The 57,671-nt window shown below is 40.6% G+C and carries 55 protein-coding genes, 8 tRNA genes, 1 rRNA gene and 1 pseudogene (1 of these 65 running past the window's edge); 22 read left to right on the forward strand and 43 right to left on the reverse strand.

The features are described 5' to 3' along the window. A 16S ribosomal RNA gene (locus H5160_RS16555) occupies window positions 1-81 on the reverse strand; the annotation flags it as partial. A 638-nt stretch (window positions 82-719) separates the two neighbouring features. On the opposite strand from H5160_RS16555, the gene H5160_RS16560 reads away from it, so the two are divergent. Then, window positions 720-2,135, forward strand: coding sequence for a sodium:alanine symporter family protein (locus H5160_RS16560; protein ID WP_182738059.1), 1,416 nt, complete (start codon window positions 720-722; stop codon window positions 2,133-2,135). Window positions 2,136-2,300: 165 nt separating this feature from the next. Further along, entirely contained in the window at window positions 2,301-3,899 is a 1,599-nt protein-coding gene (locus H5160_RS16565) for a BCCT family transporter (protein ID WP_182738061.1), read from the forward strand. Window positions 3,900-4,368: 469 nt separating this feature from the next. Here H5160_RS16565 and H5160_RS16570 read toward each other — a convergent pair. From H5160_RS16570 to H5160_RS16625, 12 genes are all read right to left on the reverse strand, one after another. After that, a tRNA-Leu gene (locus H5160_RS16570) sits at window positions 4,369-4,455 on the reverse strand. Between the two features lie 38 nt (window positions 4,456-4,493). Further along, a tRNA-Cys gene (locus H5160_RS16575) sits at window positions 4,494-4,567 on the reverse strand. A gap of 19 nt (window positions 4,568-4,586) precedes the next feature. Next, window positions 4,587-4,662 (reverse strand) — tRNA-Gly (locus H5160_RS16580). A gap of 49 nt (window positions 4,663-4,711) precedes the next feature. Further along, window positions 4,712-4,798, reverse strand: a tRNA-Leu gene (locus H5160_RS16585). Window positions 4,799-4,837: 39 nt separating this feature from the next. Continuing rightward, window positions 4,838-4,913: transfer RNA gene (locus tag H5160_RS16590), tRNA-Gly, on the reverse strand. A 64-nt stretch (window positions 4,914-4,977) separates the two neighbouring features. Then, window positions 4,978-5,064, reverse strand: a tRNA-Leu gene (locus H5160_RS16595). A 37-nt stretch (window positions 5,065-5,101) separates the two neighbouring features. Next, window positions 5,102-5,175 (reverse strand) — tRNA-Cys (locus H5160_RS16600). Window positions 5,176-5,206: 31 nt separating this feature from the next. Beyond that, window positions 5,207-5,282: transfer RNA gene (locus tag H5160_RS16605), tRNA-Gly, on the reverse strand. A 212-nt stretch (window positions 5,283-5,494) separates the two neighbouring features. After that, on the reverse strand, window positions 5,495-6,040 hold the full coding sequence (gene pgsA / locus H5160_RS16610; RefSeq protein WP_032827134.1) for a CDP-diacylglycerol--glycerol-3-phosphate 3-phosphatidyltransferase: 546 nt from the start codon (window positions 6,038-6,040) through the stop codon (window positions 5,495-5,497). A gap of 42 nt (window positions 6,041-6,082) precedes the next feature. Then, a complete protein-coding gene (uvrC, locus tag H5160_RS16615; RefSeq protein ID WP_182738063.1) occupies window positions 6,083-7,906 on the reverse strand; it encodes an excinuclease ABC subunit UvrC in 1,824 nt (607 codons plus the stop codon). Window positions 7,907-7,915: 9 nt separating this feature from the next. Then, entirely contained in the window at window positions 7,916-8,566 is a 651-nt protein-coding gene (uvrY, locus tag H5160_RS16620) for a UvrY/SirA/GacA family response regulator transcription factor (protein ID WP_002963136.1), read from the reverse strand. Window positions 8,567-8,674: 108 nt separating this feature from the next. Continuing rightward, window positions 8,675-9,826, reverse strand: a complete 1,152-nt coding sequence (locus tag H5160_RS16625) for a dicarboxylate/amino acid:cation symporter (RefSeq protein ID WP_182696260.1) — start codon at window positions 9,824-9,826, stop codon at window positions 8,675-8,677. Window positions 9,827-10,188: 362 nt separating this feature from the next. Here H5160_RS16625 and cysK point away from each other — a divergent pair, with 362 nt between their 5' ends. Next, window positions 10,189-11,157, forward strand: a complete 969-nt coding sequence (gene cysK, locus H5160_RS16630; protein ID WP_002963138.1) for a cysteine synthase A — start codon at window positions 10,189-10,191, stop codon at window positions 11,155-11,157. Window positions 11,158-11,299: 142 nt separating this feature from the next. Next, a complete protein-coding gene (locus H5160_RS16635) occupies window positions 11,300-11,734 on the forward strand; it encodes a hypothetical protein (protein ID WP_002963139.1) in 435 nt (144 codons plus the stop codon). Between the two features lie 343 nt (window positions 11,735-12,077). Here H5160_RS16635 and H5160_RS16640 read toward each other — a convergent pair whose 3' ends face one another. Then, on the reverse strand, window positions 12,078-14,354 hold the full coding sequence (locus H5160_RS16640; protein WP_182724912.1) for an acyl-CoA dehydrogenase: 2,277 nt from the start codon (window positions 14,352-14,354) through the stop codon (window positions 12,078-12,080). Between the two features lie 167 nt (window positions 14,355-14,521). On the opposite strand from H5160_RS16640, the gene H5160_RS16645 reads away from it, so the two are divergent. Further along, on the forward strand, window positions 14,522-16,369 hold the full coding sequence (locus tag H5160_RS16645; RefSeq protein WP_182738065.1) for a M2 family metallopeptidase: 1,848 nt from the start codon (window positions 14,522-14,524) through the stop codon (window positions 16,367-16,369). Between the two features lie 66 nt (window positions 16,370-16,435). Here H5160_RS16645 and H5160_RS16650 read toward each other — a convergent pair whose 3' ends face one another. The 8 genes from H5160_RS16650 to H5160_RS16685 all read right to left on the reverse strand — a co-directional run bounded on the left by H5160_RS16650 (window position 16,436) and on the right by H5160_RS16685 (window position 23,936). Continuing rightward, complete coding sequence (locus H5160_RS16650; protein ID WP_165724185.1) at window positions 16,436-17,239, reverse strand: putative porin; 804 nt, start codon at window positions 17,237-17,239, stop codon at window positions 16,436-16,438. Between the two features lie 664 nt (window positions 17,240-17,903). Continuing rightward, entirely contained in the window at window positions 17,904-18,698 is a 795-nt protein-coding gene (locus tag H5160_RS16655) for a putative porin (protein WP_165724187.1), read from the reverse strand. A gap of 199 nt (window positions 18,699-18,897) precedes the next feature. After that, window positions 18,898-19,272, reverse strand: a complete 375-nt coding sequence (locus H5160_RS16660) for a PH domain-containing protein (protein ID WP_007377979.1) — start codon at window positions 19,270-19,272, stop codon at window positions 18,898-18,900. Next, a complete protein-coding gene (locus H5160_RS16665) occupies window positions 19,272-20,180 on the reverse strand; it encodes an ABC transporter ATP-binding protein (protein WP_007377980.1) in 909 nt (302 codons plus the stop codon). Before H5160_RS16665 ends, H5160_RS16660 begins: the two co-directional genes overlap by 1 nt. Beyond that, a complete protein-coding gene (locus tag H5160_RS16670) occupies window positions 20,177-21,004 on the reverse strand; it encodes an ABC transporter permease (RefSeq protein ID WP_182738067.1) in 828 nt (275 codons plus the stop codon). The genes H5160_RS16665 and H5160_RS16670 overlap by 4 nt, the downstream gene beginning before the upstream one ends. 143 nt (window positions 21,005-21,147) lie before the next feature. Then, window positions 21,148-22,329 carry a cystathionine beta-lyase gene (locus H5160_RS16675; RefSeq protein ID WP_182738068.1) on the reverse strand — a complete coding sequence of 394 codons (1,182 nt, stop codon included), beginning with the start codon at window positions 22,327-22,329 and terminating at the stop codon, window positions 21,148-21,150. Between the two features lie 9 nt (window positions 22,330-22,338). Further along, complete coding sequence (gene nudC / locus H5160_RS16680) at window positions 22,339-23,259, reverse strand: NAD(+) diphosphatase (RefSeq protein ID WP_182734776.1); 921 nt, start codon at window positions 23,257-23,259, stop codon at window positions 22,339-22,341. 173 nt (window positions 23,260-23,432) lie between these two features. Further along, complete coding sequence (locus H5160_RS16685) at window positions 23,433-23,936, reverse strand: NYN domain-containing protein (RefSeq protein WP_002962844.1); 504 nt, start codon at window positions 23,934-23,936, stop codon at window positions 23,433-23,435. A gap of 150 nt (window positions 23,937-24,086) precedes the next feature. On the opposite strand from H5160_RS16685, the gene H5160_RS16690 reads away from it, so the two are divergent. Beyond that, window positions 24,087-24,710, forward strand: a complete 624-nt coding sequence (locus H5160_RS16690; protein WP_182734752.1) for a hypothetical protein — start codon at window positions 24,087-24,089, stop codon at window positions 24,708-24,710. After that, on the forward strand, window positions 24,710-25,465 hold the full coding sequence (locus H5160_RS16695) for a DUF3307 domain-containing protein (RefSeq protein WP_182738070.1): 756 nt from the start codon (window positions 24,710-24,712) through the stop codon (window positions 25,463-25,465). Before H5160_RS16690 ends, H5160_RS16695 begins: the two co-directional genes overlap by 1 nt. 124 nt (window positions 25,466-25,589) lie before the next feature. On the opposite strand, the gene H5160_RS16700 is transcribed toward H5160_RS16695, so the two are convergent. After that, on the reverse strand, window positions 25,590-26,984 hold the full coding sequence (locus H5160_RS16700; protein WP_024595752.1) for a DEAD/DEAH box helicase: 1,395 nt from the start codon (window positions 26,982-26,984) through the stop codon (window positions 25,590-25,592). A gap of 199 nt (window positions 26,985-27,183) precedes the next feature. After that, on the reverse strand, window positions 27,184-28,023 hold the full coding sequence (locus tag H5160_RS16705) for an isopenicillin N synthase family oxygenase (protein ID WP_008172584.1): 840 nt from the start codon (window positions 28,021-28,023) through the stop codon (window positions 27,184-27,186). Between the two features lie 267 nt (window positions 28,024-28,290). Here H5160_RS16705 and H5160_RS16710 point away from each other — a divergent pair, with 267 nt between their 5' ends. The 3 genes from H5160_RS16710 (at window position 28,291) to H5160_RS16720 (ending at window position 30,831) form a co-directional block, all read left to right on the forward strand. After that, window positions 28,291-29,493, forward strand: a complete 1,203-nt coding sequence (locus tag H5160_RS16710) for a bifunctional alpha/beta hydrolase/OsmC family protein (protein ID WP_182738072.1) — start codon at window positions 28,291-28,293, stop codon at window positions 29,491-29,493. 157 nt (window positions 29,494-29,650) lie between these two features. Then, window positions 29,651-30,262: a hypothetical protein gene (locus H5160_RS16715; RefSeq protein ID WP_008139084.1), complete on the forward strand. Its 612-nt coding sequence runs from the start codon at window positions 29,651-29,653 to the stop codon at window positions 30,260-30,262. Next, window positions 30,259-30,831 carry a hypothetical protein gene (locus H5160_RS16720; RefSeq protein WP_008139086.1) on the forward strand — a complete coding sequence of 191 codons (573 nt, stop codon included), beginning with the start codon at window positions 30,259-30,261 and terminating at the stop codon, window positions 30,829-30,831. The genes H5160_RS16715 and H5160_RS16720 overlap by 4 nt, the downstream gene beginning before the upstream one ends. A gap of 103 nt (window positions 30,832-30,934) precedes the next feature. On the opposite strand, the pseudogene H5160_RS16725 reads toward H5160_RS16720, so the two are convergent. Further along, a pseudogene (locus H5160_RS16725) lies at window positions 30,935-31,677 on the reverse strand (alpha/beta hydrolase). Window positions 31,678-31,806: 129 nt separating this feature from the next. Here H5160_RS16725 and H5160_RS16730 point away from each other — a divergent pair. Beyond that, window positions 31,807-32,130: a hypothetical protein gene (locus tag H5160_RS16730; RefSeq protein WP_002959968.1), complete on the forward strand. Its 324-nt coding sequence runs from the start codon at window positions 31,807-31,809 to the stop codon at window positions 32,128-32,130. Window positions 32,131-32,202: 72 nt separating this feature from the next. On the opposite strand, the gene H5160_RS16735 is transcribed toward H5160_RS16730, so the two are convergent. From H5160_RS16735 to aspS, 3 genes are all read right to left on the reverse strand, one after another. Next, window positions 32,203-32,799, reverse strand: a complete 597-nt coding sequence (locus tag H5160_RS16735) for a pentapeptide repeat-containing protein (RefSeq protein WP_182712729.1) — start codon at window positions 32,797-32,799, stop codon at window positions 32,203-32,205. Window positions 32,800-32,813: 14 nt separating this feature from the next. Then, window positions 32,814-33,044, reverse strand: a complete 231-nt coding sequence (locus tag H5160_RS16740) for a hypothetical protein (protein WP_002959972.1) — start codon at window positions 33,042-33,044, stop codon at window positions 32,814-32,816. 119 nt (window positions 33,045-33,163) lie between these two features. Continuing rightward, complete coding sequence (gene aspS / locus H5160_RS16745) at window positions 33,164-34,942, reverse strand: aspartate--tRNA ligase (protein WP_182738074.1); 1,779 nt, start codon at window positions 34,940-34,942, stop codon at window positions 33,164-33,166. Between the two features lie 247 nt (window positions 34,943-35,189). Between aspS and H5160_RS16750 the strand changes: the two genes are divergently transcribed. The 6 genes from H5160_RS16750 to H5160_RS16775 all read left to right on the forward strand — a co-directional run bounded on the left by H5160_RS16750 (window position 35,190) and on the right by H5160_RS16775 (window position 41,740). Next, a complete protein-coding gene (locus tag H5160_RS16750; RefSeq protein ID WP_039488545.1) occupies window positions 35,190-36,038 on the forward strand; it encodes a DUF72 domain-containing protein in 849 nt (282 codons plus the stop codon). 24 nt (window positions 36,039-36,062) lie between these two features. Further along, window positions 36,063-36,563 (forward strand): M48 family metallopeptidase, encoded by a 501-nt coding sequence (locus tag H5160_RS16755; RefSeq protein WP_182738075.1) that lies wholly within the window; start codon window positions 36,063-36,065, stop codon window positions 36,561-36,563. 209 nt (window positions 36,564-36,772) lie between these two features. Next, window positions 36,773-38,956: a YHYH protein gene (locus H5160_RS16760; protein WP_182738077.1), complete on the forward strand. Its 2,184-nt coding sequence runs from the start codon at window positions 36,773-36,775 to the stop codon at window positions 38,954-38,956. A 12-nt stretch (window positions 38,957-38,968) separates the two neighbouring features. Continuing rightward, window positions 38,969-39,478 (forward strand): hypothetical protein, encoded by a 510-nt coding sequence (locus tag H5160_RS16765; RefSeq protein WP_182738079.1) that lies wholly within the window; start codon window positions 38,969-38,971, stop codon window positions 39,476-39,478. A 221-nt stretch (window positions 39,479-39,699) separates the two neighbouring features. Next, window positions 39,700-41,058, forward strand: a complete 1,359-nt coding sequence (locus tag H5160_RS16770) for an ATP-binding protein (protein WP_259417221.1) — start codon at window positions 39,700-39,702, stop codon at window positions 41,056-41,058. 4 nt (window positions 41,059-41,062) lie between these two features. After that, window positions 41,063-41,740 carry a response regulator gene (locus H5160_RS16775; protein ID WP_182712735.1) on the forward strand — a complete coding sequence of 226 codons (678 nt, stop codon included), beginning with the start codon at window positions 41,063-41,065 and terminating at the stop codon, window positions 41,738-41,740. 197 nt (window positions 41,741-41,937) lie between these two features. Here the strand turns inward: H5160_RS16775 and H5160_RS16780 are convergent, their stop codons facing one another. Further along, the gene (locus tag H5160_RS16780; RefSeq protein ID WP_182696245.1) at window positions 41,938-42,624 is read right to left on the reverse strand and encodes a DUF3334 family protein; all 687 of its coding nucleotides are present in this window, start codon (window positions 42,622-42,624) and stop codon (window positions 41,938-41,940) included. 116 nt (window positions 42,625-42,740) lie between these two features. Here H5160_RS16780 and cmoA point away from each other — a divergent pair, with 116 nt between their 5' ends. The 5 genes from cmoA (at window position 42,741) to H5160_RS16805 (ending at window position 47,088) form a co-directional block, all read left to right on the forward strand. Next, on the forward strand, window positions 42,741-43,466 hold the full coding sequence (cmoA, locus tag H5160_RS16785; protein ID WP_007378000.1) for a carboxy-S-adenosyl-L-methionine synthase CmoA: 726 nt from the start codon (window positions 42,741-42,743) through the stop codon (window positions 43,464-43,466). Window positions 43,467-43,478: 12 nt separating this feature from the next. Then, window positions 43,479-44,447, forward strand: coding sequence for a tRNA 5-methoxyuridine(34)/uridine 5-oxyacetic acid(34) synthase CmoB (cmoB, locus tag H5160_RS16790; RefSeq protein ID WP_138488804.1), 969 nt, complete (start codon window positions 43,479-43,481; stop codon window positions 44,445-44,447). Between the two features lie 190 nt (window positions 44,448-44,637). Next, entirely contained in the window at window positions 44,638-45,690 is a 1,053-nt protein-coding gene (purM, locus tag H5160_RS16795; protein WP_182738082.1) for a phosphoribosylformylglycinamidine cyclo-ligase, read from the forward strand. Next, a complete protein-coding gene (purN, locus tag H5160_RS16800) occupies window positions 45,690-46,337 on the forward strand; it encodes a phosphoribosylglycinamide formyltransferase (protein WP_002959994.1) in 648 nt (215 codons plus the stop codon). The genes purM and purN overlap by 1 nt, the downstream gene beginning before the upstream one ends. Next, entirely contained in the window at window positions 46,291-47,088 is a 798-nt protein-coding gene (locus tag H5160_RS16805; RefSeq protein ID WP_404936237.1) for a DUF3108 domain-containing protein, read from the forward strand. Before purN ends, H5160_RS16805 begins: the two co-directional genes overlap by 47 nt. A gap of 58 nt (window positions 47,089-47,146) precedes the next feature. On the opposite strand, the gene H5160_RS16810 is transcribed toward H5160_RS16805, so the two are convergent. The 14 genes from H5160_RS16810 to H5160_RS16875 form a co-directional block, all read right to left on the reverse strand. After that, window positions 47,147-47,911: a class II glutamine amidotransferase gene (locus H5160_RS16810; protein WP_165724201.1), complete on the reverse strand. Its 765-nt coding sequence runs from the start codon at window positions 47,909-47,911 to the stop codon at window positions 47,147-47,149. Window positions 47,912-48,081: 170 nt separating this feature from the next. Then, complete coding sequence (locus H5160_RS16815; RefSeq protein WP_182738083.1) at window positions 48,082-49,035, reverse strand: hypothetical protein; 954 nt, start codon at window positions 49,033-49,035, stop codon at window positions 48,082-48,084. Then, window positions 49,008-49,712 (reverse strand): hypothetical protein, encoded by a 705-nt coding sequence (locus H5160_RS16820; protein WP_182738084.1) that lies wholly within the window; start codon window positions 49,710-49,712, stop codon window positions 49,008-49,010. The genes H5160_RS16815 and H5160_RS16820 overlap by 28 nt, the downstream gene beginning before the upstream one ends. Then, window positions 49,709-50,194, reverse strand: coding sequence for a hypothetical protein (locus H5160_RS16825; protein WP_182738085.1), 486 nt, complete (start codon window positions 50,192-50,194; stop codon window positions 49,709-49,711). Before H5160_RS16825 ends, H5160_RS16820 begins: the two co-directional genes overlap by 4 nt. Then, window positions 50,191-50,820: a hypothetical protein gene (locus H5160_RS16830; protein ID WP_182738086.1), complete on the reverse strand. Its 630-nt coding sequence runs from the start codon at window positions 50,818-50,820 to the stop codon at window positions 50,191-50,193. The genes H5160_RS16825 and H5160_RS16830 overlap by 4 nt, the downstream gene beginning before the upstream one ends. Before the next feature lie 3 nt (window positions 50,821-50,823). Further along, window positions 50,824-51,648, reverse strand: coding sequence for a hypothetical protein (locus tag H5160_RS16835; protein WP_182738087.1), 825 nt, complete (start codon window positions 51,646-51,648; stop codon window positions 50,824-50,826). Then, window positions 51,645-52,184: a phage tail protein gene (locus H5160_RS16840; RefSeq protein WP_182738088.1), complete on the reverse strand. Its 540-nt coding sequence runs from the start codon at window positions 52,182-52,184 to the stop codon at window positions 51,645-51,647. The genes H5160_RS16835 and H5160_RS16840 overlap by 4 nt, the downstream gene beginning before the upstream one ends. Then, on the reverse strand, window positions 52,181-52,801 hold the full coding sequence (locus tag H5160_RS16845) for a hypothetical protein (protein WP_259417226.1): 621 nt from the start codon (window positions 52,799-52,801) through the stop codon (window positions 52,181-52,183). Before H5160_RS16845 ends, H5160_RS16840 begins: the two co-directional genes overlap by 4 nt. Next, window positions 52,794-55,172: a phage tail tape measure protein gene (locus H5160_RS20600; protein WP_310736674.1), complete on the reverse strand. Its 2,379-nt coding sequence runs from the start codon at window positions 55,170-55,172 to the stop codon at window positions 52,794-52,796. Before H5160_RS20600 ends, H5160_RS16845 begins: the two co-directional genes overlap by 8 nt. Window positions 55,173-55,176: 4 nt before the next feature. After that, window positions 55,177-55,344, reverse strand: coding sequence for a DUF6890 family protein (locus tag H5160_RS20665; protein WP_404936238.1), 168 nt, complete (start codon window positions 55,342-55,344; stop codon window positions 55,177-55,179). Next, on the reverse strand, window positions 55,341-55,628 hold the full coding sequence (locus tag H5160_RS16860; protein ID WP_182738089.1) for a putative phage tail assembly chaperone: 288 nt from the start codon (window positions 55,626-55,628) through the stop codon (window positions 55,341-55,343). The genes H5160_RS20665 and H5160_RS16860 overlap by 4 nt, the downstream gene beginning before the upstream one ends. A gap of 2 nt (window positions 55,629-55,630) precedes the next feature. Beyond that, window positions 55,631-56,251 carry a hypothetical protein gene (locus H5160_RS16865; RefSeq protein WP_182738090.1) on the reverse strand — a complete coding sequence of 207 codons (621 nt, stop codon included), beginning with the start codon at window positions 56,249-56,251 and terminating at the stop codon, window positions 55,631-55,633. Further along, complete coding sequence (locus tag H5160_RS16870; protein WP_182738092.1) at window positions 56,251-56,700, reverse strand: phage protein; 450 nt, start codon at window positions 56,698-56,700, stop codon at window positions 56,251-56,253. The genes H5160_RS16865 and H5160_RS16870 overlap by 1 nt, the downstream gene beginning before the upstream one ends. A gap of 8 nt (window positions 56,701-56,708) precedes the next feature. Next, window positions 56,709-57,671 carry the 3' portion of a DUF2586 domain-containing protein gene (locus H5160_RS16875; RefSeq protein ID WP_182738093.1) on the reverse strand. It continues 138 nt past the right edge of the window, so 963 of the gene's 1,101 nt are visible here — the last part of the coding sequence; the start codon falls outside the window, past its right edge — the gene reads right to left on this strand; its stop codon occupies window positions 56,709-56,711.

Genomic DNA, 57,671 nt, shown 5'->3' on the forward strand with positions numbered 1-57,671 from the left:
TACTCTCTGTTACCGCTCGACTTGCATGTGTTAGGCCTGCCGCCAGCGTTCAATCTGAGCCATGATCAAACTCTTCAATTAAAAAGTTTTATGTCTTTCGACAGCTCAATGAATTCTGAATTTTTGTTTTTGTTGCCAAAAACGAATTGACTGTGCGTTATTATTTTCACTTTTAAAAAAATGAAATCAAAACAGCTCAAGGCTGAATCTTTTAATAACATATGGTCACTCAGTTTCAATTGAGACTCTAATTTGTTTGCCTCGCTACCTAAGTAGCTTGGCTGTTAGAACTCAATCTGTACGAGTGCCCACACAGATGATTGCTTTATATTGTTAAAGAACGTTTTGAGTCGCTTTAGCGTCTCAAGGGGTGCGAATAATACACCCTTTATTTTTCGAGTCAACACTTAATTTTAAACTTTCTTTTCAGAAGATTAAAACCGAAGTTTTACTTAACTCTGTGAGTCGTTGCTGCCTTGCTATGCTTCGGCGTTTCCCGTCTCAGTGGGGTCGCATTATAGGGAGCGGCGGATTTTACGCAAGCGTTATTTGCATAAAATAGTAATTAAAATTAAGCCCCAAGCAAGCGCACATGATAGACACAAGTTACCCACAAAACTCTGTTGATAACTCTGTTTTTGAACTATAAAACTAAACACTTTTATCCTGATGTGATAAGTTGCGGTCACTTTTTTAACTCATGTATTTAGGCAGTATCCATGACAGACATAATAAATAGTATAAGTGCCCTTCTATGGGGGCAAGTTCTCGTCTACTTATTAATAGCAGCGGGCCTCTTCTTTACTTTTCGACTAGGCTTTATTCAATTTGTGCAATTCCCACATATGTTCAAAGTTATGTTTGGTTCTCGTAAATGTGCCGATAACGAAATTTCATCCTTTCAGGCTTTTTGTACTTCATTAGCAGCTCGTGTCGGTACTGGTAATATGGCAGGTGTTGCTGTCGCCTTATACCTAGGTGGCCCAGGTGCTATTTTCTGGATGTGGCTTATTGCATTAATAGGTATGGCTACAAGTTTTGCCGAGAGTACTTTAGCTCAGGCTTATAAAACAAAAGATGCAGATGGTAATTTTAGAGGTGGCCCTGCTTATTATATGCAAAACGGTTTAGGCAAACGTTGGATGGGAACTTTATTCTCGTTATGTTTAATTTTAGCCTTTGGTTTAGTATTTAACGCAGTACAGTCAAACTCTATCGCTGCAGCATTTGAAGTAGCGTTTGATGTACCTAAGTATATAGTAGGCATTTGCTTGGTTATTGGCTCTGGCATCATTATTTTTGGTGGCCTAAAAACAATTTCTCGCTTTGCTGAAATGGTTGTGCCATTTATGGCATTAGCTTACCTGCTGGTTGCACTTTATGTATGCGCCATTAACTTTACTACACTACCTGATGTGCTAGTGCTTATTATAAAAAGTGCTTTTGGTATTGAACAAGCTGGTGCTGGTGCTATTGGATACGGTGTCACACAAGCGATGATCCAAGGTATAAAGCGTGGTTTATTCTCAAACGAAGCTGGTATGGGTAGTGCAGCTAATGCCGCGGCTACTGCGACGCCTTACCCTCCTCACCCAGCATCACAAGGTTATGTGCAAATGTTAGGCGTATTTATTGATACTATTGTTATTTGTACAGCGACTGCTTCTCTTATTTTACTATCGCAGCAATTAGTACCCGAATCTGGTGTTATGGGGATTGAACTTACACAAGCAGCATTACAAGAACATGTCGGCGACTGGGGTACTTACTTTATTGCTATTGCTATATTGTTTTTTGCTTTTACTTCTATTGTGGCTAATTACTCTTACGCTGAAACAAATTTAATGTTTTTAGAGCACAACTCTAATAGAGGTATGTTTATCTTTAGACTTGTTGTTTTAGGTATGGTGATGTTTGGTGCTGTTGGTGAGCTTGGTTTAATTTGGACGCTGGCAGATATATCAATGGGTTTAATGGCCATTGTAAACGTTATAGCGCTATTTATGCTTTCAGGTGTTGTTGTATGGCTTTCAAAAGACTATAACGAACAACGCAAAAAGGGCTTAATACCCACCTTTGACAAAAGTAAGCATCCTAAACTTGCTAAAGAGGTTGACCCAGCGGCCTGGGAATAGAAAATAATCAGCGAGCTACGGCTCGCTTTTTTAGTTCTAAAAATAACAAATACTACGCTTAATCATCTCATTGCTTATAAATAAAAAGTTATATTAATTTTAAAACTATTTTATATTTAATTACGTAGGACATATGAATTAAGTTATCTATAAAAAGGAGAGCCGATGGATGACATGACAAAAAAATACAGTATAGACACTACTGATTACCAAGTTGGGCAAGATAATGTACAAAAGTGGGGATTTGATATCCATAATCCAGTATTTGGTATAAGCGCCTTCTTAGTTGTTTTATTTGTAATACTTACCCTAGTTTTTGACCCTACCGTTACCCGTGATGCACTAACCTCGACTAAAGACGCCATAATTAATCAATTTGATAGTTACTTTATGTTACTAGCCAATGCCTTTGTGATATTTTGCGTTATTTTAGCATTTTCGCCTTTGGGTAAAATTCGTTTAGGTGGCGTAAAAGCTCGCCCAGAACATGGCTATATGTCGTGGCTTTCAATGCTGTTTGCAGCAGGAATGGGTATTGGCTTACTGTTTTGGGGGGTTGCTGAGCCAACTGCATATTATACTGGTTGGTATCATATGCCTATGGGCGTTGAGCCAAACTCACCGCAAGCACACTCATTAGCTTTGGGTGCAACCATGTACCACTGGGGTTTACATGGATGGGCGATTTACGCTGTTGTTGGATTAAGCTTGGCTTTTTTTGCATTTAACAAAGGCCTTCCTTTATCTATACGTTCGGTTTTTTATCCATTATTTGATGATCGCGCCTGGGGGTGGCTTGGTCATATCATAGATATACTCGCTGTACTGTCTACTTTATTTGGTTTAGCTACATCGCTAGGCCTTGGCGCTCAACAAGCTACCAGCGGGATAAATTACCTGCTAGGCACTGATTACGGGACCGCTTTTCAAATATCTGTTATTGGTTTAGTAACGTGCATTGCAATTTTCTCAGTTATTAGAGGTATTGAGGGGGGTGTTAAAGTACTGAGCAATGTTAATTTAATTTGTGCATTTATTTTATTATTAGCTGTTATTGCCCTTACTTTCTCTGATGCAATTACTGCTATTTGGTTTACCCTTGGGGCGTACGTAGAGCACTTTGTACCTTTGAGTAATCCATTCAATAGACCCGATGAAGATTGGATGCACTCTTGGACTGTGTTTTATTGGGCATGGTGGATATCATGGTCGCCGTTTGTTGGGATGTTTATTGCTCGAGTTTCAAAGGGACGCACTGTACGCGAGTTTTTACTCGTCGTCATTGGCCTACCAACGCTTCTTAGTTTGGTTTGGATGGGCGTGTTCGGAAATATGGCAATTACACAAGTTATAGATAAAGTTGGCCCACTTGGACAAAATGGTTTAACTGATATCTCAGTGACTTTATTTCAAGTATACGAGCAGTTACCTCTTTCTAGTTTTATTTCTATTATTTCTATAGCACTCGTTTTGGTGTTTTTTATAACGTCGTCTGATTCAGGATCGCTTGTAATAGATGGTATAACTGCGGGCGGTAAAATAGATGCACCAGTGCCACAACGTATATTTTGGGCTACAGTCGAAGGCGTGATTGCAGCAGTATTGCTCTGGGTTGGTGGCTCGCAAGCATTGCAAGCGCTTCAGTCGGGCGTAGTTACTACAGCTTTGCCGTTTTCAATAGTACTTATTTTAATGTGTGTTGCGCTTATTCAAGGCTTGTTGAGCGAGTATCCAATTTACAAAGCTCAGAGTAAACTGCAATAACAATTTATCTTTTATAAGCGATCCTCAAGGGTCGCTTATAAAATCTTCGCAATTCGTATAACTAAGTGCTTAACGCATTCACTATACTCCTACCTTATATTTATTTTAGACACCGCACTTCTATTACATTCATTAATGCCACCCCTCGTTAAAACTTAGGTGCAGGAGTAATTGCCAAGAAAATTAAATAACCAGCGTTCTGATTTTTTGCTCTGTTATAAACAGGTGCTCTTATACCAATTCAGTTAATTAACCAGCTGGGATAAAAGTAGTAACGGTTAAATACAAACAGGCAGCTTTATAAATGTATGATGATGAAACTCTAAGATATTAAAAAGAAATAGATTTTAAAGGTAAGTAAGTATTAAAAATAAGATTAGAGAATTTAAGTAAGAATAATTTTTGAATGTTTTAAAATTAGAAGCAATTTAGAATTTAAGTGAATTTAATCTGAGGATTTTAGTAAAGATGGTGCCCGAGGCCGGACTTGAACCGGCACGACTTGTTAGTCGAGGGATTTTAAATCCCTTGTGTCTACCAATTCCACCACTCGGGCATCGAGTTTGCTAATTAAAGCGTGTGGAGTAAATTATATGGAGGCGGAACCCGGAGTCGAACCGGGGTAAACGGATTTGCAATCCGGTGCATGGCCACTCTGCCATTCCGCCTAAATGTTTCCAAATAATTTGGAGCGGTACACGAGGCTCGAACTCGTGACCTCGACCTTGGCAAGGTCGCGCTCTACCAACTGAGCTAGTACCGCAAAATACTATTTTATCAACTTTAAATTATCTTGGTTAAAAAATTTAAAGTGGTGCCCGAGGCCGGACTTGAACCGGCACGACTTGTTAGTCGAGGGATTTTAAATCCCTTGTGTCTACCAATTCCACCACTCGGGCATCGAGTTTGCTATTTAAAGCAAGTGGATAAAACTAATATGGAGCGGTACACGAGGCTCGAACTCGTGACCTCGACCTTGGCAAGGTCGCGCTCTACCAACTGAGCTAGTACCGCATCATATTAATTCTAAATTAACCATTTTATAAATTACACTTGGTAATGCAATTAAACCACAAAGTGGTGCCCGAGGCCGGACTTGAACCGGCACGACTTGTTAGTCGAGGGATTTTAAATCCCTTGTGTCTACCAATTCCACCACTCGGGCATCGAGTTTGCTAATTAAAGCGTGTGGAGTGTTGAAATGGAGGCGGAACCCGGAGTCGAACCGAGGTAGACGGATTTGCAATCCGGTGCATGGCCACTCTGCCATTCCGCCCCAGTACGGGGTATTAACCTTAAGATAAACTTGGAGCGGTACACGAGGCTCGAACTCGTGACCTCGACCTTGGCAAGGTCGCGCTCTACCAACTGAGCTAGTACCGCATTTTATTTATCAGTTATTTGAATTAGCACATGATGATTTATGTGAACATTCAGGTAACTGATTAATTACCGTTTTGTTTATCTCGGGGGCTATGCCCTCTCAACACGGACGCATTCTACAGAGATTATTAAACGCGTCAATACAAAAAATGCTAGTTTTGAACTGTTTGCTTGTTTTTTATCTAAAACGGTGCGTTATTATACATTTAGAGTTAATTTTTAGTCAATTCACCCCATGCTGCACGTAAATATTGCATCATAGAACTCAAGGTTAAAAAGGTCGCAATGTACAGTAGTCCAAAACTTAAATAGTTCATCCATGTATCATATTGCCAAATCAAACCGATGATGGCTAACATTTGTGCAGCCGTCTTAATTTTACCCATATTTGATACAGCGACATTACCACGCTTACCCTGCTCTGCCATCCATTCACGAAGTGCAGATATGATAATTTCACGGCTTATTATAATAAGAGCAGGTATTGTCATGTACATTGACTGGTACTGATCAGATAACGCTACAAGTGCGGCACATACCATTACTTTATCAGCAACAGGATCTAAAAAAGCACCAAAAGGGGTTGATTGCTCAAGCTTTCTTGCTAAATAACCGTCTAGTATATCGGTGATTGATGCAAGCCAAAAAATAAAGGCGGCAGCAAAAAAAGCCCAGCTATAAGGCAAATAAAATATCACCAAAAAAACGGGGATAAGAAAAAGTCTAAATGTTGTGAGTGTGTTTGGAATATTCCACATAACTACTTGGATATGTCTTTTTTGCTATATTCGCATGTAGGGCTAGCCCTTGTCATGCAAATGGTTAAATATCTTCTCAGCCATGTCAGGGCTGATCCCAGGAACTTTCTTTAACTGTTCTATATTAGCAGCTTTTACTCCCTGCATGCCCCCTAAATATTTTAATAATGTTTGCCGACGCTTAGAACCGACTCCATTTATTTCTTCTAGTAGTGATTGCGTACGTTGTTTTTGGCGTTTATTACGATGCCCTGCAATTGCAAAACGATGAGATTCATCACGTATATGCTGTATTAAATGTAGCGCAGGTGCATCTGAATCCATAGGAATGGTTTTTCGACCACCGTCAATTAATAGTGTTTCAAGGCCAGGCTTACGGCTAGTACCTTTAGCAACACCTACTAACAAAGGCATTTTTGTATGTGGCCAGTTAGAAAAGTACTGCTCCGCGCGCCCCAGTTGCCCCTTACCACCATCAATAAAGATAACGTCTGGAATTTTGTCTTCATCTACTAATTTGTTGTAACGCTTATTAAGTGCAAACTCCATTGCAGCATAATCATCACCACCGGTTATACCCGTTACATTATAGCGCCTATACTCTTTTGTATTTGGGCCTTGTGAGTCAAATACAACACAACTTGCAACAGTGTTCTCCCCCATAGTGTGGCTTATATCAAAACACTCCATTCGGGTAATATCATCAAGTCGCAACGTTGCTTTTAATTGTGCATAACGTTTATTAATAGAGTCTTGGGTACTTTGCTTAACTGCAATACTGTTTAATGCATTTTTATTGGCCAGTTGTAAGTATTGAGCACGCTCACCACGGGTAACTACTTTAAGTGTTACTTTGCGCTCACTTATTTGTGTGAGTGCTTCACCGAGTGCCGCGCTTTCTTCTATTTCAAACGGTAATATGATTTCTTTTGCAATACGCCCTGTTGCTCCTGGCGCTAAATAGTACTGTCCTAAAAATGAAGTCAATATTTCTTGTTCACTCGAATCTTTAGGTACTTTTGGAAAATACGTTTTACTACCCAATACTTTGTGATCGCGGATCATTAATAAATGAATACCATTTAAACCATTTAAATGAGCAAAACCAACTACGTCCATTTCAGCAAAATTACCTGATATAGACTGTTGCTCCTGCATTTTACGAAGTAGCATTATTTGGTCGCGAACTTTTGCCGCCAGTTCAAAGTTTAATTGTAGGCTGGCTGCTTCCATTTTTTTTATTAAATCAGCAATAACTTCGTGAGATTTACCCGTTAAAAACTTACGGACATAGTCAACTTGCTCGCTGTAATCATCATCCGTGACTTTATTCACACACGGAGCTGAGCAACGCTTAAGCTGATATTGCAGACACGGGCGACTTCTTGCGCGGTAATAAGCATCTTCACATTGACGAACAGGAAATATTTTTTGCATTAACCGCAAGCTCTCAGATACCGCTCCCGCGCTCGGAAAAGGTCCAAAGTACTCACCTTTAATTTTACGGCTGCCACGATGAAACGCTAAACGAGGGTGTTTATGGCTAGTTAATAAAATATAGGGATACGACTTATCGTCGCGTAATAATATGTTGTAGCGAGGCTGGTATTTTTTTATTAGATTATTTTCAAGCAGCAGCGCTTCTGTTTCAGTATTAGTGAGTGTGACTTCGATGTCACAAATATTACTCACTAAAACGCGTGTTTTGCTATCGGTAATGTTACTTCTAAAGTAACTGCTCACACGCTTTTTTAAATGCTTAGCTTTACCAACATAAATAACTTGGTTGTCACTATCAAGCATGCGGTATACACCCGGCTCACTTGATAGCGTTTTGAGAAAATGTACGTGATCAAATTCAGACATAAATTATAGTTAGTACGAAACGTCTATATCAATCATTTTATGACGAATTGCTAAATGGGTAAGCTCAACATCACCACCTACATTTAGCTTTTCAAACATACGATAGCGATAGCTATTTACTGTTTTTGAACTTAGGTTTAAACGCTCAGCTATATTTTGTGCTTTTTCACCTTTAGTGATCATAAGCATAATTTGCAGTTCGCGTTCAGATAAGCTCTGAAAAGGATTTTCGTCTGTGCGACCTGTCACTTGCGCAAGTGCTATTTGCTGTGCAATTTCAGGGGCAATATAACGCTGACCGGCATGAACACAACGAATGGCACGCACCATTTCGTCAGAGCCAGCACCTTTAGTTAAAAAGCCATGTGCACCAATTTGCATTACTTTACTCGGAAACGGGTCTTCACAGTTAACGGTAAGCACAATAATTTTTACATCAGGGCAGTAACGACAAATCTTTTTAGTCGCTTCTAATCCGCCCATGCCTGGCATATTCATATCCATTAATACTATGTTTGGCGCATGCTGACGACAAAACTGTACAGCCTCTTCGCCAGTTTTAGCTTCACCAATTACTTTAAACCCTCGTACATCATCAAGAATACGCTTTATTCCTGTTCGTACAAGTTCATGGTCATCAACTAAAAGTACATTAATCAATGGAACATCCTCACTTACCTAACAACATGCAATTTAATTAAATTAATTTGCCACAGTAACATACATAAAGCGAAACAATAACTAATATTATTGCCTCGCCCTAATAGTTTAAGATGACGATTTTTCGCTAAATCTGTCAACCCATAACGCAATGATACCATCACCCGTTACATTACACGCAGTACCAAAGCTATCTTGTGCCAAATAAAGTGCAATCATTAATGCAACCGCGCCTTCATTAAACCCAAGCATGCTTGTTAATAGGCCAAGCGCCGACATAACTGCGCCACCTGGAGCACCTGGTGCTGCAATCATCACTACACCTAACATCATAATAAACGGTAGCATACCCATTAATGAAGGGACTTCCATGCTTGGTGATAAAAACATAACAGCCATTGCACAGGTTACTATGGTGATAGTTGAGCCAGATAAGTGAATAGTCGCGCAAAGTGGCACGGTAAAGTTAGCTACATCTTCTTTAACGTTATTTGCTTTACTTGATTGAAGCGATACTGGAATCGTTGCTGCACTTGACATAGTACCTAACGCTGTAAAGTAAGCTGGTAGCATATTTTTAACTAATTCGATTGGATTACGTTTCAATAGTACACCTGTCGCTATATATAAAACGCTTAACCATAACCAGTGCATAACAAGCGCTGCAATTAGTACTACGCCAAATGTTCGCAGTGTATCTACCACAGTACCCGCTACCGTCATTTCGGCAAATACACCTGCAATGTAAAATGGTAAAGCAGGGATAATTACTTTTGATAATAATCCGTCAATCACATCACGGCCCTGATCAGACACCTTTTTAAGCGTATCAAGCTCTAATTGGCTCATGCCTATACCAAATACAAAAGCAGTTACTAATGCGGTCATTACCCCCATCAAAGGTGGAATTTCTAAATCAATAAAGCTGCCAATTTCTGTAGCAACTTCTGCCTCGAATGTAATACCACCGCTTAAAAAAGGGATAACAGCACTTACTAATAAAAATGCAAGCGTACCTGCAATAATTGTAGAGCTATAAGCAAACCCGACTGTTTTACCAAGTAAGTGACCAGACCCTTTTGGTAGGCCTGCAATACCTGATGCAATAAAAAATAGTATAATAAGTGGAATGGTAAAGGAGATAATTTGACCAATCAGCTCTTTTACTGTGAATAAAAGTTCAACACCAGTTATAGGTACATATAGTCCAACTAGGATACCGGCCACAATACCGGCAATTAATTTTAAGATTAATTTCATTGTGATTGCTTAATTGAATTTAGATACGTGTTTTTATCATGTTTTAGACGCATTGTGTGATAAAACTATTCAAGTTACATTCATATGCACAAATATTAAACAAACACAGCCTAATTCAATACTCTTTTGAACATTTTTTGACTAAACGAAGTTTTACTCTTTAAATTTTAAATTAAGCCCGCACCTATAATAACTAAAGCACCGCTAATAATTGATTTTTATTTCGACTGGTTATAAGCCCAATAGATATATGTTATAGCCAAACTTTACTTTAGTTTTTTTAAACTCACAGTAAAGTGTGTTTATATAGTTAGTAGCAAAGGCTATTAACACGTTGATCAGATTGCATCCAAAGGAACATTATGTCTACTATTTTTGAAGATAACTCACTAAGCATCGGTAATACACCGCTGGTAAAACTTAACCGTGTTACAGGTGGGAATGTATACGCTAAAGTTGAATCTCGTAATCCAAGCTTTAGTATCAAATGCCGCATTGGTGCATCGATGATTTGGGAAGCTGAAAAGTCAGGTCAGCTTGTTGAAGGTAAAGAACTTATTGAACCAACATCGGGGAACACCGGTATTGCACTTGCATTTGTTGCAGCAGCACGTGGTTACAAGTTAACGCTTACTATGCCAAACACCATGAGCCTAGAACGTCGCAAGCTATTAAAAGCATTAGGTGCAAATCTAGTACTTACCGACGGTGCAAAAGGTATGAATGGCGCAATTGAAAAAGCAAAAGAAATTCAAGCAACAGCACCTGATAAGTATATTTTATTACAACAATTCGAAAACCCTGCAAACCCAAAAATTCACTTTGAAACAACAGGCCCTGAAATTTATGATGCGCTTGATGGCAAAGTAGACTTTTTTGTAGCCGGTGTAGGTACTGGTGGTACTATTACAGGTGTTAGCCGTTACCTTAAAACAGAAAAAGGTCTAAACGTTAAGTCTATTGCTGTTGAGCCAACTAACTCTCCAGTTATTAGCCAAACGCTTGCCGGTGAAGAAATTAAACCAGGTCCTCATAAAATCCAAGGTATTGGTGCTGGCTTCATTCCTGGCAACTTAGATATGGACTTAATTGATGGCGCAGAGCTTGTATCTAACGAAGACGCAATTGCAATGGCGCATCAGTTAATGAAAAAAGAAGGTATTTTAGTAGGTATTTCGTCAGGTGCAGCGGTTGTTGCAGCTAAGCGAATTGCTGAAAAGCCTGAAAACGCAGATAAAAATATTGTTGTTATCCTACCTAGTGCAACTGAGCGCTACTTATCAAGTCCAATGTTTGATGAAGAGTTTAGTGAACAAGAACTAGTACAATAAGTAATTTTAAGATTTTTAGAAGGATGCTTTAGGCATCCTTTTTTATTATTTATTATCCAATTTTCTATTTATTGCCTGCCATACCTTTACATCTGCATAGATAAACCACACACTTTAAAAAAACTAATTAATAATAATTAATATGAAAAAAATCACGAGTTTATTAAGTTTGGTCATCTGTTTATTTTTATCAGCCTGTGGTGACGATACCAAAACACTTGGCGACACTCCTGGCGATACAGCAACCGCTTATTTTGATGCGCTTTATAACCAGCAAGACCTTCAAAAAGCCAGCACCATGGCAACCCCCAACCTTACACGTATAATGAAATCCTACGGCACCGCTAAACAGTTTTCCCGTAACTTAGTAAATATGCAATACGATGAAGTCACCATTGAAGTTGATATGACCAATATGAGCGTCCGTGAACAATACGGCGATAACGCTAAAATAAACCTTATTTTTACCGGCTATTTAAATGGTGATAAAATTGACGAAATGCGCAGTGTAAAAATGCTTCGTAAAAAGGGAAAATGGTACATAGATAAAATTGTTGCCGACCCTTACGCTCGTTAAAAATAAATGAATTAAACATAAAAAAGGCCTTACATTCGTAAGGCCTTTTTCGCTTTAGCAGGGCGTGTTGATCTTTGTGGATTGAAATTTGTTCAATCTAGGGGCGATTTAATCGCGGCGCGAGGTTTGTAACCTAGTGGGCTAAGTAAAAACCGAGCAACAAAGAGTTAATCGTCCCTAGAAAGAACCCAAAGGGCAGCGCATGTTTGGCATTTATGCTGCGTTATCGCCTATTTATGGGGAATAACCACACTACATAGGCTCTGCCTTGCCTAAAAACCAAACAGTCTGCTGCAAATTCAACCACGAAAGGTCAACACGCCCTAGTATTTAAAGTAGTGCGCTACAGCTCACCAGGTTGAAAGTTATCAACTGCAATGGCTTTCTTACGTAGCTTATTAGCATGATGCATTGCATCAGCATCCGTTTGCTCTAACAACTTATTTTCAAGCGCATAATTTATAGCACCTTCAATATCAAGCGTTGCAGGCACACTGCCCTTACGCTGCCATTGTTTTAAGTCTTTAAACTGCGCTTGCATATCATGCATAGCTAAAAATGCGCTTTCCATGACCCCTGTACCTGCATTTTCATCTACATAACATAAATGCGTTAAGCGGTTTCTAAATACACCAGGTTGAGTCATACGCTCGCAAATACTTTGTGCTATTTCATCACTTGGTCTGTGGTAATGGTTTCCAAGCGGGAACACGATACGTTTAAGGATAAAATTCACAACCGGATTTGAAAAGTTTTTAAAGAAGCCATTAAACGCTTGGCCAATTTCAAATAATGAGTTCTCAATTGCATATTTTACAAATGGTAAATCAGCTTGTTGGCGCCCTTCATCTTCATAACGTTTTAAAACAGTTGATGCTAAGTACAAATGACTTAATACATCACCCAAACGCGCTGATATCATTTCTTTACGTTTGAGCTCACCGCCAAGCATTAACATTGCAACGTCTGTACAAATAGCTAAGCCTCGGCTCATTCTACTCAGTTGTTTATAATAAATAGCCGTTTCACCACCTACAGGCGCTTTAGCAAAGTAGCTACGTGTTAAGCCATGCACAAATGCCATACCTGCATTACTTGCTGCAAATATTATATGGTTCATTAATAAACCATCAAATTGTTCAAGTGCTGCGTCGTCATCTTCCATTGCAGCGGCTTCCATTTCTTTTAAAACAAATGGGTGGCAGCGCGTTGCACCTTGACCAAATATCATTAAATTACGCGTTAGAATATTCGCGCCTTCAACTGTAATTGATACTGGAATCCCCATATAGCCATGCGCCAAATAGTTATTAGGCCCTACTTGAATTCCTTTACCTGAATGAATATCCATTGCATCATTCATTATCGTACGACCCATTTCAGTCATATGGTATTTAGCAATCGCTGTTACAACCGATGGGCTTAATTTTAAATCAATCGCACCTGCGGTCATTAATCTGCACGACTCAAGTGTGTAAGTTAAACCACCAATACGCGCAAGTGCCTCTTGCACGCCTTCAAATTGCCCTATAGATACACCAAACTGCTGGCGTACCATGGCATATGCCGATGTCATTTTTGAAGCTAAATGCCCAGTTGCTGCACTTAATGCTGGTAGTGATATTCCACGCCCTGCACTTAAACATTCAACAAGCATTCTCCAGCCACGCCCTGCACACTCTTGACCACCAATGATCCAGTCCAGTGGTATAAATACATCTTTACCGTAAGTGGTACCATTCATAAAGGCCATATTAAGGGGATAATGACGCTCACCCGTTTCAACACCCGGATGATCGGTTGGTATAAGCGCACACGTTATACCTAGCTCTTTTTTATCACCTAATAAAGCGTCTGGATCATACATTTTAAATGCTAAGCCGAGTACAGTAGCCACTGGTGCAAGCGTAATGTAACGTTTTGACCAATTTAAACGCAGGCCCATTACTTGCTCGCCATTGTGCTCACCCATACACACAACGCCTGAATCAGGAATGCTGCCAGCATCAGAGCCCGCCTCTGGGCCCGTTAATGCAAAACAAGGAACATCTGTACCATTAGCTAAACTTGGCAGCCAACGATCTTGCTGCTCTTTAGTACCATAGTGAAGAAGTAACTCGCCCGGACCTAAGCTATTAGGCACCATAACAGTGACTGCGGCTGTTAAGCTTTTAGTCGAAATTTTTGACACTATCGTCGAATTAGCAATTGCTGAGAACTCACGACCGCCAAATTTTTCAGGAATGATCAGTGCAAAAAAACCTTCTGTTTTTAGGTAATCCCACACTTCTTTTGGTAAGTCTTTGTCTTTTTGTACAATTTGATAATCATCAAGCATCGCCAATAAGGTTTCTACTTGGTTAGCCATAAATGCGTTTTCTTTATCGCTAAGCTCTGGTTTTGGAAAGTGGTGCAGTTTTTGCCAGTCTGGGTTACCACTAAATAACTCACCATCCCACCAAACATCACCTGCTTCCATTGCCTCTCGCTCTGTTTGCGATAATGGCGGAAGCACCTTTTTGAACATTTTAAACGTAGGACGACTAATCAAGTTTAGGCGAATATCTTTAACCGCAAAAATAACCACCACCACGACCAGCAATATTATAAATATTAACATGCGCACATTCCTTACACATTGAATGAAAATAGTAACTTAATTATGACCCATCTTAATTTAAATACAATCATTGCACGACGAGTCGTGAGCCTTAACGCATTCATTTTATTGTTTTAAACATCACTGCTATTATCAACGTTTTAATAACAATAAATTAAAGGAATAGCATGACCCCCTTTCGATTTAAACTAAGTATGAGCGCCTTAATGGTAGCAAGTACTCTTGCTTTAACGGCCTGCGATGCACAAGTATCTATCGACACTACCGATTCACCACACACTAAAAAAGCTGTAACAGCTAAAGATGCAAATACATTTATAACAAACACAGAAAAAGAACTGAGTGCACTTTATTTAGAATCGAGCCGTGCAGAGTGGATTTACGCAAACTTTATTACTCACGATACATCTGCTCTATCGGCTGAAGTTAACCGTAAAATGACCGAAACAGTCGTGCGTTTAGCAAATGAAGCTGCAAAATACGACGAACTAGAGCTTGATTACGATGCTCGCCGTAAGCTTGATAAACTAAAACTAGCACTTACACTTCCTGCCCCACAAGACGCTGATAAAACAGCGAAGCTTTCACAAATTGTCGCAGAGCTTGGCGGGCTATATGGTAAAGGTAAATACTGTAAAGAAGATGGCAGCTGTTTGAGCCTTGGCGACATGACATCAAAAATGGCCACCAGCCGAGATTACAACGAACTACTTGATTTATGGCAAGGCTGGCGTGAAATATCAAAACCCATGCGCCCACTTTACGAGCAACAAGTGGCACTTACCAACGAAGGTGCAAAGGAGCTTGGTTATGCCGATACGGGCGCTATGTGGCGCAGTAAATACGATATGCCTGCTGATGACTTTACCACTGAGCTTGACCGTATTTGGGGCCAAGTTAAACCACTTTATAACTCGCTACATTGCCATGTTCGCGCAAAGTTAGGTGAAAAGTACGGCACCGACAAAGTACCTCAAGATCAGCCAATACCAGCGCACTTACTTGGTAATATGTGGGCGCAAGCATGGGGTAATATTTACGATGTAGTTGCACCAGAAAACGCTGATCCGGGTTACGACGTAACCGAGTTATTAGCTCAAAATAATTACGACGAACTTAAAATGGTCAAAGGGGCTGAAAACTTTTTTACCTCAATGGGTTTTGATGCACTACCAGAGACATTTTACGAGCGTTCACTGTTTGTAAAACCAAAAGACAGAGATGTGCAGTGTCATGCATCAGCATGGAATATCGATAGCAAAGACGATTTACGCATTAAAATGTGTATTCAGCGCACAGGCGAAGAGTTTTCAGTTATTCACCATGAATTAGGTCATAATTTTTATCAACGCGCTTATAATAAACAACCTTTATTTTATCAAGAAAGTGCAAACGATGGTTTTCATGAAGCCATTGGAGACACCATTGCTTTATCGGTTACACCGGGTTACTTAAAAGAAATCGGCTTACTTGAACAAGTACCTGACGAATCTAAAGATATCGGTTTGTTGATGAAAATGGCACTTGATAAAGTAGCCTTTGTACCGTTTAGCTTAATGGTTGATCAGTGGCGTTGGCAGGTATTTTCAGGTGAAGTAACCCCAGGGAACTACAATAAAGCTTGGTGGGAATTACGTGAAAAATACCAAGGAGTGCAAGCGCCTATCGCACGTAGCGAAAACGACTTTGATCCGGGTGCTAAGTACCACGTTCCGGGTAACACGCCTTATACACGTTACTTTTTAGCGCATATTTTACAATTTGAGTTTCATCGCAGCTTATGTGAAATTGCCGGTAACGATAAAGCCATTCATCGCTGCTCTATTTATAATTCAAAAGAAGCAGGGGATAGGCTAAACGCTATGCTTGAAATGGGTTCATCTCGCCCTTGGCAAGAAGCGCTTGAAACTGTAACAGGTAAGCCGCAAATGGATGCAACAGCAATGCTCGATTACTTTGCACCATTACAAACATATTTAGATAAACAAAACGAAGGCCGCAACTGCGGCTGGTAAATAGCGCTGAACAAAAAGCCCGCTCAAATGAGCGGGCTTTTTATTCATATTCTAATTTTAGTTAAATTAAAACTGTAAGCTTAAATTTGCAAAGTAAGCATCATAATCAGAATCATCCCAGTTATTGCCGTAACCTGCTTCTAAACCAACATTGTTGTTGAAAAAGTGTTGAGCACCAAGAGTGTAATCATCATTTTTATTAACTGTAACAAAAACCGATGTTGCTTTGCTGAAATAGTAGTTAGATGCTAATTCCCAGTTACTTGAACCGCCATCAACATCTTCAAATTTACCTTCAACAGTCAAGTAGTTACCTTGCTGTAAATCAACAAAGTACTTAGCTGCTACTGCACGGTAATCAAACTCATCATCTGCTGTTACTGTAAAGCCAATATAATCAGTGCTGTTTAACTGGTGGTTATATGCCAAATCAAACACAAACTGATTGTCAGCATCTTCTACATCAACAAACGTAGCTTTTAATACAAGGTTTGGGTTAAAGAAGTAACCAGCTGAAAGTTCAATTACATCCGTGCTTGAGCCAAAATCACTATCGAAATTATTGTACTGTGCACCTAATACAAAATCTTCTACAAAATACTCACCGCCAATGCTAGTAACATCTCCAAAATCATTATCACTGTATGCACCATAAACATTTGTTTGCTTATTGATGTATTCAAATTGATCGTAAGGACCTAAAGTCGCTTTTGGAGAAAAATAATAAGTTGAGTCAACAGTTACTGTGTCATCACCATCTACATCCACGTATCCTACATGGCTGATTGATTGGTAAGTATCTGCAGCTATTGCAGTGGTTGCAGCGCTTGATAATAAAATGCTCGAAATGATAACGGCTAATTTTTTCATTTTAAATTCCCTATAAATATTACTTTTTATGCCTCAGCTGTCTAGCTAAAGTCGGGGCGCATCCTAACGTCAAAAAAATGAACAAAAACTGAATAAGAGGGCAAATTAAAACCACTTGAAATGTAAATAATTACAAGTAAATGTAAACAACGGGTATCAATAAAATCTACGTAACAATAGTCTGTCATCATTTAAACTTAAAAAGTAACAAATAAGGTACAAGTTGTCGCTAAATTAAACACAACTTAATTATTCGATAAACCTCATCAATATAACCTCCCCTCACTAAATTTTTCTAATTTCTCAAAATAATGACTATAATTAATTCATTATTTCTGAATTTATAATAAAAAATAGGTTTGTATAAGTGCATATTTTTATCTGTTTTTTCCAATAACCATTATTTACCAGCAAAAAAAACTCCAATACTCATTATTTTATAGCTATTATCATCGACTCTACTTAATGGCTTTAATAACAATCTAGCCATTTATGGCATTTTTATTTATAACTTAAAGGGGTTATTTAGATGAGCATAATAAAAGCCGTAATTATGGTTAGTAAAAGTTTATAGTTAAAAGATCAAACGTTTATAAACAACAAAGCCCGCTAAATTTAGCGGGCTTTTGATATTACTTTTGTATTAACTAAGTAGGGGACTTAATTAAAACTGGAAACGCATGTTAGCAAAGTACGCATCGTTATCAGAATCATCAGCGTTGTTTTCGTAACCCACCTTTACACCAATATTTTTATTGATAAAGTGTTGAGCACCAAAGCTGTAAGTGTCTTGCTTGTTGTAGTTAGCAAATACAGATGTTGCTTTTGAGAAGTAGTAGTTAGTTTCTGCTACCCATTGGTTTTCTGCGTCATCAATGCTTTCGTATTTACCTTCAAAAGTAAGGTAGTTACCTTGCTGTAAATCAATAAAGTATTTAGCAGCAACTGCACGGTAATCAAAATCGTCGTCTGATGTAAGTGTAACACCTACGTAATCTGTGCTGTTTAGCATGTAGTTGTAAGCTAAATCAAATAATGCGAAATCGTCGCCGTCTTTGTTTTCAACTAGTGTTACTTTTGCAAGTAAATCAGGGTTGAAAAAGTAACCACCCGTCAGTTTATAAAGCTCACTGTTAGAACCTGAATCTGGGTCTAGGTTTTCGTAAGATGCGCCAACAACAAATTCATTAATGAAGTATTCACCACCAACTGATGTTAAATCGCCAAAGTCGTCATCAGCATAGCCACCATATACGTTAGTTTGTTTATTGATGTATTCAAACTGATCGTACGGACCTAAAGTTTTTTTAGGAGATAAGTAGTAAATAGAATCTACAGCAACGGTGTCGTTGTTATCGCTATTTTTGTAGCTTAGGTTACTAATTGAATTATAGCTGTCTGCAGCAGCCGCAGTGCTAGATAATAAAATGCTCGAAATAATAACTGCTAATTTTTTCATTGTAAGACTTCCCTATGTACATTGCTTTTTGTGCTCTAGCTGTATTGCTAAAGTCGAGGCACATGCTAACGTTAGGAAACTGAATGAAAACTTAACTAACCAGTTGTATTTATTAAGTTAATTGTAAGGAAGTGTTGTAAACTGTAAAATTAAAGTAGTTGCAACATCTAGTCAACAACTACTTAAAACATGTACCGTATTAAAGCGCGTGTTGGCTAATAATTCGGTAAACATCGTTAATATTATCGCCAGACTTAAACTCTTTACTAATTGGTGTTGGATCTGAGCCAACCCATATTTTTAGCTCGGCATCTAAGTCAAAATGGCCTGCACTTTCTTTACTAAACTTGGTAATTTTAGAGTAAGCAATACTCACCATTTCCATTTTAGAACCTGTCATACCTTGCTTATCAATTAAGATTAAGCGCTTATTAGTAAAAATAAACATATCACGTACTACTTTATATGCTTTTTCTACTTGCTCGCCGTCAATTAATGTATTGGCGAGGATTTTTTCTAAATCAGAATCGTCAACTTCGCTTGCATTACCCATAAGTCCGCTAAGTAAACCCATTATACTTTCTCCTGTTTAAATATTTGATTCTCTAATGTATGACCATTAACTAACTGCCGGTACTGCCAGTGTTGTTGATGACAAAAATTCAGTAGTGCAATATCAAGTGGATCGCTCGTTGGCTGATACTCAACTACATATTCTTTATGTTGGCTCATATACACACGACTCACACCTGCAATTGCTTGAAGCTGTTGCTCAACATTTTGATAAGCCTCGCTTAGCATTAATGTATAAAAGTGTTTATCGGTATTATTAGTTTTTGTTTGATGCTCGCTTAGTACGCCTTTATCTAAATGAAGTACCTGTGAGCATAGTCGCTCAAGCTCAGTTAAATCGTGAGAGCTTAAAATAAATGTAGCCTGTTCACTTAATTCTGATACCAGCTCACGTACTTCTCTGGCATGAATCGGATCAAGCCCTGCGGTTGCTTCATCAAGCATTACAATTTGTGGTGCGCCAATAAGTGCTTGCGCTATCGTAACGCGCTTGCGCATACCGTGCGATAAATCCCCCGCACGCTGCTTTGCAATTTCTTTTAAGCCAACTAAATCAAGTACACGTAGCGCCTCAGTTTGGCTTTGCTTTGCCCCCATACCTTGCAGCTTGGCATAAAAGGCGAGTTGCTTATCTATATTAAAACGAGGGTCAAGTTGCGCGTCTTGCGGTAATGCACTTACTTTATTAAATAAAGCAGCACTACCAGGTTTATGCCCTAATATTTCAAGGCTGCCTTTACTTGGCGCAATATAGCCGCACAACAAACTAAATAAGGTAGTTTTACCCGCACCATTTGGCCCAACAAGTGCCACTGGCGCGCCTTTGTTAATTTCAAAGTCCACATTATTAAGCGCAAGTTTTGCACCATACGATTTACTCAAACCGCTAGCTGTAATTAATGGTCTCATAGTGAGCTCCTTGCAAAAATACGTTGAGCAACGCTTAGTAGTACCGCAGTTTGCACAAGGGGAATAGCCACAGCGCTCAATAATGGTAAATTTTGCCCCGCTAATAGCTCTATTTGCACACCCGGAAATAAATAATCAAGCAAGCCTAATGCGGGTATTTGCCATTGCAATATACCAACTAAAATACCGCCTGCTGCAAAATATAAAATTGCCAATACAATAGATAAACGCGATGAGCGAGCAAAGGTATTAATTAACGTCATTAGTGCTACAAATGGGCACAAAGTAATCACTAATATTAAAAATATAGAAAGTGCACGGGCAAAACCACCAGCCAGTAAACTTGGCTCTCTAAACCCTAGTACAGCGAGCGTAGCCACAAGAGTAATGCCCACTAAGCAGGCTAATACCGCTAGCTGCCCTAAAAAACGGCCAAACAGTATTTCAAAGCGAGTGGAGCGCAGAGATAAAAACCTCAGTGTGCCACGCTCTCTGTCGCCTACTGTTTGATCGCTACAAATAAATAAACCAAAAACGGGAAAGCTATACAGGGCTATTAACCAGTACATAGCAAATTCGGCCTCTGGCCAATCTAATAACTTACTTAAACCAATAGAACCTGATATATCACGGGCTATTTGCTCAAAATCGGGCGCACTTACAATACCTACTGCTTGTCCTATTGGGTAGCGCAGTATGATTAGCCACACCAATGCAAAGGCAGCTAATGCAATAAGTCCACGTTTAGTTAAAAACATACGTACAAGCTCAAATCCCGCTATTTGCGTTAATCGCCCTACGTTTATCGGTAATGGTGTTGCCATTGACTATCCTTAATGACTTTTTATTTTCTGTGTATTTATCCACACTAAGTGTAAACACCTTGAATTACCAGCAAAAAAAAGCCCACCTATGGTGAGCTTTGTAACAATACATTTAAATGTAACAGCATAAATTGCGATATAAATTATAAATGTTGCTTATAAACCTCAAGTGCTTGGCTTAAATCGCTAATTAAATCTTCAACATCTTCAAGGCCAATATGCAGGCGAATAACCGGGCCTAAATCCCAACCTGTATTTGAACGTAGCCCTTTCATAGTTAAATTAGCCGTTACTAAACTTTCAAAACCGCCCCACGAAAAGCCCATTTTAATATGCTCAAGGTTATCTAAAAATGCATCAATCGCTTTTTGATTGCCGGTTTTCATCACAAATGAAAACAACCCATTACTGCCATCAAAGTCACGTTTAAAAAACTCATGCCCTGGGCAGCTTTCAAATGCAGGGTGTCGAATATGATCAACAAGCTCATGTTGCTCAAGCCATTTAGCTACTTCTAATGCTGCTTTTTCATGTTGATTTAAACGCACACCCATTGTACGCAAGCCTCTAAGTGCTAAATACGCATCATCGGCACTGGTACATTGCCCTAGTAAGTATGAGTTTTCGCGCAAGGTTGGCCAATACTTTTTATTAGCAACAGCCACCCCCATCATCACGTCTGAATGGCCAACAATATACTTTGTTGCAGCTTGAATACTAATATCAACACCGTGCTCTAACGGGCGATAATGCAGACCGTTACCGTAGGTATTATCAAGCATGGTCATTACGTTGTGCTCATTGGCTACTTTTACCATAGCGGGCACATCTTGCACTTCCATCGTAATAGAGCCTGGAGATTCTAAAAACAACACTTTAGTATTTGGCTGAATGTAATCTTTAATACCTGCGCCAATGGTTGGCGGGTAATAGGTTGTTGTAATGCCCAGCCCCACTAAAATTTTATCGCAAAAATCGCGAGTTGGTTCGTACACGTTATCAACCATTAAAATATGATCACCGGTTTTTAAAAACGATAAAAATACTTGGCTGATCGCCGCAGCGCCACAAGGGTACAATGCACACCCTTCGCCGCCTTCAAGTTCTGTAATCGCTTCTTGTAGCGCAAAGTGTGTTGTTGTTCCTCGGCGCCCATAAAATAACGTTTTATCGCCACGGGTTTTAGCTGCTTCTTTTAAATCGGCTACAGTATCAAATACAATGGTAGATGCACGCTGTACAACAGGGTTTACTACGCCATGTGTATAGGCTTTTTTTCGCCCTGATGATACCAGCTGAGTGTTTTTATTACTTTTACTCGACATTGTTAATCCTTAAGGGTTTGTGCGCCAATGCTCAATTAAATAACGAGAGATAGAATCGGTTCTAGGCAGCTTTAAATGCTCGCCTTCTTCGTGCCAATTACCAAATTGCTCTAAGTCTTCACGACTAAACCATTTTGCATCGTCTAGCTCTTCTTTATCTACGTTAATTTGCTCAGATGTCGCCTGTGCAAAAAAGCCAAGCATAATTGACGATGGGAACGGCCATGGCTGAGATGCAACATAACGTACGTTATCAACTTCTATGCCTGCCTCTTCTTTAACTTCACGCGCAACAGCTTGTTCCAGTGTCTCCCCTGGGTCTACAAATCCAGCAAGCGACGAATACATACCTGTGGGCCACGCAGCTTGGCGACCTAATAAACAGCGTTCTACTCCGTCAGCAAAGACTTTAGTAACGACCATAATTACCGCAGGATCGGTGCGCGGGAATGTAGGATGCTTACAGTTTTCGTTTTCACACACTCTAGAGTGCCCGGCTTCCACTGAACGGTTTTTACTACCGCAGCGCCCACAAAAACGGTGCGTGGCATGCCAATAACATAGCCCTCTCGCAAGGGCTGCTATTGAAGCATATTTAATGGTTACTTGAGGCCCATATTGGCGAATATCAAAAAACTGAGCGCCCTCTATTAAAGGCGAAAGTACGCTTTCATCCAGATCAGAAACATCCAATGCAAACACACCATGTTTAGCATTGTTTAAACCAACAAAAATAGCACTCGTTAAATCTAAATGTGCCACTTGTTGATACGTTAAATAGCTTACTTTAGGGGTATCTTCAATAAATAGGGTTTGATTATTTTTAACTAAAACCCATTTACTTTGCGCCGACATTTGCGCTTTAAGCCAAGATGGGTCTTTACGAAAATTTGAGCCTCTGTCTAGTGGCATGTTGCTGTAATGAAGCATGTAAGTCCTTGGTAACTCGTTATGCTTTAAAATTACCATAATCATTTAGCAAACCCAATTGATTACAGTAATAAAAAAAGCCTATATAAGGCTTAATTCATCTATTACGGCTTTGTATTAAAATCTCTCATGTTGCAGGCACTTAGCTTGCACTTTTTTAACTATTTTTGCTGTTAAAGAAGTAAAGTATTATCAATTAAATGAAATTGCTCTGCGCTTTGTTTTAATACCTCAGCAGTTAACCGGTCAGCACCGTATACATCGCACGGTACATTATATTGATTTTTTAAATGCCCAAGTAACAAAGCAAAGTCACCATCGCCAGAGAGCAAAATAACTTTATCAAGGTTTTTACCCTGCTCTAACATGTCTATTGTTATGCCTACATCCCAGTCACCTTTTGCACTGCCATCACGGCGTTGAATAAATGGCTTTAGCTTTACCTCAAAACCAATCGCACGCAAAATATTTTGAAACTGATTTTGCTTTTCATCTCCTCGATAAATAGCATACGCAAAAGCACACTCAATATTGTATTGCGCCTCCATCATTCGCCAAAACGCATTGTAGTCAAAATTTTTCCCGTAACTCTCACGGCACGTGTAATAAATATTTTGCACATCAACAAAAATACCGACCCGTGGTTTCGTGCTTTGCTGCTCGTTTTGTAAAGTCATTTAGTGTCCTAGTGAGGATTAATAGCAATAAAAGTAATGTTATAAAATAAGTGTACCTTGCAATTTATATTTAAGTAACCTAAATTAGTTACATACCCTTATGTAACCAATATTGGTTACATATTAAAAAGTAACCATTTTGAGATTTTTATGATTGGTGTGATCAGCGGCGATATTATTAAATCGCAAACAATCCCTAAGCAGCAATACGATGCCATGCTTTATCAACTAGAGCAAAGTTTGCGAAACATCTCGGGGGAGCAAACACTTTGGAATATATACCGAGGCGATGCCTTTCAGTTACAAGTTAATAATCCTCAGCTTCTTTTTAAAAATGCCATACTTGTATATTTACACCTTAAATCGTCAGGTTATGAACTACGACAAAGCTTGGCACTTGGGCAAATAGATAACCCACGCAGCGATATAAAAACAGCAACCGGTTCTGCTTTTACTCTTTCGGGGCAAGGCCTTGATAAAATAGGCAATCAACGCTTTGTTTTTAATATTAACGAGCAGCAGCTCGATGAAAGCTTAAATCTTAATTTAGCCTTTGCCGACGTATTGCTCACTAAAATCACACAAAAACAATCAAATGCCCTGTACGTCTATTTAACATCACCAGACAACAGCCACGCGGCACTGGCAAAAGAGCTTAAAACAAGTCGCGAAAACGTAACCAAACTACTAAATTTAGCGCACTACCAACTTATAGAGCGCTTTATTAAGCACACACAACACGTTATAAAAAATATAATTAAAGGAGGTGAATAATGGAATTTTCACTTTTACTGGTAGCGCTTATTATTGGCCACTTACTCGCTGATTTTTACTGGCAACCTATGAGTTGGGTAAACGACAGAAATACCCGTCACTTTAAAGCCAGTAAGCTTTATTTTCATGTACTAGTGCATGGTGTAACAAGTGCACTCATTATTACCGTGTGGGAATACATATTCGGGTGGCAGCAACTAAGCAGTGTTTTAATTGCCACGGCGAGCATTATGCTGAGCCATTACTTTATTGATATAGCTAAATCGTATTCTAATAAAGGCGTGGTGCCTTTTTTACTAGATCAAATAGCGCACATACTCGTTATTATTGCGCTCAGTATTTGGCTAACTGATAATAATAGCTTTATGGCTGCAATTAATAATATGCTCACTGATCCCAACATACTGTGGGTGGTATGCGGTTATTTAATTATTTTAAGTCCCAGCGCCGTATTTATAAGAATGATGTTAGAGCGTTTAACAAGTAACTTTTCAAGTACTGGTAGCTTACCACTTGCAGGGCAAAGCATAGGTATGCTTGAGCGCGTACTTATGCTGAGCTTTATATTACTTGACCAATTTGCAGGGCTGGGTTTTTTACTTGCGGCAAAGTCGGTATTTAGGTTTGGTGATTTAAGTGCAAGCAAAGATAAAAAACTTACCGAGTACGTCATGCTCGGCACATTACTTAGCGTAAGTGTTACTTTATTTGTAGGTTTAGGTATTAACTATTTAATCAGGCAGGCAATACAGTAAGTACAAATTACAGGCAATAAAAAACGCGCTGCTTCTATTTAATTAAAGAAGGGAGCGCGTTTTTTGTATCTGCCTTTAACTAAATTCTAAATTAATTAAACGCTAGTGCAATCACTAATAATGATTAATCGTTATTGGTGCGACGACGGCGTTGGCCATTACCGCCAACAGATTCACGCTTTGCCCATGGGTTTTGCGCGCTGTCATCTGTTTTAGCTGCTGGCTTTTTAGAACCACCACGGCGTGGGCCGGTACCATTACCACCATTGTTCGGCTTTTTGCTGTTAGGCTTGCTGCTATCAGATTTAGGCTTATTAAAAGGCTGCTTTTTCTTAGGCTTTTTAGCCGGCAGTGGGCGAGCATCTAATGCGCGTTCAGCTACTGGGTTAATAGGCTCAAAACCGTCTTCCTCAGCACGTGGAATAAGCTCACCAATAAAGCGTTCAATACCATATAAATCAACAGCATCATCAACCGTTACAAACGAAATCGCATGACCCGACGCACCAGCACGGCCTGTACGGCCAATACGATGAACATAATCTTCATATACGTTTGGTAAGTCGTAGTTAACAACATGCGGTAATTCAACAATGTCTAAGCCACGTGCAACAATGTCTGTTGCTACTAATACGCGTACTTCACCACTTTTAAAACCATCAAGTGCTTTAACACGTGCGCCTTGTGATTTATTACCATGGATAGCCGCGCCTACAATGTCATCGCGTTCAAGTTGTTTAACTAAGCGGTTAGCACCGTGCTTTGTACGGCTAAACACTAATACTTGTTGCCAATCGTTAGTGCGAATTAAGTGGCTTAGCAATGCTGTTTTACGTGTTTTATCTACCGCGTAAACGCACTGAGTAACACTTTTTGCAGTGGTATTTTTTGCTGCAACTGAAATTTCAACTGGGTCATTAATTAACCCTTTTGCTAATGCACGAATTTCATCTGAAAATGTAGCCGAAAACATCAAGTTTTGACGTTTAGCAGGCATTTTAGCAATTAAGCGTTTAATGTCGTGAATAAAGCCCATGTCTAACATGCGGTCAGCTTCATCGAGTACAAGCACTTCAACGCTATCAAATTTAACTGCATTTTGATTATGTAAGTCGATTAAACGACCCGGCGTTGCTACTAAAATATCAACACCTTTACGAAGACGCTGCATTTGTGGGTTAATTTTAACGCCACCGTAAACTACAAATGAACTCACATCAGAATGCTTAGCGTACTCTTCAACGTTTTCGCTTACTTGCAAAGCAAGTTCACGTGTAGGCGTTAAAATAAGCGCACGTACGTGATTGCTTTTAGCTTTAGGACCCGACGACAAGCGCTCAATAAGTGGTAATGTAAAACCCGCTGTTTTACCTGTACCTGTTTGCGCTGCTGCCATAACGTCACGGCGTTCAATAATTGCAGGAATTGCTTGAGCCTGAATCGGCGTTGGCGTTTCATAGCCCTTTTCTAAAACCGCATTAACCAAAGACTGTGATAAACCTAAACCTTCAAAACTCATATAAACTCTCTTTTAAATAAGGCTACATTAGCCAGTTGCGCGCATTATACCTGTAGTAGCTAAGAATGCATGCCATTATTTACGTTGCAGGCAATTGAGCATAGTTTATTAAAGTTAAACCTGTGATTAAGTTGCTTAAAAATGCAAAAAACGGCCATAAGCCGTTTTTTTTTATACTTAATTACTCTAAGTATTAGAGTTACTTAACACCTAACTCACGCAAACGTTCTTGCAAGTAGCTATCTGCCGTGTAGCGCTCTGAAAGCACAACATCTGGATGCGGGTGTAAAAATAACGGTAATGAAATACGCGATTTAGTAGATGCTTTACCCGTTGGGTTAATTACACGGTGAATTGTCGATGGGAAATACCCGCCCGACGCTTCTTGTAGCATGTCGCCGATATTAATAATTAAGCTGCCAAAATCACATGGCACGTCTAACCAACCGCCATCTGTTTTTTGAACTTGTAAACCAGGCTCATTAGAAGCTGGTAATACAGTCAATAAATTAATATCGCCATGGGCTGCTGCGCGAATAGCACCAGGCTCTTCATCACCCGTCATAGGCGGATAATGAAGGATACGTAACAATGTTTGCTCAGAATCGGCAATCATGTCTTTTAAATCAATTGAAAACTTAGCACGCACATCAGCTGGTGCTTCAGCCTGAACCCAGCTTAATAATGTGCCAGCAAATTCACTTGCTAAACGGTAGTATTCACGTACATCAGCCTCAAGCTGGGCAGGAACGCGACCTTTAGGGTACACATGAAAGTACTCTTTAATGTCTTTTATTGTAAAGCCTTTCGCTACTTCTGATACTGAAGGCGGAAAGTAACCGTCTTGAGTTTCTTTAGAGAATAAAAAGTCGTGCTTTTGCTCTGAGTTAAAAAAGTCTTGCCAATTTTTGTAAATAGACTCAACTAAAGACTGTGGGATTGGGTGGTTTTTTAAAACGCCAAATCCAGTATTTCTTAACGATTCAACAAATTGTGCAGCCGCATCGGGAGCTTTATAATCAACAGTAGGTAATTGCATTGTACGTTCCAGTGAATAGGTTGTGTGAAGTGAGTTGCTTTTAATAGTGCTAAATTACTTATATAAAGTAGCAAAGCCTTCATTATAGCGCTATGCGAGGATAGACAAATGACCTCAAAAACATAAGGACATATGTCCTCAAGACATGGTCACCGTCACTTTGCTTGATCAAGATCAACTTATAAAAAAACGTTGAATTTGCAAGGTTTAGTAACTATCTCTGGTCTATTATTAGAATATATTTTATTTGTGTAAATAAGGCTCCCCATGCGACAAAAAGTATCTTTTAAAAGCGGCGATTTAGAACTTGCCGGCCAACTTGAACTTCCCTATGGTGACGTTAAGTTTTACGCGCTATTTGCACACTGCTTTACATGCGGTAAAGACATTGCAGCAGCTACACGGATTAGTCGTGCACTCACACAGCAAGGTATCGCCGTACTGCGTTTCGACTTTACCGGTTTAGGTAATAGTGATGGCGACTTTGCTAACAGTAACTTTTCATCAAACATTCAAGATTTAGTATCTGCGGCAAATCATTTACGTGAGCATTTTGCTCCGCCGCAACTACTCATTGGCCACAGTTTAGGCGGGGCAGCCGTTCTTGCTGCTGCTGAGCATATTCCTGAAGTATCGGCTATTACAACCATTGGAGCACCGTCAGATGCGCAGCACGTAGCGCATAACTTTGAAGCACACCTTGATGAAATTAACGCAGAAGGTGAAGCTAAAGTTAACTTAGCTGGTCGTGAATTTACCATTAAAAAGCAATTTATTGACGATATAGCCAAGTACGATAAAAGCCACATAAGTAAACTTAAGCGCGCATTATTAGTAATGCACTCCCCTATTGATGCGACTGTAAATATTAGTGAAGCTGAAAAAATTTATGCATCAGCTAAGCATCCTAAAAGCTTTATTAGCCTAGATAACGCCGATCACCTTTTAACAAATAAAAATGATGCCGACTACGCTGCACAAATAATTGCAACGTGGGCAAACCGTTATGTTAAGTACGACAAAACTAAATACACGGCAAGTTTAACGGGTGGTAATGTACTTGTTGAAGAAAAAGACCATGTATTTACTCAGCACGTAAGTACAAAAGATCATACTTGGCTTGCAGATGAGCCAATAAAAGTAGGCGGTAAAAACTTAGGCCCCGATCCGTATCATCACTTATTAGCGGGGCTTGGTGCCTGTACGGCCATGACACTACGTATGTACGCTACACGTAAAAACTTACCACTGGAGCATGTTAAAGTAGAACTTGATCACACTCGCGATTACAACAAAGATTGCGACGATTGTGAGCAAACAGGTAACCTTGAAGCCATTACTCGTAAAATCACTTTACGTGGCGACTTAACAGAGCCTGAGCGTCAGCGTTTACTCGAAATAGCCGACAAATGCCCTGTGCATAAAACACTACATAACAACCCAGTTATTGTAAGTGAACTGGTAGAATAACTGCCGTAAAATTAAAATAGCGCAGGTCACACTGCGCTATTTTAGATGGACAATAAAGTAATCTCACAATCTGAGATAAAATATAGAGGTTGAATAATAGGTACGACTCTAGTAAATTGTTAGTAAAATTATATAACCAAGGATAGGTATAAATAGTATGAATAAAAATACTTACTATGAGCGCAATAACTTTTCAATTTACGAAGTAACAAACAAAACAGGTATCGAGTTAACTTTATCTGAGCTGAAACAAATTGAATTAGCTATGCTAATTACCCCAAAAGCATTAACAACTTTTATTAATATATTGCACAACCCTGCTAACTTAGATGAAAAGAAAAAAGAAAAATTCGAATCAATTATGAAACAATACGGTTTTGTTAATTCGGCTAAATTTGAAGCAACACGAACATTTCTTATTCGCCAAGCTCGTAAACTAATAAACCTTATCGGCTCCATGCTTTTAACTCCTCATAAGCTTTATAAATGCGCAGGGTTTGGCGATGCTACTTATTATGACAGATATGGGATTATAGGGTTTGGTAAGAGCTTTTTCGAAGTAGGAACTGACAGAAAAGTTGATACTATCGTTCACGAGTTTAGTCACGCGGTATGGACTTCTGAAGATACAGCATATAACGCTAGAACAGCTATGAAAGAGCTTAATATAATCGCTCGAAACGCACGAATAAATCAAAACGCCCAATATAGGAAAGAAATTCTATCCTCTTCATACGCATTTGAAAATGCAGTACGAGCAGCCCAATGAAAAAAATTATTATTTCCATAGTTTGTTTAATAAGTTACTCATCTCTTGTTAAGTCTGAAGAAGTTAAAGAAAGCCCTATCGCTACCTCCTCTTTCACTTTTTGTCATCTAGATACTAAGTGTACAACGAATATTAGACTAGCTAACACAACCCCGTATCAAGTTAAGCTAAGCTCTCTCGCTTTTAATGAACAAGGAATCGATTTAAATTCGATGTATGTATTTGAAGAAAGTAGATACTACGATTTAAAAGAGAATAATTTAGATACAGGTATTTCAGAGCAACCCATACAGGGACGCAGACGTGCCTACAAGCAATTATCATCATTAGAATTCGAGCCACTAGAAGTCAAGTTTATAGAGCTAAAGGGCATAGAAGAGAGGTTTGCATTAGAGCCAGGGAAAAGGTATATGGTGGGAACACTTACTCCATTTGTAAACTTGTACATTAATGGTAAGTTTGCCGATATCATCACAATTAGAACAAACTATTCACTGTTAACAATGCCTACAGAAGATATGGAAATAAAAGAACGACCAATAAAACAGTTTGCTACACCGCAAGGGTAACCTGCAATAATATACATGCTTTGTTTAATACCACTCAAAATTCTGCGTCAGCTTAAACCTTTATATATCAAGCCAGCTTAAAGTTGGCTTGATTATATCTTGCCTAATTATCTAAAAACGCCACTACTTCTTTACTCATTCTATCCACCATTTTGGTCCGCCATCATACATATAGTTATGGCGTGATTTTTCTATTAGTGTTTGTGTAACAGGAAACTTATCCAACTCTGAATCGTTTAACAACACATTCGCATCAGCTGGGTAATCACTACCGCGAAGTGTAAGTACGCGAATGCTTTTATTGCGCGGGATCAACATGCGGCGATGATCGAGCGTAATAATAGTGCTAACTTCGTTTGGATAAATAGAGCCATATAATGCGGAAATATCCCCGCCATTAGAATGCCCAAATAAGGCGAGTTTTGTAAAGTCGTACGCTGGGTATTTACTCGCTAGCTCATTAACTAAAAACTTAAGTGTTACTACGCCACGGTGCCAGTTTTCCATGCGAGTGGTTAAGTAAGGCTGCTCACGATTAAGGTAAGGGTCGCTTTTTAGTTCGTGTGCAACGGCTACTGTTAAATATCCACGCTGATTAAACGCATTACTAACAAACGTATATTCATTATGGCTAATCCCATAACCTGCGTTAATGAACGCGACAGGGCATTTTACTTGCGCTGTACACTTAGCATTGTTACTTGGTAATGTAATATTGATAGGAATAGTGCGATCGCGGCTTTGATCAGTTATAACGCCATCGTTTGCATAGCTTGTTGCGCCTATTACTGATGTACTTAGAGCTAGTGCGCTTAATATAAAAAGCTTTTTAAGTGTTTTTTGCATATTTAAACTTATATAAATTATTGTTTTTAATTAAAAATAACTTTTACTTTATAGCTTTGCATTCTCTATTGTCAAACTATGCGATAATAGCCGCCATTGTTTAAATATATTTAGTAAAAGATCCAATAAATGAAATCATACAATAGCATTCAAGAACGTATAGAAATTTTAGAAGACAAACTAACGGCAATACATGACGAAATCGAAACACTAAAAACCCCTGCTAAAAACAACAATGAACGTATTATTTTTAAGTTTATTGAAACAGGCAGCACAGGTAAAACGAAGGATTTTGTTCGTGAGTTAGGTATTAAATCACCACGTGACGGTTTGTTTTCATCAGGTGACGTTACAAAACTAATTAAAGATGGCGCTGAAGATATTTCACCTGCGTTATTAGAAATCGCAAGACAGCTTGCCAGTGCACGTAATAAAAATGGCCCTAGCCGTTAATTACGCAGTCACGCAGTATCTAGAAGCCCAGCTAAGCTGCCGCTTCTAGATATGTAATCATATTAAACTAAATTAATCACAAAGCTCTATATTAAGGCTGGTAAGCAAATTAAGTGCTTCGAAGCGATCAAACTTAGCATTCGCTAACATATTATTATTCAAATCTATATTAAATGCTGTCGCACCTACAAAATCACATTTTGTTAGGTTAGTTTGAAAAAACTCACTATCGCGAAAATCTGTTCCTGTAAATTCACTACCGCTTAAATCAGCATGTCTAAAATCAACATTTTTGGCAAAGCAGTGTGTTAGTTTGAGGGCTTTGAGGGTTAATTCAAAAAAAGAACTATTACTGAGCTCGCAATAATTAAAGCTCACCGGTGCGTTAATACTAAGCGCTGGCCAATCCACGTCAGTCCATTGCAGACTATTTAATTTACAGTGGCTAAAACTTACATCTTCAAGCGAGCTGTAGTTCCATTTTAGTGACGATAAATTACAGTTTTTAAAGTTGCACTGTATAAATCGGCAATTTTTAAACTGCCCGTCTGAAAAGTCGCAATCGGTAAATGTGCACTCTTCAAACTCAGAATTTTCAGTTAGTTGCTCTTCGTGCTGCAAAGCATTAAATTGCTCGTCGAAGTAGTGATTATTATTTGAAATTGACACTATTAACCTAGTTTTTAATGGGCATAGACGCTATTTTTAGGTAAATCTTTTTTAAGCGCAAGCACTGCAATAAAAATCAAAGCAAATAGTGGAAATAGCGCTAAACAGCCACCCACAAAAGCTAAAACCCCCGGCATAGTACTTTTACGCTTACCTATTTTGTAGCTAATTACAGCAAAAATAGGAATACTCAGCACAATAAAAAAAACTAAGAACTCACCAAATAAGGTTGCATTGATCGACATAATAATTCCTTTTTCGTCTGTTCGGTTAAAATACACTCTGCTGCAAATTTAACCACAAAAAAACCCTTAAGCATATAACTTAAGGGTTTTTAAATTTAGCTCAATAAGCTAAACAAAAATTACTCTTCGCTAGGTATCGATTTTTCAACAACACTAATTGCAAGCTCAGCTAACGAATCCATATTAGGCTTACTAGGCGCGTTAGTTAATAAACACGACGCTTGTGTTGTTTTAGGGAAAGCAATAACGTCACGAATGTTATCGGTACCACATAAAAGCATTGCTAAACGGTCAAGACCAAATGCTAAACCAGCATGTGGTGGTGTACCGTATTTAAGTGCATCAAGTAAAAAGCCAAACTTGTCTTGTTGCTCTTGCTCGTTAATACCTAAAATTCTAAATGCAGTTTCTTGCATATCTGCATTATGAATACGTACCGAACCGCCACCCACTTCGTAGCCGTTTAATACCATGTCGTAGGCATCTGAAATAGCCGCAGCTGGATTTGCTTCAAGCTCACTTGCAGTAATATCTTTTGGTGCAGTGAATGGATGATGCACAGCATGTAATGTGCCTTCGTCATCTTCTTCAAACATTGGGAAGTCTACAACCCAAAGTGGTGCCCAACTATTAAGGTTAGTGATTTCTAAGTCAACACCAATCTTAACGCGCAGTGCGCCCATTGCTTCATTTACTGTATTGCGCTTATCGGCACCGAATAAAATAATATCGCCAGACTGTGCATTAGTACGCTCAAGTAATTTTGTGATTACGTCTTCGCTTAAAAACTTAGCCACTGGCGATTGAACACCTTCAGCGCCTGCAGTGTGGTCGTTTACTTTCATCCACGCCATGCCTTTAGCGCCGTAAATACCAATAAACTTGGTGTAATCGTCAAGTTGTTTACGAGAAAGCTTAGCGCCACCCGGTACAGTTAACACAGCAACGCGACCTTTTTCGTCGTTAGCCGGACCTGAGAAAACATTAAACTCTACGTCTTTAACTAAATCTGCAACATCAACTAATTTCATTGGGTTACGTAAATCTGGCTTATCAGAACCGTAAAGGCTCATTGCCTCGCTGTAAGGCATGATTGGAAAATCGCCTAAATCAACGTTGAGCAATGTTTGCCACATCTCACGGATCATTTTTTCAGTCATACCACGTACTTGATCAGAGTTCATGAACGAGGTTTCTATATCTATTTGGGTAAATTCTGGTTGGCGATCGGCGCGTAAATCTTCATCACGGAAACATTTAACAATTTGGTAGTAACGGTCAAAACCCGACATCATCAACAATTGCTTAAACAACTGTGGAGACTGTGGTAAAGCGTAGAAACTACCTTTATGAACGCGGCTTGGCACTAAGTAATCGCGTGCGCCTTCTGGCGTTGCTTTAGTAAGTACAGGTGTTTCGATGTCTAAAAAGCCGTTTTCATCTAAAAAGCGACGAACAAAGCTGCTTGCTTTAGCACGTAATTTAATACGGTCACTCATTTCTAGACGACGTAGGTCTAAGTAACGGTATTTTAAACGACGCTCTTCTGAGTTTACTTGGTTAAAATCAAGTGGAAGCGGTTCAGAGCGGTTAATAATTGTAAGCTCAGTACCTAAAACTTCAATTTCACCTGTTGCCATATCTTTATTTACTTGGCTATCAGGGCGTGCACGTACAGTACCTTTTAGCTGAACACAAAATTCTTGGCGAAGTGTGTTAGCTGAACTCATTAACTCTTCAATGTCAGAGTCGAATACAACTTGTACTAAACCTTCTCTATCGCGTAAATCGACAAAGATAAGTCCACCAAGGTCACGTCGTTTGTTGATCCAGCCACATAGTTCAACTTCTTGATCTACGTGAGTTTTATTTAGCTGTCCGCAATATATAGAGCGCATAGTTTTCCTGTCAGATAAAAGGCTTAAACGGTTATATTTATTTGTTTTAAGGCGTGTGATTTAAAAAACAGGTCACCACAATACAAATAAAGCCGCTAGCAATCTAAAAATAATCAAATTAAGCCCTGCATTATACTCAACTAACATTAAGATGCTAGGGCGTGTGCCGCTTTTGCCCCTGAATTTACAGCAGCTCGTTTTGTTATTTGCTACACTATCGCCACTTTATAATAAGGCGCTAGTTTGTATGTTATATATTGGATGCCCGCAGTGGTCGAGTAATGCATGGAAAGGCAATTTATTTTCAAGCCAATGTAAAAACGCCGATATGCTTAGCCAATACGCCCAACACTTTAACTCTGTTGAAGGTAATACCAGCTTTTACGCTGACCCATCGCCAAGTACCGTATTGCGCTGGGCAAACAGCGTACCCGATGATTTTAAATTTACGTTTAAGTTTAATCGTCGCTTTAGCCACGAGCTGCACCTAACTAATGTTCAAACCGAGCTCACTGATTGGCTTAACTTGTTCTCCCCTATTTTAGAAAAAACCGGGCAAATCATGCTGCAATTACCTAAAGCATTTGGCCCTGGTGACTTACCCAAACTCGCCCAATTTATTAGCCTGTTACCAAAAGAGGTTAATTACGGTGTAGAGGTACGTCATACTGCGTTTTTTCAAAAGGGTGAAGCCGAAATTGCGCTTAACCAATTATTAATGGCAAATAACATAAATCGTATATCGATGGATACTCGCGCCCTATTTGCGGTAAAACCAACAACCGAAGCGCTAATAGATGCACAGCAAAAAAAGCCCCACTTACCGGTACATGCAATAGCTACTGGATCAGAGCCTATGGCGCGCTTTGTAATAGCCGATTTACAAAACGACTATAAACCCTTTTATAAACCGTGGCTAAGTAAAGTAAAACAATGGCTTGATGAAGGAAAAACGCCCTATGTGTTTTTTCATACGGCAGATAACCGAGAAGCGCCATTATTAGCAAGGCAGTTTTGCAAAGACCTTGGTTATGATCACAAAGCATTAAACCCATTTACTGGCGAAAAAGAAGCCCACCAGCCAGCACTTTTTTAAAAGTAAAACGACAGAGAAATAATAATGAGTAAATACGCACATTACTTTACCGGCTACCCAGCTAACATTGTTGAGCAAGTATTAAGCCTTATAAATAACAACAAGGTATGTGACTACTTACTTAAAAAGTATCCGCAAGCACACACTATTACCAGCGATAAATTACTTTATAACTACGCAACCGAGCTTAAAAAACAATATTTAAAAAATGCGCCACCATTTGGTCGTGCGGCGTTTAAAAAACAAGGCGACATGGTGACCAACGCACTCGGTACACATACGTATCGAATGCAAGGTAAAACCCGTAAACACGATTTAGCGATAAACAGCGACTTGCTCCGCGCTCCCGAGCCGTTATTAAAAGCGTTAGTGGTACATGAGCTCGCCCACTTTAAAGAAAAAGACCACAACAAAGGTTTTTATCAACTTTGCTGCCATATGGAGCCGAGTTATCACCAGCTAGAGTTAGATTTAAGAATTTTTTGTGTGGTAGTCGCAATGGGAGAAAATCCTTATTTAAAATAAGGATTTTAGCGTTACTTAAATGAGTATAAATAACGCCATACTTAAGTTAATGTTTCCTTTCATAACCAAACGCCCATACCCAGTCTTTTATCCCCGTAAGCAGCTCACAACTTAACGCCAGCCCTTAATAAAAAAGTTTAAAACTACATAATTGCCCTACATTTGAGAACTAGACTCTTAAAAGTTAATTTAATCTTTGGAGTTTTTAAATGATGAAAAATACCCATGCCATTTTACTCAGTGCCCTGTGCTGCTTAACCTTAAGTGCCTGCAACGAGCAAAACAGCCAATCACTTGAACAATCAAACCTCAATGATTTTACTCTAACCAGCTCAAAAGTAAGTGATGGCGGTAATTTGCCTATTACTTATACATGCGATGGGCAAAGCATTAGCCCCCCACTTAACTGGAGTGGAGCACCTAAGGCAACCAAATATTATGCGTTAATTATGGATCATAAAGCGCCAGAGGGAATGCATTGGTATTGGACCATGTACAATATTGCCGCCGATAAAACACAAATTAAAGCGGGCGAAACCCTCGGTGAAGTAGGCTCTAATAGCGTAAACGATTTAAACCAATACGCGCCGCCTTGCTCTAAAGGTCCAGGTGAAAAAAGCTATACTTATACTGTGTACGCGTTATCTGCACCGGTTACCTTTAATAGCGATACAAAGGTAGATCGCTCAGCATTACTCGCTGCTGTAAAAGATATTACGCTCGATACTGCAAGTATGACGGTTAAATACTCGCGAAGCGCCAGTAGCGCCGAGCACAAACCTAATACAAGACCAAAACCAAATGAGCAACCAAAGCCTGATAAATCATATTTAACCGCTAACGTAAAATCACCTCGTTGCGATGCTATTACACAATCAGTAAGTCATGCAGGGTTTGATAAAAGCGTATCTGTTACGTGCGATGAACAATATGCTTATATTGTCTCATCTACTTATCCTGATCATGAAGTAATGACTGGTATTACAGGTACTAACGAGCAAATACCCGTTCCAGCTAAAGACTACGCCGCACCTATAAAACTAAACCCGAAAAAAGCAAAAACAATAACAACAATTGATGCAGCCGTAGGTGTTGCCGTTAATGGCGTACCAATATACGACTATTCTTCGCAAGGTGAACTAGACGTAAATAGCTACGATGAAAAACACGACACTTTAGCACTCGGACAGTTAGATATATGTGGCGGACACGCAGGGCGAGGTGATGACTACCATTATCATGTATCGCCAACGTGTATGATTGACACAATGAAAAACCAATCAAGCGATGCCATTATTGGTTGGGCTTACGATGGTTACCCGCTGTATGGTAGTAAAAACCCAGACGGCAGTGCAATTGCCAAAGGTGACCTTGATGTATGTAATGGGCAAGCCGACGACACATTTGGCTACCGCTATCAAACATCAGCTACGCCGCCGTATATTATTCAGTGCTTAGTAGGTGAAGTAGATACCGCAAAATTACCAAGAGTGTCACCACTGAGTGGCGATACTCAAGGTATAAGAGCCGACTTACGCCCGCCACAAGGAGGCGTTAAAAACCTAACGCACACAATCTCTGAAAACGGCAGCCGTACAATGAGCTACTCATACAAAGGCGAAAACTACTTTACTACCTACAGCCCTGCATCACAGGGAAAAGACTGCTATAGCTTTAAACAAAAAACCATCAGTAATAGTGGCAAAGTTCAAACAGGTACATTTTGTAGAGGTCCGCAACCAAATCACCTTACTCCAACAGTCACTAAGCAAAATACAAATCCTGCCATTACGGGCAAGCATAACTTAAAACTAGAAGCATGGGCTGATAACTGGTTTACAGCCTACATAGGCGAGCAGTTACTTGTTGAAGATTCTGTACCAATAACCACAGAGCGCTCATTTAATGCCGAAAGTATTACGTTTTCTGCAAACTACCCTATTGAGCTTAATTTAATAATTAAAGACTTTAAGCAAAACGACACTGGGCTTGAATACATCGGTGCTAAAAATCAGCAAATGGGTGATGGCGGTTTTATTATGCAACTTACCGACACCGATACAAATAAAGTAATTGCGGTAAGCAATAAAAGCTTTAAATGCGAAATACTTCACAAAGCGCCGCTTAACAAATTATGCGAAAGCGAAACAAACCCTGTAGCGGGCGAAGGCGCTTGTACGTTTATGTCAAAAGAAGCACCAACTGACTGGCTGCAAAGTAACTTTGACGATACGAATTGGGCTAATGCAGTAGAGCACAACTTTGCCGATGTAGGACCAAAAGACGGTTACGACGATATTAACTGGGATGAAAATGCAAAATTCATATGGGGCGAAGACTTAGAAACCGACAACACCCTTATTTGTAAAGCAATTATTGAGCAACCTCAATAAAAGGTAGTAATTATGTATTTTTTAAAAAAATTAAAATGGCTAATGCTCGCGTGTATTTTAACAAGTATGAGCGCTCAAGTGAGCGCCCATGTATTAAAAAACACAACAGCCCAAGTAATTTTAAGAGACGGGCAAGTTGAGGTTAAAGTATTAACTAATGCTGAGCACTTAATTTCAGCGCTGCAAAGCGAGCAAGCTTGGCTTATGGGCGATATTGATAAGCTTATGCCTACAAACTTAAGTGCAGAGCAACAAGAAGAGTTTGCAAAAAATGCACTTAAACAAAAAACGAGCTTACGTGTAAATCAGCAAGTTATCGTGTTTGAACGCGTCATTTTTACCACCAGCAACAACAACGAAGCGCACGACCTAGAAATTGTTTTTCAAGCGAAGCACACATTTACAACAGTAGATGAGCTTGCCATATCGTTCCCTAAAAGTTTAGGTGCAGTACACGCAAGCTTTGTAAAACCACAATATAAGTTACTGGGTGCTGGCGATACCGCAAAAATAAAGTTCTAGTCCAAATATCAACATATCTAAAAAGCTTACTTAAAAAGGATTTTAGTAAGCAACTCCCCAAATACGCTAATTGTAGGCACATAATCAATATGCAATACTGCTTGGTACGTTAACACATGATTTTTACTATTTGCCAATCAGTGAAATTAATACATAAATTCTTTTTAGCTTTTTTTATCACTAATATCGCCCTTGTTGGGCTTATGTTTGTGTTTATATACATGACCTTTTCGTCAGGGTTTAACGACTTTGTTGAACAAGAAGAAACAAAGCATGTCGCAATGGTTAAGCAGCAACTTATTGAGCTTTATAGCGAATTAGGCAGTTGGCAACCCATTACGCAAAACACGCAATTATGGCGCTCTATTGTAGAGCCACAAAAAAAGCCAGGCGAGCCTAAAACGAATAAACACACAAGCACCCCACCCAAACCAAATAGCAGCAATGCAACGCCCTCTTTATTGTGGGTACACTTACCTGCAGGTTCCCTTAAAACAGGGCAACGTATAAGTTTGTATGATCAAAATAAAAAGGTTGTTGTTGGTAGAGCTAATTTAAACGACAACCCACATATAGAGCCTATTTTATTAAACAATAACGTTATAGGCTGGATAGGTTTAGTCCCTTCAAAACTTGTACAAAGTAGCCCGGCAGAAGCCTTTTTAGCAGCGCAATTTCATAACTATTTTATGATCACGTTACTCGTTATTGTGCTCGCATTTATTATGGCTATTGTGTTATCTCGCCATTTAATAAAACCAATAAAGCAAATAGTGACTGGCACCGATGAGTTAACAAAAGGAAATTTTGCCAGCAGAATAATTCCCTCTAGTAAAGATGAGCTAGGTACCCTATCAAACAATTTTAATGCCTTAGCCCACACGCTTGAGCAAAACCAACAAATGCGGTTTCAATGGGTGTCAGACACATCCCACGAATTAAGAACCCCACTTACAGTACTACGCTCGCATTTACTAGCCGTTCAAGATGGCGTATTTACAGCCGACACAAAGCGCATTAATTTACTCATAAACCAAGTAGATAACTTAAGCCACATTGTTGACGACCTAGCCCAACTAGCACAAACAGATAGCGTTAATTTAACCTATAACAATGCGCGCACTGATTTAATAAGCATTTTTGAGCAATCAATTGAAAACTACACCGCTCGCTTTAAAGAGCATGAATTAAATGTAGATAGCAAAAGCTTAACCAAAGCCGGCAAATGTATAATAAATGGTGATAAAGAACGCCTTATACAATTATTTTCAAACCTGTTAGAAAATACCTGCAGATACACGCATAAAGGTGGGCAAGTAATAATACTTGCCCACAAAAGACCCAATAACATTGAGCTTATTTTACAAGATTCAGCCCCAAGTGTTTTACCAAACGACTTACAAAAATTGTTTGAGCGTTTTTATCGCGTTGAAAAATCTCGAAGCCGAGAGCACGGCGGCTCGGGCTTAGGGCTTGCACTTTGCAAACAAATAGTAGAGGCACATGGCGGTCAAATATCGTTGCACAACTCACCACTCGGTGGGCTAGAGGTAAAAATAACGCTGACACTTTTAGGTTAAAATAATGGCATCACAAAAAATACTTATCGTTGAAGACGAAGAAAACATTGCCGAGGTACTTATTGCCTACGCTAAGCAACAAAATTACGAAACTGAGCACTTTAATAGTGGCAAAGGTGTAGTTAGTTTTGTAAAACAAAACGCAGTAGATTTAATACTTCTTGATTTAATGCTGCCAGATGTTGATGGCATAGAGCTATGTAAGCAAATAAGAGCCTTTTCAAGTCTGCCTATTATTATGCTTACCGCAAAAAGTGAGGAAATAGACCGCTTGCAGGGTTTAGAGATCGGCGCCGATGACTACATATGCAAACCCTTCAGCCCCAAAGAAGTTGTAGCACGCATAAAAGCCGTACTAAGAAGGACCAGCCAGCCTAAAACCAACATCATTAATCATAATAATTTCCAATTACACAAAGACGATTACGAAGCACGCCTAAACGACAAAAGTATTGGCTTTACCGCCATCGAGTTTAAAATATTTTTATTATTTATAAGCCACGTAGGGCGTGTTTTTACCCGCGAAGATATTATTAATAACGTATACAGCGACACAACCGACATATCCGATCGCAACATAGATACACATATTAAAAATATACGAAAAAAGATTAACGACATTCAAGCAGGGCTAAACCCAATAGCAGCGGTTTATAGTGTGGGCTATAAATTTAAAGAGTAGGTTTACTTATTCAAATAAAGCTAACATGACGCAAAAGCGCGATATAAATCGCGCTTTTATTTTAATCACTAACCTGAACACTCATAACTAAAGATTAATAGCTGAGCAGTCGTTGGGTTTCGTTTCACTCAACCCAACCTACGTAAATAGACTTAAAGCCCTAGGCCTGCCATAAAATCATCATCGCCATCATAGACTTAAAGCCCTAGGCCTGCCATAAAATCATCATCGCCATCATCTTGTTCTACTGCGGTAGATGCTTTTTCTTTGTCCGCTTTTTTACGTGCTTCGTTTTCAATTATGTCATCTGGGTCGAGTGCTTCTGCAATATCAAAGTCGTGTAATTTAATGAACTCTGTTTTATCCATCGCTAATTCCAAGTAAAAAATATTTTGCTTACTTGTCGTGAATGTTACGCGGCGGGCTTGCGGGCGATCCATCGTGGTATCTACCGATATTTGCACTTGCTTGTTTATTGCCATCATTTTTGGCTGGTTTTGCGTAATAGACGTATGTAATTGCTCACGCACTTTAGACGTAAAGTCGCCAACAATTTGATTCATCAACTCGCCTAGTACGTTTGATACGTCGTCTGATAAATGGCTATGCGCTATTTCATCTTCTGGCATTCCCATATTGCGCATGTAATCGCCATAAATTTCCATCGCCGCTTGCGAAGTAAAGTTGGTAATTACGAGCCCTGTAAAACCGCCGTCAAATAAAACAAAGCAACCAATATCTGGTCGCATACATGTACGTGTTATTTTTTGCACCATGGCTGAGTAGCTAATACCATTACCGCTGGCTGATGTGAGTACACCTGTCACTGAATGACAAAGGGTTGCTAATATATCGTCTGTGCTGATGACCTTACTTTTGCTCATTTAATCTTCTCTTTTGTACTTATTATTCATAATTCTAGTCAAGCTACTGAATTTATCACTGACTATCCAGTATAAAATGTTAAAATAGCGCCATTATTTACAAAGAGACTGCCTTCGTGACCATAAAAGACAGTATTTATGCCTCTGAGCAACAAGTAAAAGATTTTAGCTTTGACCAAAATGTAGTCGAAGTTTTTCCAGATATGATCCAGCGCTCTGTACCTGGGTATGCCACCATTGTAAGCACTATGGGTAAACTTGCGGGTGAGTACGCACAAAGTAACTCAAATCTTTATGATTTAGGCTGCTCACTGGGCGCAGTCACGCTTAGCATGCGCCGTAACATTCGCACCGATAACTGCCATATAATAGCGGTAGATAATTCTCAAGCTATGGTTGAACGTTGTAAGGTGCACTTACAAGGTTTTAAATCGGATGTGCCGGTTACTGTTACTTTGGGCGATATTAACGAGCTTGAGATTCAAAACGCATCGGTTGTGGCAATGAACTTTACACTGCAATTTATTCCACATGCGCAGCGCCAAGCCGTGCTTGAAAAAATATACGCTAATCTTAAACCTGGTGGCGTGCTACTACTTAGCGAAAAAATTAAAGCCGAAAACGAGCAATGCGATAACCTATTAATTGATTTGCACCACGACTTTAAACGTCACAATGGCTACTCAGAGCTTGAAATAAGCCAAAAACGTACCGCCATCGAAAACGTTATGCGCCCAGATACACTAAGCGCTCACTTTACTCGCTTACAGGATATTGGTTTTAGCCAAACTCAAGTGTGGTATCAATGTTTTAATTTTTGCTCAATGGTAGCAATTAAATAAAGAGAGTCATCCATGTCTCAATGGTTTAACCAATTTTACGCATCTATCGCACAAAGCCCACTTAGTCACTGGCTAGAAACCCTCCCTGCTCAATTAAAACATTGGCAAAACGAGGCTAGCCATGGTGATTTGCCTAAATGGCAAAAAGTACTTAAAAACTTGCCTGAGGTGGCAACTTCCCATGTTGATATTTCTACAAAGGTAGAAATTGGCGCGCCAGGAGAGATGAGTGATGGCGAGCAAAAGCAAGCCATGCATTTATTAAAACGCATGATGCCATGGCGCAAAGGCCCATTTAGTGTGCACGGTATTGAAATAGATACAGAGTGGCGCAGTGATTGGAAGTGGGACCGCCTGCTTCCTCATATTGAGCCATTAAAAGGCCGCACTGTTTTAGATATTGGTTGTGGCTCAGGGTATCATTTATGGCGTATGCGCGGTGAAGGCGCAGAGTTTGTCGTGGGTATTGATCCATCTGATTTATTTTTATGTCAGTTTCAGGCAATTAAACACTACAACCCAGATGAAAACGTACATTTACTGCCACTAGGCGTAGAAGCATTACCCGAGCTTAAAGCGTTTGATACTGTTTTTTCTATGGGTGTACTTTATCATCGTCGCTCACCTATCGACTTTTTAGCGCAGTTAAAAGCGCAGCTTCGCCCAGGCGGCGAACTCGTACTTGAAACCCTAGTAATTGAAGGCGACGAAAACACGGTATTAGTCCCAACCGACCGCTACGCTAAAATGCGCAACGTTTGGTTTATTCCAAGTACCGCAGCATTAAAGCTTTGGATGGAACGCGTTGGCTTTAAAGATGTGCAAATAAAAGATTGCGCTATTACCACGCTTGAAGAGCAACGTAAAACCGACTGGATGGAAAACGAATCGTTAATCGACTTTTTAGATCCAAACGATACAAGTAAAACAATTGAAGGCTACCCCGCTCCACTTCGAGCCATATTAACCGCAAAAGCATAGCTGTTAATTTAACGCCTTTAATACTAAAAAAACGCCTACGGGCGTTTTTTTGTTTATTTAAACAACAAACAGCGGACAAGTGTCCTTGTTAATTATTTCAAAATTACATTTACGCTAGCCGCGACCTTGCAATTGTTGTAAAATACGCGCGTTTCTAAGCAACCCAAAACAACTATTTTGAGGAAAACCTGTGAGCGAACAAAAACAGTCTCTAAGCTATAAAGACGCGGGCGTAGATATCGACGCTGGTAATGCACTTGTTGAGCGTATTAAAGGCGTAGTTAAAAAAACTCGTCGTCCTGAAGTAATGGGCGGAATTGGTGGTTTTGGCGCACTTTGCGAAATTCCTGAAGGCTACAAGCAACCAGTATTAGTTGCAGGCACAGATGGTGTTGGTACTAAACTACGTTTAGCAATCGACTTAAAAAAACACGATACGGTTGGTATTGATTTAGTTGCAATGTGTGTAAACGACTTAATTGTTCAAGGTGCTGAACCCCTGTTTTTTCTAGATTACTATGCAACTGGTAAACTAGATGTAGACACAGCAGCTGACGTAGTGACAGGTATTGGCAAAGGTTGTGAAATTTCAGGTTGTGCCCTAATTGGTGGCGAAACAGCTGAAATGCCAGGTATGTATGATGGTGAAGACTACGACATGGCAGGCTTTTGTACAGGCGTTGTAGAAAAATCAAAAATTATTGATGGCACAAAAGTAGCAGCAGGCGATCAGCTTATTGCACTTGCTTCAAGCGGTCCTCATTCAAATGGCTTCTCTTTAATTCGTAAAGTACTTGAAGTGTCAAAAGCTGATACCAGCGCTGACTTTGAAGGTAAAACATTAGGCGAAACTCTACTTGAGCCTACGCGTATTTACGTAAAACCTTTACTTGAGTTATTCAAAAACGTTGACGTACATGCGCTTTCGCATATTACTGGCGGCGGTTTTTGGGAAAACATTCCACGCGTATTACCCGCTTCAGCAAAAGCTGTAGTTAAAGGTGATAGCTGGCAGTGGCCACCAATTTTTAATTGGTTACAAGAAAACGGCAACATTACTACACACGAAATGTACCGTACATTTAACTGTGGTGTAGGCATGGTTTTAGTAGTCCCTGCTGACAAACTTGAGCAAAGCTTAACAATGCTAAAAGACTTGGGCGAAAATGCATGGCACCTTGGTGAAATTCGAGATGCAGCAGCTGGCGAAGAGCAAGTTGAAATTGTAGGTGGTGCTAAGTAATGGCACCGACTCGTCTGGTAGTTTTAATCTCAGGTAGTGGCTCTAATTTACAAGCCATCATAGATGCCTGCGAACGTGGCGAGATAAACGGGCATATAGCGGCTGTTATTAGTAATAAAGCAGACGCTTATGGCCTAGAGCGTGCAAAACAAGCAGGTATTGCTACAAAAGTGCTCAGTCATAAAGATTTTGACTCGCGCGAAGCGTACGATGCGCAATTAATGAACGTTATCGACTCTTTTATGCCAAATCTAGTTGTATTAGCTGGGTTTATGCGTATTCTTACTCCTGGCTTAGTGCAAAAATATGTTGGAAAAATGTTGAACATTCATCCATCTTTGTTGCCTAAGTATCAGGGGCTGAATACCCACCAAAGAGCAATTGATGCAAAAGACGATGTTCATGGCGTAAGTGTTCACTTTGTTACTGAAGAATTAGACGGCGGTCCCGTTATTCTTCAGGCGCAAATACCTGTACTCAAGGATGATACAGCAGAAACATTAGCAAAACGCGTGCATGAGCAAGAGCATATAATTTATCCTTTGGTGGTCAAGTGGTTCAGTGAACACAGACTTACTATGGAAGCAGATTATGCAGTTCTTGACAAAAAACAACTTCCTGCACACGGCGCGCACTACCCACAATAAAAAAATAAGTGCCCTGTTATTATGTGCGGGCGCTTTACTTCCAACTAGCCTAATTGCAGGCGAATTGACCCAGTATCAAGCTAATTACGATATTTTACGCAAAGGTAAAAATCATGGTGAGGCTGTTCGTGAGCTCAAAAAAACGGGCGACGATACTTATGAACTTACATACCACAGCAATATTGAGTGGATGATTTTCTCTGACTCTCGTGAAGAAACATCAAAGTTTACCTTCAAAGATGGCAAGGTTACCCCGCATCATTACAACATGATTCGTACAGGGACAGGCCCAGATAAAGATTACAAAATTGATTTTGATACAACAAACAAAGTAGTGACTAGCAGCGCTAGTGAATACCCACTTAAATGCGAATGGACTGATGAATTTCAGGATGCTATTTCGTACCAAGTGCAAGTGCGCGAAGGATTGAAAAAAGGCGAAACAAGCTTTTCATTCCCCCTTATAGATAAAAAAGGTAACCGCCGCGACTACAACTTTGAAGTTGTTGAAAAAGAGATGATCTCCTTACCTATCGGTAATGTAGAAGCCATTAAAGTGAAGCGTTTATACGATAACGATAAACGCCAAGCAATTGCATGGTTCGCGCCAGAAATGGATTACATGCTGGTACGTATGTGGAAAGGCGAAAAAGGTATGGAGCAGTTTGAAGTTCAAATGAATTCATTTACTGTTACTGCGCCTACAGCTGTTGCGCCTGCTACAGCACAACAACCTCAAGAAGCTAACTAAATTTAATTAAACCAAAGTTAAGTTAAGTTAAGTTAAGTTAGTATTTAAAATAGGTGGGCTAAATTAGCTCACCCATTTTAAACAATGCAAATTCCCCAGGCTCCATTTTTTGCCAGCGCTCATCATTCGTCAAAGGCCTTGTAGCTATAACTGTTACTACATCGTTTGGTGTGGTCTCTTGTTGAAAATCAACCACCATGTCGGCATCAATCAACGTTGCTTTACCAAATGGCGCACGGCGCGTTATGTAGTGTAAGTTATTAGTGCAATACGCTAAAACAAACACCCCATCGGTCAATAACATATTAAACACGCCTTTTTCACGTAGCGTATGCGAAAGCTTAGCCGCATATCTAAAAACCGACGCCATATTACTTGGTCGCTGCGGGTACTTTTCACGAATTTTGTCAAGCAACCAGCAAAATGCCAACTCGCTATCGGTATTACCCACAGGTCGATAATATTCAGGTTTTAAATCATGATAATTTGAAAGCTGCCCGTTATGAGCATAGGTTATTTCACGCCCCCACAACTCACGAGTAAACGGATGAGTATTTTCAAGACATACCCGACCTCGATTACCTTGGCGAATGTGGCTAATAACCGAGACACTTTTAATGGGGTATGCTTTAACGAGCTTTGCAATTTCAGATTGATAACTCGGCTCAGGATCTTTAAAGGTTCTACAGCCTTTACCTTCGTAAAATGTAATACCCCAACCATCTTTATGAGGACCTGTATTACCACCACGCTCTAAAAGGCCTGAAAAACTAAAACAAATATCGGTAGGCACATTGGCTGACATGCCAAGCAACTCGCACATATAATAGAGATACCTTATAGTTCAATGCATTATAAATTTAAAAACAATTCAACTCCCACCTTGGTCACAGTTTTGGTTGCACATTTATCTTTTGTGATTGCTTTATCATCTATTTTTTCAATTTTAATTTAGTTATTGTTTAACACGATGAGTCAATAGGCAAGCACTAACTACCCTACTATTGGCTCTAATGTGTTTTTTAAGTTGTTTGCTGTTGATTTGTGACCTGTAAATTCGCCCTTTGTTGTTGGAGGCCCTGCTCCCTGATCTTTATGGCCGTGGGTTTCTAAACTTTGATTTATGTCTTTTACTAGGCTTATTAAATCAAGGAGAACTTGAGCCACGTTTACTGAGCTGTCACCCAACCAAACTGTTTTTCCTTCGACCTTTGCTAGTTCGGTGGCTTTAGCGTGGAGGGTTTTTAGTGTGGTTAAGTTCATGTTTTCGGTTGCTTCAATATCTACCTGCTTTTTACTGCCTAGCAATAACCCTTCAAGTGCAATTATTAAGGCTTTTTCGCCGACCACGGTTTTTAATGCGCCCATGACTTCGTTGATTTGATTGCCATCTATTTTTGCAATGTCGTGGCTGTCTATGCTGCAGGTGCGTTCGTGGTAGCTTTGTTCGCTTTTGCGCGCTGTCACGGTGTTGCTGTCGCTGGTTTGGGTTATATCGCCATCAGTTGTGGTGTGCCAGTTCCCGTCGCGGCCTTGTAGTTTGCTGCGGCTGTTTTGCTGCAGTGTTACGTCTGTGCGCTTGTGTTCTGGCACTAGGCTTTCCCATGGCAATAAACTTGTTATTACAGGATGGCTGTTTAGGCCGTCGATATATTGTATTAAACAATGCATGCCTTGCGTTGGTTCGTTTAATAATCCGTGGTCGGATGCTTGCCCCGTGCCGAGTGTTACTTGCTGAAATACGGGCACGGCTAATGGCTCGCCTGTTAGCGGGTTTAATAGCTGTACGTCGGCGGCTTTTAACGGCCTAAATGCGGTGCTGATTGCTGCGCCGCCACTTGGCAGGTCATATATTTTTTCAATGCGCGCCAATTGCGGTAGGTGTTTACGCTCGCTTAGCTCTGGAAAGTAGCGCTGTATTAGGCGTTTAATGGCTTGTTTGACCATCGTATGTGCATCCTGTCGTTGATTAGGGTTGTTTCAGTTATGTGGCGGCCGTTTATTTGTATGCCTGGTCTTAATTTTGGTATGGCTATTAGCTCGCCGGTTGTTGAGCTTTTGGCTGTTATTGTGTGCTCTGGAAAGTCGTTTATTGCTGCGAGCGGCCAACGCGAGTCGTGCCAGCTGCCGACAAATATTTTACCGTCGGGGCGTTGCTGAAATATAAAATCGTTAATGCCCCACACTTTGCCTATTTGCCTAAGCGCTTCAGTGCCTGTGCCGCTGTGATAAAACGCGGGTGTAATTTTATTTAAATAATCTGCACTTTCAGGTGTTACAAACTCTATAACCTGCTTTGCAAGCTCGCTAAGCACAGTTTTTATTGTTGCATGGCGAACTGCAAGCGGTGCGGGAAAGCTTAGCGCACCGAGCAGTTCGCGACAGGTTAAATACCAGCGGCCGTTGGCTTGATGTTTTGACTCTATGACGCCGAGAAAATACGGGATCATATTATCTAGCGTATAGCCTAAGTGCAGCTCGACTAACCCGCTTGGCTCTTGCTCTGCGACCACTTCAAATTTTGCGCGGCCGGTGCTGGCTATGTCGAGCTGCACGGTCTTGTTGACTATGTTAGTCACTGCACTGCCGCCAATGGTTAGGGTGTTAGATAGGCGGGTGCTCATGGCCCTTCGACCTCGTTAAATTTATTTTGTACGTCGTCGTTGCTGGTTGTTGCTTGCGGCTCTGCGTTTTCGGTGGCCTGCTCGTCTAGCTGCTGTTGCTCGCGCTCTGATACTGACTGAACCTCTACGAGTTTAAATGTTACTTGCCACGCTCGCTTGTCTTCTATTTCTGTTGCGTTTACATTGCCGTCAAATTTGGCTTTGCGTATTTTATATGCGGCGGCTAACTCGTTGTTTACTGTGTAAATGATACGTGCGCCGTTTTCGTCCAATGCTTTTGCTTTGCTTATTAATAAGGCTAGGCTGGCGCTTTCGTTAAATGGGATTTTAGTATTTACGGTTAGCGTGCCCGACTTTACACCTTGGTCGCTACTTAGTGAAAAGCTGCCAAGGCCTGACATGTCGCCGCCGGCTAATTTTACGCCTGCGTTTACGCGGGTTTCAAACCCTGGCACGTTCCAGCCGTCGAGTGCTATGCTCATAATACCTCTTTAATTTTATTTAACTCGCTTGTTTCCCCTACAAATAAGCACATTGCCCAATACATTTGGTCGCTGCCTTTGCGGGCAATTGAGCCGCTTAACTGCTTGGCGCTCCCTGCGGTAATTAATTGGACATCGACCCCACTGCTTTTTGCTGTGAATTGTGCTTGATTCAAGCGCTGCTCGCGGGCGGTTTTTAGCTCTGCGGCTTGGGTTAGTGCATCGTCAATGGTAGTTATTAATTGCTTGCCGCTGTCGTTCGCGGCCGCTAACTCAGCTGCTATTTGCTTTTCGCGCAGGGGTCGCCAGTTTTGTAGGGCGTTTATTTGCCACTCTAAACTTTGGCCTTCGTACGTTATTAGTTTGCTTTGCTCTAACGTGCTTTGGCTTTGGCCGTATTGCGCGCAGGCGATGAACTCGGCGATTGGGCAGTATTCATTTATTGTGGCCAGCTTGCTAGCTAGTGCGACGGGATCATTTGCGCTAACGGATATAAGCAGCGCGTTATATTGTGCTGGTTTATCTGGGCGCGAGTCGTCGCTTATTGCCGATGCAAGCTGCTGCGCGCCCTCTTGCATTGAGCAAGGGGCGGCGGCTTGGTGGTAGCATAGCGCTACATTATGCATGCTTTAAAGCTCTAAGAGTTTAAGTGACTGACCAATAATAGTTTCCGTAACGTTATTACCCATTACAAGATCAGGGGCGGTTAAGGAGTACGCTGAATAAAATACAGCACCATTTGTACTGCCATTGAAAACACTTAATGAGCCAATGACTTGACCAGATATATAAATACTTCCACATGGGTAAGGGCAATATTGATTTGATGACAATATACTCACTCCCTCCCCTAAAACTTCTATTGTTAAATTTAGCTTTATATTTAGCGTTTGTGTATTTTCAGCTTGCCCAAAAATATTTACATTGTTTCCTTTTATTACTAACTTTCCGCCATTAGTTGGCCCACCTCCTGATGGTCTAATGCCTATATGTACAAAACCATAACCGGCAAACATATTGTTGCTATTTAATTCAATGTTTACGGGTTCATCACTTGGGTGCTGATCTGTTGTTATTACAACATTATGCCCTTTAATTAATATTTGCTCATCACATACTAGTGGGTTTAGCTCTGTGTAACCTTGCGGTTTTATAAAGACCTTTGCATTATTCGGCGTTGATTCAATTGCAGCTTTAAGTGTTTTAAAAGGAAATCCACTGGTCCCTGTGGCCGTTGAATCATCTCCTTCAGGAGAAACAATTAAAGTGACATCCATTTTATTTTTAATTGTGCTCTGTACTGACTCATTAGCTTGAGCAACACTTTGATTTAAGTGCTGCACGGCTTCATTCACTGCACTATTTATTTCGTTAACATTATTTTCTACTGCGGCTGTTAATTGCTGAGCAGCTTGTGCGACTTCTGCTAAATGTTCAATTGTTTCAGTACTCATATATCACCTTTGAATAATTGATTTACATATCTAGTATTAGATTTAATGGAACTAAGGGTATTTGCGACTAATATTTTTTCATGTGCGGTTAGCCTAGGGCTGTAATCAAACATCCAGCTCTGAGCTGGTATATTGATTTGTGCTATTTCTGCAGCAGCGGCGAACTGCAAGACAAATGAACGGTTATGCACATTATTTACCCCCGCCCTTTTACGCTGAATTGGTATGTAGTCTAATGCTAGTAATGTGCCGTTATCTGTTACTAAGCCAACCCAGTTATAATCAAAATCGCCCACATATTCCTCAAGCACTACACCCCACGCAACGGTGTTATTATCGATAAAGCCGTTTTTATCAATATTGCGTCTGTGCACAATATTTGAGGTGGGTATTGTCTCGTTAGGATCACGAACTGCGGATTCATTTAAATTAGGAATATAAGCAAGTACGAGTTCTTTAACATCCAAACCTTTGTTTTCTAGCACGCACTGCGTTATATAATTTTTACCTGCATTAGTTAAAATTCCTGATTTCATAGTTGTTCCTTGGCAAAGCTCACGCTTCGTTCTTGATTGATAATTGCTAAATGAGTGGTACTCATAACGTTATGAATCACATTTAACTGCACTGGGAATAACGGCGCTTTATGGCTCTCATTTTGTAAATACGTAGCCCCTAAGCTTAAATACACAGGCGCTTTGTTATGAACTGAAAACTGATAACGGCGACATGTTCTACCGTAAAGCGAGATAATCTCTGGCAAAAGTTCATTTACGTTTTGTAATGTTGATTCACTTAAATCTATTGCAATTACATCCCAGTCGTAACCGTCTATTCGTTCTCTTACTCTCAATACCTCTATATCTAAACGCCTAAAAATGGATTCAATCGTTGCAAGTTCTCCGGCATCAATTGTATTGACCAGTGCGTGCTGTACGCGCTTGCGGTAGAGTTCCAACGGTTCACTATTTAACCGTTGTGTTAACCGCTCCCATGCTAGCAGCCCGAGTATGGGTTCTTCGTTTTGCAGCTCATCTTTTTGCTGCACGGCCCACATAACGTAATTGCGCGACTGGCTCCAATACCCTGTTGCGGCTTTTACAAGCTTTTCGGCGTAGCCTTTGTTTAGCCATGTTGCTATTTGATTAGCCATTTGCGGCCTTTGTTACTGTTAGTGATGAAAGTACTGGCAGCCAGTTGGCGGCTGTTATGTCGTCAATGTCGAACTTGATTGATTGCATTTCACTAAATTGCGCGTGGCACTCTGCCGCTAATTGGCTAACGCTAAACACGCATTGGTGCGCTACGCGGGTGGGTGCATATGCTGCATTTTGCCTGAATGCTGCTTGTATAAATGTTGTGAGCTCGCTTTGTATATCTTCGCTTTGCGAGTGCAATTTGTATGTTGCTGTTACATTAAACCCAGAGGTTGCCATTGCATACACTATGAAGTCGTCGCCTAAGCCGTGATGCCCTGCAGCTCTTATGTGCTGATTAATTGCGCCCAGCAAGGCGGTTGGTACTGCGCCTATGTCTAGGTATATGTAGGCGTTTGCTGTGCCTGGGCCGCGCGGCGCTCCGGTTTGAATGTAGATGTTATCTATTGGCACGCCAAAGCTTGCAATGATTTGTTTGTACACCGCGTTAATGTGCCAGCGGGCGGCAGTGCCGAATACATTGCGAATGCGCAGGCGGTAATGCTCTGTGCTTTCGGTGTCTGTTCCTGGCTTTATTAGCCAGCCTTCGTTGTTAGTTACTGTTACGCCTTCTTGTTGCTCAATAAAGTACCGGTAAGCGTTTGCTGGCAGGTTATATGCGGCGCCCTCTTCTTGCGCCTGCGCTAATGCGTACGCTGTGCTTTGGCCTGATGCAAAGTGCACGTCTTGCATTAGCGTTAATTTATATACTTGTTCGCCTAACACGTCGGTAGCAACTTGCGCACCGGCAGTAATTGAGCTTTCGCCTGCGGTGTTTTGGCGCGTGAACGTGAGTATGCCCTGAGCCTTTACGCCCGCTTGAATAAATACGTTGCGCGCTGGGCCGTGCTTTTCAATTAGCGCGTCGCGGCTGGCGGTCATTATAAATAGGTTTGCCCAAAGCGCTGCATTAAACAACCATGTAGCCGCTTGGCCTGCGAGCATAACTGCTTTAAATGTACCCATGGCAATGGCCGCCGCGCCCATCGTTGCAATGAGTGATAAAAAACCCAATACACGCAACGCAATAAGTGCGCCTTGCCATAATTTAGTTACCACTGTTAAACCCATTGTGAGCGCACCACTTGTTATCAGCGCCATTTTGTACAGGCCCATCATGAACATGACCACGCCATAAATAGAGATAAGCGCCACAATGCTCACTACAAGTGTTGCAATCACACTGGATAAAATCGGAAAGCGCTCAGTTAAAGAGACGATACCCGCAAAGCCTGCAGCCAGTAATTCTATAAAGGGTTCCACAACGGGTAGTAAACGACTGCCCATTGCCGTAGCTGACGCATTAAACGAACCGCCTAATCTATCCCAAGGGCTGGCAATAATATTGGCCATTTCAATTGCTTTGGAGCTGTCTTGCACGTTTTCAAAAACGGTGATGCCGTCTTTTAGCTTATCGACTTTGGTACTCAATACATCAACGGCTTTTGCACCTTGCTTACCAAATATTTGAGTGAGTACATCGCCACGCGCTACAGAACCCAAAGAGGATAAGCGGTTATTAATACGTCCCAGCACTACGTCTATTGCTAGCATGTCGCCGTTATCTGCGGTTAATTTTATGCCTAATGCATCTTGTGCTTTACCAATGCCTTGTAATAATGAGGCCGCTTGCGTGCCAGCCACAGAGCCTGATTTAGCAACCAGTTGCAGTTCACCCACTAACGCGAATTGTTGAGCTGAACTTAAGCCAATATTTGTCGCGGTCGCTCCAAGGTTTGAAAACGCGGCTTGCATTTCTGCACCGGTGGTTTTGTAAAGCTGTACGGCGGTGGCGGTTTGCCCTGCGATTTGGTTTACCCAATTCGCTTTGCCCATTTTATTGGCGGTCTTTTCGAAAATGCCATACATGGTGCCCATATAGCTGGTAATAGTGGCTGCGTCGGCTTTGGTTGCTACCGCTAGTATGTTTGACGTTTTGGTAAATTCAGATAGCTCAAACCCATTTAAGCCGGCAATAGCTGATTGAATATCGTAAGCACTGCGGACGAACTCGGCCGAGTTACCTCCAAATTGAAAACCAAACTTATAGGCTGTTTTAGTCAGTTGTTGCAAGGCGTCGTCGGTAACGCCCAGTGATTGCACCTCGCCCAAAGCAGCAACGTGGTCAATTGCAGGCGCGAGCGATTTAGCAAGGGCGTAACCGCCACCCACGGCAGTGGTTGCGCCGCGCAACATTTGATCTTGTGCAGCGGCAGTTTGCTGACTCAGCTGATTTATTTTAGCCATCACTTTATTAACCGGACCCGTCACCTTATCGATGATGCCGATTGAATAGTTAAGCTTGTCTAACTTGCTGAGCGTGGCCATTAAATTACTCGCTGAGTGCTTGGCATATGCCGTTATTAACAGCTATTACAAAGTTTTCTTGTTGCTGCGTTTCGAGATATAGCGCTTGCGCTAAGCTCTCGTTTGTAACTGGCATACTGCTAAAATATTTAGCGTGGTATGCCAGTAGCTGATCTAACCGAGACCTGCCTATTTGCTTGGCTCGGCTTTCGATTTTTTTACCGTAAAATTAAACTCTGGTTGGTATTCTTCAACAATGGCACCCACTAAAAACAACGCGGCACCCGGTTGCTGTACCAGCTCTTTGAGCTTTTTAGCGTCTTCTTGCACTACTGTGTTTAATACAAAGTTAGTGGCTGGCTGCACTTTGTTGTTTGGCTGCGTCGAATTAATGTATTTGTTGTAGTCGGCTGCGTTTACGTTAAATGTAATTTCGCCTACCGGTGTTTCTAATGTAATTTTTTTCTCGAACGCCATGATTATTTACTCGCTTTAATGTCGGATTGATTTAGTAATGTGTATGTAAAATACGGGCCGTACTTGGCTGCTGATTGGTCACACAAAGCAATAAGCTCGTTAAAGTCATTTGGGTTAGCTAGCACTTGGCAACCTGCAGACCATTTATCAACTTGGGTTGATGTGGCTTTGCTGTTTGCTCGGTGGCAGTTAATACCAAAGTAACCCTGCTGTAGCTCGGCTTGTGGTGTGACTTCCGTGTCTAACTCGGTGTTTTTGTCGTTGTCGCGTAGGACAACAACAGGTTTGTGCTGCACTAGGGCGCGGTATTTGCCCTGGTGATAACCCAACTTCCATACGCTTTTATGCTGCCCTGCAATTAGCACTGCGGTGCCACTTACGTTCATTGGGTTGGTTCGCCAGTACGTTCCTGCGTCTGTTGTAGCTTTGTACTGCTTTAATTGCCATTCGCCACTTTGCTGATACAGCACGCAAATAGCATCGTTAAAGGTATTGGCGCGCGTGTTGTTGTGGCGAATACCTATGATGTTTAGGTTTAATTCGCCTTCAAACACGCGGTAGCCGCAGGCCTTTAAAGTGCTAATCAGTGTTGCGGCAGTTAGTTTGCGAATGGCTTTAGTCATTACAAGTCTCTCACTTCGTCAGATGTTAGGTACGGCACGCCGTTAATTTTTACAAAGTCGGAACTGGTGATCGGACACTTAATTGATGTTGTGTCTTCTTCGCCGCCGTCGGCTTTAATGTTTAGAATTTCATCTAGTTGCGGTAGACAGCCAAACGCTTCAATGTTCTTTTTGCCTGCTGCTACTTCTGCGTTAAATGCCACATCGAACGGCTCTATGCCTTTCCAGCTCCCCGCTTTTGCCGCTTGCGCTTGAACAATTAGCCAATTTTCGTGATCGAGCTTTAGCGTTACTTCGCCTTCTACGTCGCCATCGATAAAGCCTTTTGGTACGCCACGCACTTTTTTAACGGTGCGGCCGTCGGTGATTTTTACGGTTGCTTCGATTACGTGCACCATTGAGTTGCCAATGAAGATATCGAAGTCTTTACCGCCTAGTACTTTTTGCATGTTCGCTCCTACTCTGCGCTATCTAACATGATGCCAACAATGATGGTGTTGGGTGAATCGATTGGCTTAACCTTCAGCACTACCTGCAATGTAGTTGCGTTCATAAATGTTAAGCTGATGCTGTCGTCTTTTGGCGTATCGATTAAGCCCGGAAACTTGTCCGCACCAATGTTAATTGAGCGCGCCATTTCGCGTAGCGGCTTGCCCATAATGCGCTTGCCAAATTCAATGCCGCTGGCGCTGTTGTTTAAGCGGCGGTTTTTAATATTTTGAATAGCAATAATGCGTACGTCGCGTGCTGCCTTATCGACAATGCGGCCTGTTTCGATTTGCTGAAAGTCGCCGCCTTCTGCATCTAGCATGTTTACGTCACCAAAATAAACGCCGTCGAAATCAGGATAAAACTGTGTGCAACTAAAGCGCAGTGCGTCGAGCGCAGCTGTGGTTGAGTTGGTTAGCGGTTTACCTGCTGCATCTACTGGGTGCGACATTAGCGACATTGCCCCCGTAAGTACGCGCATTGGGCTGTCGGCAATAGTGACCGAGCTTTTACATAAACGCCCAGTAACTGCGCCTAGCTCGTCACCAAATAACAAAGGGATAACAGCCGCTTGCGTTGCTACTACGCCGTCGGTGATTGGCTGTAATGCGGTTACTAAGTCTGACCAGTTTTGTAATTCGGTTAGCCCTGGCGCTGCTATTAAAAAGCGCACGCGGCGAGCAAGACTTGCTAGGATTTCAAGGGCTTTAGCTTGATAGCTTTCTACTTCGGCCTTACCTGTTACGGGTGTGCAAATAACAATAATTTCTGGACTGATGTCTTGATCCATTGCTTCGTCAATAAGCGCCATTACGTCGGCGTCGATTGCGTGCGCTATTGCATAACCACTTACTAGGTCGTCGCCGTTGCGCTGCCATGCTTTAACTTGGGTTTTTAATGGTGAGTCGGCTGCGCCAAACTCAGCATCAAA

Source organism: Pseudoalteromonas sp. SG43-4, assembly GCF_014164325.1.
Lineage (GTDB): Bacteria > Pseudomonadota > Gammaproteobacteria > Enterobacterales > Alteromonadaceae > Pseudoalteromonas > Pseudoalteromonas distincta.

Bases quoted from the DNA above. Each gene is read 5' to 3' on its own strand.
- H5160_RS16560 (WP_182738059.1), top strand. From the start codon at position 720: ATGACAGACATAATAAATAGTATAAGTGCCCTTCTATGGGGGCAAGTT.
- H5160_RS16565 (WP_182738061.1), top strand. From the start codon at position 2,301: ATGGATGACATGACAAAAAAATACAGTATAGACACTACTGATTACCAA.
- pgsA (WP_032827134.1), bottom strand. From the start codon at position 6,040: ATGTGGAATATTCCAAACACACTCACAACATTTAGACTTTTTCTTATC.
- uvrC (WP_182738063.1), bottom strand. From the start codon at position 7,906: ATGTCTGAATTTGATCACGTACATTTTCTCAAAACGCTATCAAGTGAG.
- H5160_RS16625 (WP_182696260.1), bottom strand. From the start codon at position 9,826: ATGAAATTAATCTTAAAATTAATTGCCGGTATTGTGGCCGGTATCCTA.
- cysK (WP_002963138.1), top strand. From the start codon at position 10,189: ATGTCTACTATTTTTGAAGATAACTCACTAAGCATCGGTAATACACCG.
- H5160_RS16635 (WP_002963139.1), top strand. From the start codon at position 11,300: ATGAAAAAAATCACGAGTTTATTAAGTTTGGTCATCTGTTTATTTTTA.
- H5160_RS16640 (WP_182724912.1), bottom strand. From the start codon at position 14,354: ATGTTAATATTTATAATATTGCTGGTCGTGGTGGTGGTTATTTTTGCG.
- H5160_RS16645 (WP_182738065.1), top strand. From the start codon at position 14,522: ATGACCCCCTTTCGATTTAAACTAAGTATGAGCGCCTTAATGGTAGCA.
- H5160_RS16650 (WP_165724185.1), bottom strand. From the start codon at position 17,239: ATGAAAAAATTAGCCGTTATCATTTCGAGCATTTTATTATCAAGCGCT.
- H5160_RS16655 (WP_165724187.1), bottom strand. From the start codon at position 18,698: ATGAAAAAATTAGCAGTTATTATTTCGAGCATTTTATTATCTAGCACT.
- H5160_RS16660 (WP_007377979.1), bottom strand. From the start codon at position 19,272: ATGGGTTTACTTAGCGGACTTATGGGTAATGCAAGCGAAGTTGACGAT.
- H5160_RS16665 (WP_007377980.1), bottom strand. From the start codon at position 20,180: ATGAGACCATTAATTACAGCTAGCGGTTTGAGTAAATCGTATGGTGCA.
- H5160_RS16670 (WP_182738067.1), bottom strand. From the start codon at position 21,004: ATGGCAACACCATTACCGATAAACGTAGGGCGATTAACGCAAATAGCG.
- H5160_RS16675 (WP_182738068.1), bottom strand. From the start codon at position 22,329: ATGTCGAGTAAAAGTAATAAAAACACTCAGCTGGTATCATCAGGGCGA.
- nudC (WP_182734776.1), bottom strand. From the start codon at position 23,259: ATGCTTCATTACAGCAACATGCCACTAGACAGAGGCTCAAATTTTCGT.
- H5160_RS16685 (WP_002962844.1), bottom strand. From the start codon at position 23,936: ATGACTTTACAAAACGAGCAGCAAAGCACGAAACCACGGGTCGGTATT.
- H5160_RS16690 (WP_182734752.1), top strand. From the start codon at position 24,087: ATGATTGGTGTGATCAGCGGCGATATTATTAAATCGCAAACAATCCCT.
- H5160_RS16695 (WP_182738070.1), top strand. From the start codon at position 24,710: ATGGAATTTTCACTTTTACTGGTAGCGCTTATTATTGGCCACTTACTC.
- H5160_RS16700 (WP_024595752.1), bottom strand. From the start codon at position 26,984: ATGAGTTTTGAAGGTTTAGGTTTATCACAGTCTTTGGTTAATGCGGTT.
- H5160_RS16705 (WP_008172584.1), bottom strand. From the start codon at position 28,023: ATGCAATTACCTACTGTTGATTATAAAGCTCCCGATGCGGCTGCACAA.
- H5160_RS16710 (WP_182738072.1), top strand. From the start codon at position 28,291: ATGCGACAAAAAGTATCTTTTAAAAGCGGCGATTTAGAACTTGCCGGC.
- H5160_RS16715 (WP_008139084.1), top strand. From the start codon at position 29,651: ATGAATAAAAATACTTACTATGAGCGCAATAACTTTTCAATTTACGAA.
- H5160_RS16720 (WP_008139086.1), top strand. From the start codon at position 30,259: ATGAAAAAAATTATTATTTCCATAGTTTGTTTAATAAGTTACTCATCT.
- H5160_RS16730 (WP_002959968.1), top strand. From the start codon at position 31,807: ATGAAATCATACAATAGCATTCAAGAACGTATAGAAATTTTAGAAGAC.
- H5160_RS16740 (WP_002959972.1), bottom strand. From the start codon at position 33,044: ATGTCGATCAATGCAACCTTATTTGGTGAGTTCTTAGTTTTTTTTATT.
- aspS (WP_182738074.1), bottom strand. From the start codon at position 34,942: ATGCGCTCTATATATTGCGGACAGCTAAATAAAACTCACGTAGATCAA.
- H5160_RS16750 (WP_039488545.1), top strand. From the start codon at position 35,190: ATGTTATATATTGGATGCCCGCAGTGGTCGAGTAATGCATGGAAAGGC.
- H5160_RS16755 (WP_182738075.1), top strand. From the start codon at position 36,063: ATGAGTAAATACGCACATTACTTTACCGGCTACCCAGCTAACATTGTT.
- H5160_RS16760 (WP_182738077.1), top strand. From the start codon at position 36,773: ATGATGAAAAATACCCATGCCATTTTACTCAGTGCCCTGTGCTGCTTA.
- H5160_RS16765 (WP_182738079.1), top strand. From the start codon at position 38,969: ATGTATTTTTTAAAAAAATTAAAATGGCTAATGCTCGCGTGTATTTTA.
- H5160_RS16770 (WP_259417221.1), top strand. From the start codon at position 39,700: ATGACCTTTTCGTCAGGGTTTAACGACTTTGTTGAACAAGAAGAAACA.
- H5160_RS16775 (WP_182712735.1), top strand. From the start codon at position 41,063: ATGGCATCACAAAAAATACTTATCGTTGAAGACGAAGAAAACATTGCC.
- H5160_RS16780 (WP_182696245.1), bottom strand. From the start codon at position 42,624: ATGAGCAAAAGTAAGGTCATCAGCACAGACGATATATTAGCAACCCTT.
- cmoB (WP_138488804.1), top strand. From the start codon at position 43,479: ATGTCTCAATGGTTTAACCAATTTTACGCATCTATCGCACAAAGCCCA.
- purN (WP_002959994.1), top strand. From the start codon at position 45,690: ATGGCACCGACTCGTCTGGTAGTTTTAATCTCAGGTAGTGGCTCTAAT.
- H5160_RS16810 (WP_165724201.1), bottom strand. From the start codon at position 47,911: ATGTGCGAGTTGCTTGGCATGTCAGCCAATGTGCCTACCGATATTTGT.
- H5160_RS16815 (WP_182738083.1), bottom strand. From the start codon at position 49,035: ATGGTCAAACAAGCCATTAAACGCCTAATACAGCGCTACTTTCCAGAG.
- H5160_RS16820 (WP_182738084.1), bottom strand. From the start codon at position 49,712: ATGAGCACCCGCCTATCTAACACCCTAACCATTGGCGGCAGTGCAGTG.
- H5160_RS16825 (WP_182738085.1), bottom strand. From the start codon at position 50,194: ATGAGCATAGCACTCGACGGCTGGAACGTGCCAGGGTTTGAAACCCGC.
- H5160_RS16830 (WP_182738086.1), bottom strand. From the start codon at position 50,820: ATGCATAATGTAGCGCTATGCTACCACCAAGCCGCCGCCCCTTGCTCA.
- H5160_RS16835 (WP_182738087.1), bottom strand. From the start codon at position 51,648: ATGAGTACTGAAACAATTGAACATTTAGCAGAAGTCGCACAAGCTGCT.
- H5160_RS16840 (WP_182738088.1), bottom strand. From the start codon at position 52,184: ATGAAATCAGGAATTTTAACTAATGCAGGTAAAAATTATATAACGCAG.
- H5160_RS16845 (WP_259417226.1), bottom strand. From the start codon at position 52,801: ATGGCTAATCAAATAGCAACATGGCTAAACAAAGGCTACGCCGAAAAG.
- H5160_RS20600 (WP_310736674.1), bottom strand. From the start codon at position 55,172: ATGGCCACGCTCAGCAAGTTAGACAAGCTTAACTATTCAATCGGCATC.
- H5160_RS16860 (WP_182738089.1), bottom strand. From the start codon at position 55,628: ATGGCGTTCGAGAAAAAAATTACATTAGAAACACCGGTAGGCGAAATT.
- H5160_RS16865 (WP_182738090.1), bottom strand. From the start codon at position 56,251: ATGACTAAAGCCATTCGCAAACTAACTGCCGCAACACTGATTAGCACT.
- H5160_RS16870 (WP_182738092.1), bottom strand. From the start codon at position 56,700: ATGCAAAAAGTACTAGGCGGTAAAGACTTCGATATCTTCATTGGCAAC.